The 57,671-nt window shown below is 63.9% G+C and carries 43 protein-coding genes and 1 tRNA gene (2 of these 44 cut by a window edge); 28 read left to right on the top strand and 16 right to left on the bottom strand.

Going from position 1 to position 57,671, the window contains the following annotated elements:
- From HHL22_RS09635 to HHL22_RS09625, 3 genes are all read right to left on the bottom strand, one after another.
- On the bottom strand, positions 1-627 hold the 5' portion of the coding sequence (locus tag HHL22_RS09635) for a T9SS type A sorting domain-containing protein (RefSeq protein ID WP_169530763.1). The gene continues 1,356 nt to the left of window position 1, outside the view; the window shows 627 of its 1,983 coding nt (coding positions 1-627); it begins with the start codon at positions 625-627; its stop codon lies off the left edge, out of view.
- 190 nt (positions 628-817) lie between these two features.
- On the bottom strand, positions 818-1,579 hold the full coding sequence (locus tag HHL22_RS09630) for a PASTA domain-containing protein (RefSeq protein ID WP_169530762.1): 762 nt from the start codon (positions 1,577-1,579) through the stop codon (positions 818-820).
- A gap of 172 nt (positions 1,580-1,751) precedes the next feature.
- Positions 1,752-4,505 carry a D-alanine--D-alanine ligase family protein gene (locus tag HHL22_RS09625; RefSeq protein ID WP_317172647.1) on the bottom strand — a complete coding sequence of 918 codons (2,754 nt, stop codon included), beginning with the start codon at positions 4,503-4,505 and terminating at the stop codon, positions 1,752-1,754.
- A 205-nt stretch (positions 4,506-4,710) separates the two neighbouring features.
- On the opposite strand from HHL22_RS09625, the gene HHL22_RS09620 reads away from it, so the two are divergent.
- Complete coding sequence (locus HHL22_RS09620; protein WP_169530760.1) at positions 4,711-5,901, top strand: phosphoglycerate kinase; 1,191 nt, start codon at positions 4,711-4,713, stop codon at positions 5,899-5,901.
- 191 nt (positions 5,902-6,092) lie between these two features.
- Entirely contained in the window at positions 6,093-6,857 is a 765-nt protein-coding gene (locus tag HHL22_RS09615) for a hypothetical protein (RefSeq protein WP_169530759.1), read from the top strand.
- Positions 6,858-7,046: 189 nt separating this feature from the next.
- Here HHL22_RS09615 and HHL22_RS09610 read toward each other — a convergent pair whose 3' ends face one another.
- The 4 genes from HHL22_RS09610 to HHL22_RS09595 all read right to left on the bottom strand — a co-directional run bounded on the left by HHL22_RS09610 (position 7,047) and on the right by HHL22_RS09595 (position 10,297).
- Complete coding sequence (locus tag HHL22_RS09610) at positions 7,047-7,400, bottom strand: hypothetical protein (protein ID WP_169530758.1); 354 nt, start codon at positions 7,398-7,400, stop codon at positions 7,047-7,049.
- 153 nt (positions 7,401-7,553) lie between these two features.
- Positions 7,554-8,207, bottom strand: a complete 654-nt coding sequence (locus HHL22_RS09605) for a hypothetical protein (protein WP_169530757.1) — start codon at positions 8,205-8,207, stop codon at positions 7,554-7,556.
- A gap of 202 nt (positions 8,208-8,409) precedes the next feature.
- Positions 8,410-9,675, bottom strand: a complete 1,266-nt coding sequence (locus tag HHL22_RS09600) for a site-2 protease family protein (RefSeq protein ID WP_169530756.1) — start codon at positions 9,673-9,675, stop codon at positions 8,410-8,412.
- On the bottom strand, positions 9,635-10,297 hold the full coding sequence (locus HHL22_RS09595) for an HAD family hydrolase (RefSeq protein ID WP_169530755.1): 663 nt from the start codon (positions 10,295-10,297) through the stop codon (positions 9,635-9,637). Before HHL22_RS09595 ends, HHL22_RS09600 begins: the two co-directional genes overlap by 41 nt.
- 139 nt (positions 10,298-10,436) lie before the next feature.
- Here HHL22_RS09595 and HHL22_RS09590 point away from each other — a divergent pair.
- Positions 10,437-10,510: transfer RNA gene (locus tag HHL22_RS09590), tRNA-Ile, on the top strand.
- Positions 10,511-10,763: 253 nt separating this feature from the next.
- Here HHL22_RS09590 and HHL22_RS09585 read toward each other — a convergent pair.
- Entirely contained in the window at positions 10,764-10,916 is a 153-nt protein-coding gene (locus HHL22_RS09585; protein ID WP_169530754.1) for a hypothetical protein, read from the bottom strand.
- 199 nt (positions 10,917-11,115) lie between these two features.
- On the opposite strand from HHL22_RS09585, the gene HHL22_RS09580 reads away from it, so the two are divergent.
- A complete protein-coding gene (locus tag HHL22_RS09580; protein WP_169530753.1) occupies positions 11,116-11,616 on the top strand; it encodes a hypothetical protein in 501 nt (166 codons plus the stop codon).
- Between the two features lie 649 nt (positions 11,617-12,265).
- On the opposite strand, the gene HHL22_RS09575 is transcribed toward HHL22_RS09580, so the two are convergent.
- Complete coding sequence (locus HHL22_RS09575; RefSeq protein WP_169530752.1) at positions 12,266-15,289, bottom strand: ATP-binding protein; 3,024 nt, start codon at positions 15,287-15,289, stop codon at positions 12,266-12,268.
- Positions 15,290-15,692: 403 nt separating this feature from the next.
- On the opposite strand from HHL22_RS09575, the gene HHL22_RS09570 reads away from it, so the two are divergent.
- The 8 genes from HHL22_RS09570 (at position 15,693) to HHL22_RS09535 (ending at position 28,638) form a co-directional block, all read left to right on the top strand.
- Positions 15,693-17,186 carry a hypothetical protein gene (locus tag HHL22_RS09570; RefSeq protein ID WP_169530751.1) on the top strand — a complete coding sequence of 498 codons (1,494 nt, stop codon included), beginning with the start codon at positions 15,693-15,695 and terminating at the stop codon, positions 17,184-17,186.
- Positions 17,187-17,362: 176 nt separating this feature from the next.
- Complete coding sequence (locus HHL22_RS09565; RefSeq protein WP_169530750.1) at positions 17,363-17,746, top strand: hypothetical protein; 384 nt, start codon at positions 17,363-17,365, stop codon at positions 17,744-17,746.
- Positions 17,747-17,849: 103 nt separating this feature from the next.
- Positions 17,850-18,245, top strand: a complete 396-nt coding sequence (locus HHL22_RS09560) for a hypothetical protein (RefSeq protein WP_169530749.1) — start codon at positions 17,850-17,852, stop codon at positions 18,243-18,245.
- Between the two features lie 119 nt (positions 18,246-18,364).
- Positions 18,365-21,985, top strand: coding sequence for a hypothetical protein (locus tag HHL22_RS09555; protein ID WP_169530748.1), 3,621 nt, complete (start codon positions 18,365-18,367; stop codon positions 21,983-21,985).
- Positions 21,982-25,518, top strand: coding sequence for a hypothetical protein (locus HHL22_RS09550; RefSeq protein WP_169530747.1), 3,537 nt, complete (start codon positions 21,982-21,984; stop codon positions 25,516-25,518). The genes HHL22_RS09555 and HHL22_RS09550 overlap by 4 nt, the downstream gene beginning before the upstream one ends.
- 112 nt (positions 25,519-25,630) lie before the next feature.
- Positions 25,631-26,443 carry a peptidoglycan-binding domain-containing protein gene (locus tag HHL22_RS09545; RefSeq protein WP_169530746.1) on the top strand — a complete coding sequence of 271 codons (813 nt, stop codon included), beginning with the start codon at positions 25,631-25,633 and terminating at the stop codon, positions 26,441-26,443.
- Between the two features lie 81 nt (positions 26,444-26,524).
- Positions 26,525-26,740, top strand: a complete 216-nt coding sequence (locus HHL22_RS09540) for a hypothetical protein (protein ID WP_169530745.1) — start codon at positions 26,525-26,527, stop codon at positions 26,738-26,740.
- Between the two features lie 209 nt (positions 26,741-26,949).
- The gene (locus HHL22_RS09535; protein ID WP_169530744.1) at positions 26,950-28,638 is read left to right on the top strand and encodes an esterase/lipase family protein; all 1,689 of its coding nucleotides are present in this window, start codon (positions 26,950-26,952) and stop codon (positions 28,636-28,638) included.
- 403 nt (positions 28,639-29,041) lie between these two features.
- On the opposite strand, the gene HHL22_RS09530 is transcribed toward HHL22_RS09535, so the two are convergent.
- Positions 29,042-29,785, bottom strand: a complete 744-nt coding sequence (locus tag HHL22_RS09530) for a porin family protein (RefSeq protein WP_169530743.1) — start codon at positions 29,783-29,785, stop codon at positions 29,042-29,044.
- Between the two features lie 131 nt (positions 29,786-29,916).
- The gene (locus HHL22_RS24375) at positions 29,917-32,505 is read right to left on the bottom strand and encodes a T9SS type B sorting domain-containing protein (protein ID WP_169530742.1); all 2,589 of its coding nucleotides are present in this window, start codon (positions 32,503-32,505) and stop codon (positions 29,917-29,919) included.
- A gap of 406 nt (positions 32,506-32,911) precedes the next feature.
- On the opposite strand from HHL22_RS24375, the gene HHL22_RS09520 reads away from it, so the two are divergent.
- The 7 genes from HHL22_RS09520 to HHL22_RS09490 all read left to right on the top strand — a co-directional run bounded on the left by HHL22_RS09520 (position 32,912) and on the right by HHL22_RS09490 (position 42,305).
- The gene (locus HHL22_RS09520) at positions 32,912-35,896 is read left to right on the top strand and encodes an SWIM zinc finger family protein (RefSeq protein ID WP_169530740.1); all 2,985 of its coding nucleotides are present in this window, start codon (positions 32,912-32,914) and stop codon (positions 35,894-35,896) included.
- Between the two features lie 8 nt (positions 35,897-35,904).
- The gene (locus HHL22_RS09515) at positions 35,905-37,002 is read left to right on the top strand and encodes an ATP-binding protein (protein ID WP_169530739.1); all 1,098 of its coding nucleotides are present in this window, start codon (positions 35,905-35,907) and stop codon (positions 37,000-37,002) included.
- A 307-nt stretch (positions 37,003-37,309) separates the two neighbouring features.
- Positions 37,310-37,612: a hypothetical protein gene (locus HHL22_RS09510; RefSeq protein ID WP_169530737.1), complete on the top strand. Its 303-nt coding sequence runs from the start codon at positions 37,310-37,312 to the stop codon at positions 37,610-37,612.
- Between the two features lie 128 nt (positions 37,613-37,740).
- On the top strand, positions 37,741-38,373 hold the full coding sequence (locus HHL22_RS09505) for an SMI1/KNR4 family protein (protein WP_169530735.1): 633 nt from the start codon (positions 37,741-37,743) through the stop codon (positions 38,371-38,373).
- A 3-nt stretch (positions 38,374-38,376) separates the two neighbouring features.
- On the top strand, positions 38,377-40,653 hold the full coding sequence (locus HHL22_RS09500) for a DUF5682 family protein (RefSeq protein ID WP_169530733.1): 2,277 nt from the start codon (positions 38,377-38,379) through the stop codon (positions 40,651-40,653).
- 174 nt (positions 40,654-40,827) lie between these two features.
- On the top strand, positions 40,828-41,196 hold the full coding sequence (locus tag HHL22_RS09495) for an Imm51 family immunity protein (protein WP_169530731.1): 369 nt from the start codon (positions 40,828-40,830) through the stop codon (positions 41,194-41,196).
- Positions 41,196-42,305 (top strand): VWA domain-containing protein, encoded by a 1,110-nt coding sequence (locus HHL22_RS09490; RefSeq protein WP_169530729.1) that lies wholly within the window; start codon positions 41,196-41,198, stop codon positions 42,303-42,305. Before HHL22_RS09495 ends, HHL22_RS09490 begins: the two co-directional genes overlap by 1 nt.
- A gap of 386 nt (positions 42,306-42,691) precedes the next feature.
- On the opposite strand, the gene HHL22_RS09485 is transcribed toward HHL22_RS09490, so the two are convergent.
- Positions 42,692-43,093, bottom strand: coding sequence for a SpoIIAA family protein (locus HHL22_RS09485; protein ID WP_169530727.1), 402 nt, complete (start codon positions 43,091-43,093; stop codon positions 42,692-42,694).
- A 197-nt stretch (positions 43,094-43,290) separates the two neighbouring features.
- On the opposite strand from HHL22_RS09485, the gene coxB reads away from it, so the two are divergent.
- The 9 genes from coxB (at position 43,291) to HHL22_RS09440 (ending at position 51,910) form a co-directional block, all read left to right on the top strand.
- Positions 43,291-44,217: a cytochrome c oxidase subunit II gene (coxB, locus tag HHL22_RS09480; protein ID WP_169530725.1), complete on the top strand. Its 927-nt coding sequence runs from the start codon at positions 43,291-43,293 to the stop codon at positions 44,215-44,217.
- A gap of 3 nt (positions 44,218-44,220) precedes the next feature.
- Positions 44,221-45,912, top strand: a complete 1,692-nt coding sequence (gene ctaD / locus HHL22_RS09475) for a cytochrome c oxidase subunit I (RefSeq protein WP_169530724.1) — start codon at positions 44,221-44,223, stop codon at positions 45,910-45,912.
- Positions 45,902-46,459 carry a cytochrome c oxidase subunit 3 gene (locus HHL22_RS09470; protein ID WP_169530722.1) on the top strand — a complete coding sequence of 186 codons (558 nt, stop codon included), beginning with the start codon at positions 45,902-45,904 and terminating at the stop codon, positions 46,457-46,459. The genes ctaD and HHL22_RS09470 overlap by 11 nt, the downstream gene beginning before the upstream one ends.
- 115 nt (positions 46,460-46,574) lie before the next feature.
- Positions 46,575-47,495: a cytochrome c oxidase assembly protein gene (locus tag HHL22_RS09465; protein WP_169530720.1), complete on the top strand. Its 921-nt coding sequence runs from the start codon at positions 46,575-46,577 to the stop codon at positions 47,493-47,495.
- A gap of 23 nt (positions 47,496-47,518) precedes the next feature.
- The gene (locus HHL22_RS09460; RefSeq protein WP_169530719.1) at positions 47,519-47,743 is read left to right on the top strand and encodes a hypothetical protein; all 225 of its coding nucleotides are present in this window, start codon (positions 47,519-47,521) and stop codon (positions 47,741-47,743) included.
- Positions 47,730-48,308, top strand: coding sequence for a QcrA and Rieske domain-containing protein (locus HHL22_RS09455; protein WP_169530718.1), 579 nt, complete (start codon positions 47,730-47,732; stop codon positions 48,306-48,308). The genes HHL22_RS09460 and HHL22_RS09455 overlap by 14 nt, the downstream gene beginning before the upstream one ends.
- Positions 48,309-48,317: 9 nt before the next feature.
- On the top strand, positions 48,318-49,712 hold the full coding sequence (locus HHL22_RS09450; RefSeq protein ID WP_169530716.1) for a cytochrome b N-terminal domain-containing protein: 1,395 nt from the start codon (positions 48,318-48,320) through the stop codon (positions 49,710-49,712).
- Between the two features lie 204 nt (positions 49,713-49,916).
- Positions 49,917-50,294 carry a hypothetical protein gene (locus HHL22_RS09445; protein ID WP_169530714.1) on the top strand — a complete coding sequence of 126 codons (378 nt, stop codon included), beginning with the start codon at positions 49,917-49,919 and terminating at the stop codon, positions 50,292-50,294.
- A gap of 239 nt (positions 50,295-50,533) precedes the next feature.
- Positions 50,534-51,910: a DUF389 domain-containing protein gene (locus HHL22_RS09440; protein WP_169530712.1), complete on the top strand. Its 1,377-nt coding sequence runs from the start codon at positions 50,534-50,536 to the stop codon at positions 51,908-51,910.
- Between the two features lie 966 nt (positions 51,911-52,876).
- Here HHL22_RS09440 and HHL22_RS09435 read toward each other — a convergent pair.
- The 4 genes from HHL22_RS09435 to HHL22_RS09420 all read right to left on the bottom strand — a co-directional run.
- The gene (locus tag HHL22_RS09435) at positions 52,877-53,980 is read right to left on the bottom strand and encodes a glycoside hydrolase 5 family protein (protein ID WP_169530710.1); all 1,104 of its coding nucleotides are present in this window, start codon (positions 53,978-53,980) and stop codon (positions 52,877-52,879) included.
- A gap of 34 nt (positions 53,981-54,014) precedes the next feature.
- On the bottom strand, positions 54,015-55,037 hold the full coding sequence (locus HHL22_RS09430; RefSeq protein WP_169530708.1) for a glycoside hydrolase family 43 protein: 1,023 nt from the start codon (positions 55,035-55,037) through the stop codon (positions 54,015-54,017).
- A gap of 4 nt (positions 55,038-55,041) precedes the next feature.
- Positions 55,042-57,087, bottom strand: a complete 2,046-nt coding sequence (locus HHL22_RS09425; RefSeq protein WP_169530706.1) for a beta-L-arabinofuranosidase domain-containing protein — start codon at positions 57,085-57,087, stop codon at positions 55,042-55,044.
- Between the two features lie 107 nt (positions 57,088-57,194).
- A protein-coding gene (locus tag HHL22_RS09420; protein WP_169530704.1) for a LacI family DNA-binding transcriptional regulator crosses the window boundary here: on the bottom strand, positions 57,195-57,671 show its 3' end. Its footprint extends 555 nt past the window's final position; the window shows 477 of its 1,032 coding nt (coding positions 556-1,032); its start codon lies beyond the right edge, outside the window; the stop codon is at positions 57,195-57,197.

Raw genomic sequence — 57,671 nt, 5'->3', positions numbered from 1 at the left:
AGGAAAAATCTGCTGCCGAAATCCCGTGCGGCTGCCCTGGCTGCTGAAGGTCCAGATGCCGTTCCAGATGCCGTCGCGGTCCAGAAACTCCAGCAGCAACTGCACCGGCGCGTTGCCACTGCTGCTGGCCGGGGCACCCTGCACGCTGCCCGCCTGCCAGGCGTAGCTCAAATACACGTTGCTGCCGGGGCCTAGGCCCGAGAGGTCGATGGGCTGCGAGGTGAGCGTATCGGTGGCGCCGTACACCGTGGGCGAGCCGGGGTTGTAGGGCAGGCCGTTGGCCCGCAGGCCGTCGAGGGTAACGGTGCCGCGCGTGGGTGGGGCCACGGCCAGACGGTTGCTCACGTAGGCGCCCCCGCCAGCGTAGCGCCTCAGGGTGCCGTCGCCCACCGGGTAGCCGGGGCCCGCGCCCTGCCAATTGGCGGCGTTGGGCAGCCCGTTGCGGGGCGTCACAAAGTCGTCGAAGAAAGGCAGCGTCAGCGCTGCCGTGCGCTGCGTGGCCGCCGCATTCGGGGCCCCCACCTGCCGCGAGGCATCCCCCCCTAGGGGCCCGATTACCACTTGCGCGTTGGCAGCTAGCACCAGCAGCACGGCTGGCAGCAGGAAAAAGAGTCGAAGTGAACGCATAAGCTACGAGGGGGCTAGGGGCCTAGGGAGTGAGAACTTCTAACGTGAATGGGCGCCGGAACGTGTAAGGTTTTGGGGCTAAATAAAACCGTCATACTGAGCCTATCGAAGCATCTCTACCGAACAATACGGCGCGGTAGAGATGCTTCGGCAGGCTCAGCATGACGGTCTTTTTTCCTGTCGAAAGGACCTACTCCGCCACCCACAAATCGACCAGCTGGCCCATGCGGATGGTGGCGCCGGGCGCGGCCACCGGGCGCTGGCGCACCACGGTGCCGGGCGTTTGGCCGGCTTCGGCGGCTTGCTTAAACACCTCGCCTACCTCCAGGTGCTGGCCAGCCAGCAGGGTGCGGGCCTCGTCTTCGGGCATGTTCACCAAGTTAGGCACTTCAAACTCCTGGTTGCCTAGGCCGTCGCCCACTTCCAGGTCTACTTTGGTGCCCTTAGCGATGGGCGCGCCGGCCGCTATCTCCTGGCCGCCCACCAGCTGCTTCAGCACCTCGTTCTGGGCAATGTTGGGCACCAGCCGTATCTGGCCGATTTCCAAGTCGTAGCTCTTCAAAATCAACTGCGCGTTTTTCACCGAGCCGTCGGTAAGCTTGGGCATCTTGATAACCGGCGGGCGGCTCATGGCCACCGAGATGTAGATTTTGCGGCCCTCCTTCACCTTGTCGCCGGGCGCGGGCTCCTGCGTCAGCACCGTGCCGGGGCGCAGGCCCGCCGAGTAGCTGCTGTCGTCCACGAAGTAGGCTAGGTTGCGCTCGCTCAGGTAGTTCTCCAGGTTGCCTAGGCTCATGCCCGTTACTTTGGGCACCACAATGGTTTCGCCGTGGTGGGTAGTGATGGGCAGGTACACGTAGAAGAAGCCCACCACCAGCAAGCCCCCCAGCACTGCAATGAGCAGCAGGTGTTTAACAACGTCGAACCAGGTTTCGGGCTTCGCGAAAGACATGTGTTTTTTAAGGGACTAACTACTAGTAACGAGTGACTAGTATCGTATCAAATGACAAAAGTAGACCGTCATGCTGAGCTTGCCGAAGCATCTCTACCGCGGTAGTAATGCTAACGTTTGGAATTACTGCCGCGGTAGAGATGCTTCGGCAAGCTCAGCATGACGGTCTGTTTTACTCAATCGCCAGCGCCTTCGCTTGCCGCTGCTTGCCAAACTCCAGAATCTGGTCGATGAACTGGTAGGGTGTGTAGCCGGCCAGCGCCGTTTGGTGGAAGATGCAGGTGGCGGGCGTCATACCGGGCAGCGAGTTCACCTCGATGATGAGCACCTCGACCGCGCCCGCCTGGCGCACCCGCACAAAGGCGTCGATACGGGCGTAGCCCTGGATGTCAAGCACCTCGGCCACGCGGCGCAGGGTGCGCTTCACCTCCTCCGAGATGCGCTGGCGCTCCTCGGGGTCGGGGGCGTAGCGGGCGGGTGTAATGTTCTGGCCCTCACCGGCCAGGAATTTCTCTTCCAAGCTCAGCACCTCGCCGGTGGCTAGGGCCTCGCTGGCCTCAAAGACCTCCACTTCGAGCTGGCCGTGCTGGTCGTAGCGCGTGAGCAGCCCGCCGGTAATTTCCAGGAAGTGCGCCGCGCCGTCGGGCCCAATCAGGGTTTCCACCAGGAATACGTCCTTGCGCGGAAATTCCTCTTTGAAACCCAGGTGCAGTACCCCGGCCGGGCCAGCCAGCAAGTCTTCCTGGCTGCGGAAAATCAGCTCGCAGAAGGCCGCCAGCTCGGCGCGGTTTTTAATCTTCTTCACCGCCGACGAGCACCCGTCGTCCGAGGGCTTGGCGATGAATGGGTAGGGGAACTCGGCCTCCAGGCTCTGGTAGAAGGCCTCGGGGTCGGCCTCGTACTCGAGGCGCAGGGCCAGGCGATGAGCCGCCACGTGCAGGCCGGCCTCGCGCAGGCGGCGGTTGGTTTCGTACTTGTTGATGGTGACGCTCGACGAGGCCACGCCCGAGCCGTTGTAGGGCAGCCCCAGCTTTTCGAGCTGCTGCTGCAGGGCGCCGTCCTCGCCCGGCCGGCCGTGCAGGGCAATGAACACCTCATCGGCGCGCTCGGCCAGCTCGGCGAACCCTAGGCGGCGCGGCGCGGCAATGGCCTGCCCCGCGTAGGTGCTGGTGATGCCGCTGGCCTGCTGCCGGATGCGGGCCAGGATGGGGTGTGCCGCGTGCCCCGCCTCGGCCTGCTCAATCTTCTCTCGAATGTCGTCGGCGTTGTCCTTGAGCATCACGTTGATGGGCAGCTCATAGAGCCGAAAGTCCTCACTGCTGCCGGTCAGAAACACCGGAATGGGCCGGTACTTGGTGCTGCTGCTTAGCTTCTCGTAGATGTTGCGCCCGCTCTCCACCGAGATGTGCCGCTCCGACGAGTAGCCGCCCATAATGACGGCCACGCGGATGCGCTCGTCTTGGTCGAAACTTTTAGAATGTACTGCTATATCTAGCGGGTTGAGTAGGCCAAGTAAGGTACCAGGCTTCATACCGGCGCGTAGCCGGGCCGCCAGCGAGGTGCGGATAATGTAAGTGAGGAACTGGCTGGGGTTCAGTCCAATCTCAGCCGCTTGGTGGAAGAAGAATGAGGCCGGTAGCATGCCGCTCGTGGTATTCGGGTCGTTGAGAAAAATTGTCCCATCGTCCTGAATAAAGCCATCTAAACGGGCGTATACCTCGAAGCCGAAGGTGCTAAACATCGTCTGCGCCTGCTGCCTGATGCGCTCAATATCGGCCTCGGGCAAGTCAATGGGCGTCACCTTGCGGGCCAAGCCCGGCAGGTACTTGGCGCGGTAGTCAAATACCTCGCTGCCCTTCACAATCTCGGTCGGCGGCAGGGCTAGGGGCTGGCCGTTCTCGTCCTCGATGACGATGCACGAGAACTCGCGCCCAGCTACGAATTGCTCGACGAGGACTTGCGTTTCGCCGGTGAGGCTTTCTATACTAATACTTTCGGCTGGTCCATCTGTGTCACTTTCGCCCGAGAAGCTAGCATTCAAAAACGTTAATAATGACTCTGGATGGGCGTGTACATAATAGGGTGAGCCCTGCAAATAGCCTTCATAAAAGCCAGAACCAATTGGTAAGCCTAGGGCTTTAACTGGCATTCCAATACCCTCTCGAATATCAGCCAGTTGCCGCACCCAATTCAATTGTTCTGTACTGTTAAGCTGGTTCCATTCTTGTTTTGAAACTGTACGGCGGAACAATGCCCGCTCAAGGGCCGCTCCGAATAGCTCATGGTCTTCCTCTCGTAAGATACTTATACCTAGGCTGCTGCCTTGGCGTGGAGCTTTCACTACTAATGGTAAGCCTAATTCATTAACAAGCTCAGAAAGCGTGACTGGCTTATAATCAGGTCCAAACAACACCCGAAACTTCGGCGTCGGCAGCCCCGCGGCCTGCATCAGGCGCTTCTGCGCGATTTTGTCAATCCCTAGGGCCGAGGGCAGGATGCCGGAGCCGGAGTAGGGCACGCCTACCCATTCCAACAGGCCCTGGATGGCACCGTCTTCGCCGCCGGGGCCGTGCAGGGCTAGGAAGGCAAAGTCCATGAGGCGCGGCAGCTCGCTGGCTTCCACCCGGCGGCCTACTTGGCTGATGAGGTCGTTCAGGGCCTCGTCGGTCAACTCGCCCAGGTTTTCGAGGTAGAGCTGCCAGGGGTGGCGGCTGGGCGGGTAGGCGGCGGGCGGCGGAAAAAAATCGCGGATGGTGCCCTTATAGAGGTACTGCCAGTCGAGCAAAATAAAATGCCCTAGGCTATCCACGAACACTGGCACTGGCTGAAACAGGCCCTTATCCAGGTTGTCGAACACGGTGCGCCCGCCGGCGAAGGAAATCTCGCGCTCGCGCGAAGTGCCCCCGAAGAAAATGCCAATACGTATCATAACTAGTCGCAAAGGTACGGCGGTGCCGAACGCCTGTCATTGCGAGCCTGCGCAGCAATCGCGCCAGAACAACGGCCCTAGGGTATTGTGCAGGTGCGATTGCTGCGCAGGCTCGCAATGACAGGCGTTCGGTGGATAGGCCGCTACTTTGCGCCGCCAAACCCGTACACCCGTTTACCTAACCACTTAACCGCTTCCGGAAGTGAACACCATTCCCAACTACAACTTCGCCGGCCACCGCGCCGTGGTGCGCGTCGATTTTAACGTGCCGCTCGACAAGGACCTGCACATCACCGACGATACCCGCATCCGGGCCGCTACGCCTACCATCCGCAAGATTCTGAGCGACGGCGGCGCGGTGGTGCTGCTCTCGCACCTGGGCCGGCCCAAGGGGGGCTACGAAAAGAAGTTCTCGCTCGAAACCCTGCTGCCGCGCCTGCGCCAGGAGTACGGGCGCGACGTGAAGTGGGGCGGCGATGTGCTGAGCGACGAGGCCCTAGCCCAGGCGCAGGCCCTGCAGCCCGGCGAGGTGCTGCTGCTCGACAACGTGCGCTTTTACAAGGAAGAAGAAGCGGGCGACGAGCAATTTGCGCAAAAGCTGGCCCGCCTCGGCGACGTGTACGTGAACGATGCCTTCGGCGCCGCGCACCGCCGCCACGCCTCCACGGCCGCGATGGCCCACTACTTCGCCCCGCAAGACCGCGTGGCCGGCCTGCTACTGCAAGGCGAAATCGACAACGCCCGGAAAGTGCTTGAAAACCCCGAGCGCCCATTCACCGCCATTATGGGCGGGGCCAAGATTTCCGATAAAATCGATATCATCGAGCGCCTGCTCGACAAGGTGGATAACCTGCTCATTGGGGGCGGCATGGCCTACACCTTTGCCGTGGCTCTGGATGGCACCGTGGGTGCCTCGCTGCTCGAAGCCGACAAGGTGCCCCTGGCTAAGGAGTTGATGGACAAGGCTAAAGCCAAGGGCGTGAACCTGGTGCTGCCCGGCGACAGCCTTGTCGCCACCAAGTTTGCCAACGACGCCGACGTGGACGTGGCCCCCACCACCGCCATCCCGGAAACCTGGATGGGCCTCGACCTGGGCCCCGACGCCCGCGAGCAGTTTGCCGACATCATCCTGAACTCCAAAACTATTCTCTGGAACGGGCCGATGGGCGTGTTTGAGATGAGCAACTTCAGCCTGGGCACCGAGTACGTGGCCCGCGCTGTGGCCGAAGCCACCGAGGCCGGCGCCTACTCTCTCATCGGCGGGGGCGACTCGGCCGCCGCCGTGCAGCAGCTCGGCTACGCCAACCGCGTGAGCTACATCTCGACGGGCGGCGGCGCGCTGCTCGAATTTATGGAAGGTAAGGAGCTGCCCGGCGTGGCGGCCCTAGGGTAAATAGATTAAAAAAGGCCGTCCTACTGAGCTTGTCGAAGCATCTCTACTACGCCGCATTGTTCGGGAGAGATGCTTCGACAAGCTCAGCAAGACGGCCTTTTTTCTCTCCTTCTAGTTGCTTGCTTTACAACCTCGCGCGGCCCTAGGGAGTATAGCCGGGGAAAGTTCTTCTGACCAAAATTCCCTTTCCGATGACTGACCGCGAAGAGGCCTACGCCAAAATGGCCCGCCAGCTCTACCGAGTGCTCACCGACCAGCGCCCCCAGTGGGAAGCCCGCAACCCGGACATGCTGGCCGAGTTTGACCAGCTAAACAGCTACCTGCAAGCCATGGATGAAGTGGCTGCCCGCCAGGGTGGCGTGGCCGGCGCCGACTACACCGACGCCCGCGACCAGGCCGAGCACGCGGCTGAAGAGGCTGCCGGCCGCATTGTGCGCGGCCTGCGCGCCCTCAACCAGAGCGTGCCTAATCCCGCCATCGCCACCGCTGCCGGCTACACCCCCGACCAGCTCGACCCCAAGTACGGCCCCGAGCTGCTGGGTGCCCTCAATGAGATTGCCGCCGCGGCCGAAGGTGTGCGCCCCCTGCTGGCCAACCAAGGCGTGACGGACGAGCAGATTGATGCCCTCACCAGCGCCATCAGCCTCTACACGCCGCTGTCGGAAATTCCGAATGGCACTCAGAGCCAGGGCGGCAAGCTCAGCGGCACTGCCCGCGAGCTAACCAAAAACCTGCGCACCGTGGTGAAGCATTTCGACCAGTTTATTGATACCCTGCGCGGCGAGATTCCGGGTCTGGTAGAGCGTTACGATGAAGCCCGCGAAGCCGGTGACCCCAACTACGTAAAGAACAGCACTGGCATCGGCCGCAACAACGGCGGCGACGGCTCGGATGGCGGCATTGGCAAAGAAGCTGCCGGCGACGCCTACGGCCCCGAGCCCAAGCCCTTCCAATAGGACCACTGATTAGCGCGGATTTTAGCGGATTTCACGGATTTTGTGGACGGTTAAAATCCGCGTGATGGGCAGTAGTTTGAGGTAAGATATACACATAAAAGGCCACCCAATTGGGTGGCCCTTTGCGTGCAGATAAGCACAGGTGAGCTATTTTGGAATCGTCTACAGAATCCGTAAAATCCGCGTTAATCAGTGATTTGCTTGGGTTTCCAGGGTGTGCAGGAGCTCGTCGGCGGCTTTCTCGATGTCGTGGTAGCCTTGCTGGGCGGCGCGCTCCTTGGCGGCAATCAGGCCGTCGCGGTGCACGGTTTTGAAGTCACCGTAGGGAAATTTGTAGCGGCCTTTGGTGTCTTCGCCCAGGCTGGTGTCCTCGCCAAGGTGCCACTTGGCATAGTCAGCAATTTCGTGGCTCTTCAAGTAGCTGTTTTCCTGGCTGGTGCCGGGGTTGTGCTGGCCCCAGTGGCCCTGGTCGTTCTTGATTTTACCGTCTTTGATGAGCCCCTTGGCAAACGTTACGGCGGCGTGATTTAGCTTAATGCTCATGGCGCGTAGGGAAAAGGTGCACCGGAGATACGCACTGAATTGCCCCTGGGGTTATGGCCGAGCTAACCCCGCCCACTCTGGCCAAGCCCGCGCCGCTAACGCAGCACTACTCAGCGCATTCCCAAAATCCGTTGAATCCGTTAGCTCTGCGGTCTAATTTACATAGGGCGCCTCCAGCTTCTGGCCCATGCTGCGCAGGCCGCGGCCGGGCAGGCGGCCCGTAAGGCGCGTGGCCAGGGCCTGAGCCTCGGCGGTGCTCAGCACATCAAGCTCGTGTAGCCAGGCCAGACGGCGCAGCTGCGGCTCAATGATGCCTAGGGGATTGATGGGGGCGTACTCGCGGCGCAGGTAGCTCTTGGTGTGGCTCTGGGCCTGCTGCACGAAGCGCTGCAGCAAGCGGCGGTCGCGCGGGTGGTTGGCCAGCACCACGTGCAGGTGGGCAGTGTGCACGATGGCCTGGTGCCACCAATTGTGCCAGGCATAAAGCAGGCCCGCCCCTAGGGCCGCGCCCAGCACCAAAGCCAACATCCAAAAGTTTTCGGGCAGCGGCCGGCCGCCTTGATAGCCCACGTCATACTGCACGCGGGCCACGTTGCCGGCCAGCCACAGCACGCCCACGGCCAGCCAGCGCAAGCCCCGCGCCGGCACGGCCTTGCGGTATTCTAGGCGCAGGGGCAGCAGTTCCTCGTACGGAATTTCCACCGCCAAATCGGCCTGCCCCCGCCCATCGTGCTGGCTAACGTAGAGGCCATGCTCGCGCAGGGCAAGGAGCGTAGTGCGGGTAAGCTGGCGTTGCTGAAACTTCATGCGAATACCCAAAGATACGCTTGGCGGCAGCGGGCAGATGCGGAAAACGCGGCGATATAGGAAATGTGAAAATGCCCGCCTAAAGCGACCAGCCGAGTGCGAGAGGCGCGCGAAAGGGCTACTCGGCCACCCAGGCTAGGGCGGGCTCGCCGCGTGGGTAGCCCGTTGCTTAGTTAGTGCGCCGTGGGCCCGCACCCCTTCCTTAAATTGCTACAAACGGCGAAGGTGCGAAGCACAGGATAAACAGCCCTACCGTGGCCCAGCCCAGCACCTGGCGGCCTAGGTTGAGGGGGCGGTCGTCGGGCGCAGCGGGGTGGTAGATGCCCGACAGGCGCCCCAGCAGCAGCCCAAACAGCAGCCAGCCCGGCTGCCCCAGCGTGCCCGGCCACAGGCTAGTAATGGCGATTTGGCCCAGCCACACGGCCGCCCCCACGGCCAGCCCCCAGGCCGGGCGCGGCAGCAGGCGCCAGAAAACCAGCCCCAGGTAAGCCGCGTAGGGCACGCCCCCGTAGAGCCACATGTGCCAGCCACTGCGCACCGAAAACAGCCCTAGGCCCGCGTAGAAGATAAAAGCCACGAACAAGACCGCCGACAGCCGCCCCGCCCGGCGCGGCCCCAGCAGTCCGTACAGCAGGTGGCCGCCGTCGAGCTGGCCAATGGGCAGCAGGTTAAGGGCCGTAAAAAATAAGCTCAGCTCGCCGGCTAGTAGCAGTGGGTAGTGCAGCAGCTGGTTGGGCGGCGGCAGGCGGTGCGGGTCGGCAAATAGGCGCTCTAGCAGCTGGTAGAGCAGCGGGTGGGCCAGCGTAAAGCTGGGGGCCGGGTAGTGGCGCAGCCAGCGCGTTTGCACTAGCAAGTACTCCGCCGGGTCGGGCAGGGTGGCAAAGGCGTAGGCCAGTAGCGGCACGGCCACCGCCAGCCCCGCCAGCGGCCCGGCAATGCCAATATCAAAAAACTGGCGCCGCGAGAAAATGCGCTCCTTGATGCGAATAACCGCCCCAAACGTGCCAATGCCCAGCGGCACCGGCAAGAAGAACGGCAGCGTAGTGCGCACCCGGTTGCGCCGCGCCACGAAGTAGTGTCCAAACTCGTGTACCCCCAGCACGCCCACAAACGGCAGCGCATACCCTAGGGCCCAGCGTAGCTGCACCCAGCGCTCAGTGGCGGGCAGGCCCAGCAAATCGAGCGGCAGCCAGTCGTCGCCCAGCGTGCCACGCATCAGCCCCAGGCCCGCCACCACGGTGCTAGCCAGCGTCAGCAAAAACAAGCCTAGGTGCAGGGCGTAGCGCCAGCCGGGTTGCAGCGGCGGCCGCTCGTAGCGCCAGAAGCGCTGCCGCGCCCAGGCCAGGCGGGTAGGGGCGGGCGGTTCTGCCTCGGCCGCATCGGCCGGCCAGCCCCCTAAAGGGTTATTGCTGGGCAGGTAGTCGGGGTCAGGCCGCGGGGGCGGCGGGGTATTCCAGGGGAAAGACACGCAGGGCTTCGGGCAGGGCAGTGGTGAGGGTAAGGGGCGGGGCCAGGTGCAGCACCCGTAGCCCCAGGCGGCGAGCCGTGGCCACGTGCTGCGGGCTGTCCTCGATGAATAACGTATCGGCCGGCTGCCAGTTCATTTCGCGCAGCGCGTGTTGGAATATCTCCGCGCCCGGCTTGCGTAGCCCCACCTGCTGCGAGTAAAACACCCGGTCGAGGCAATCGGCAATGCCGTTCTTAAACCCATACTGCTGGGCCAGCCGGCGGTTTATTTCGGCAATGTGCAGCTCGTTGGTATTGCTGAGCAGGGCCGTGGCGTGACCGCGCCGTCGTAGCTCGCCCAGCAGCGCCAGCCGCTCGGCGGGTACGTCGAGCAGCAAGGCATTCCAGGCCGCGTCAATTTCGGCATCGCTGGCATCCAGGTCGTAAGCAGCCCGCAGCGCCGCCCGAAACTCGCCCGGCGTCGTCTGGCCGGTCTCGAAGAGGTCAAACAGCTCGGCCTGGGCTGTTTGACTGTACTCGGCCGCTTGGCCGCGCCGGCTCAGGCGGGCAAAAGCAGCCGGCGTGCGAGCAATATCCAAGTCGATAAGGACGCCGCCAAAATCGAAAAGCAAGTTGGGAAGCATGGGGTAGCAAGCGGGCCGCCTAGGGAGTAGGCCCGCGCAAAGGTCGCGCCTACCCGATGCCCGCGCCACTAAAACTGCACACGCAATTGCGCCTGCTATCGTAACTTCGTGCCGTCGGCTGCCCCTGGGGCTAGCTGCCGGGCCTATAGCTCAATCGGTTAGAGCAGCTGACTCATAATCAGCAGGTCCTTGGTTCGATTCCAAGTGGGCCCACGAAAACCCTGTTTCTAGTGCAGAAACGGGGTTTTTATTTTTCAAGGGTACATGTAGGGATTCACACCCTAGCAATTAGCTTACTTGCTTATAGTCTTCAACAACTTGCTTTAAAGCCAGTCGGGTAAAAAGTGGCCGGCCTGCACCTTTGCCCAGACCACGGATTTGTAGTTGCCAGCTCTACCTAATGGTAAAAGCCCCGCGTTCCTCAAATTTGAGGGTGCGGGGCTTTTTCATGCTGGCGGCTCTGTAGTCAGTTCAGCAGCTTGGTAGCATTGTGGGCGTTGGTGGCCCGTTGCGTAGGAGTGCCGTTGATATGCAGCGTAACTTTTACCAGCCCCCGTTCCTGCTCGGCGGTTAGGGCGGTGCGTTGCAACTTCGGGGTTACGAACTCGGCTAGCTTCATGTAGGCATCTATAGCAATCCTTGCTGGTCAAACCATCAAGCTGGGCGACCAGCTTTACCGCATTGGCCCCGCCTAGGGCAGCGGTACTGACTTCGCGAGCGGCAGCGATGGCTGTGTTGGCGCTGTCGGTAGGGTTGCCGCTGGTGCCGGTTTCGTAGGGCATACCGTTGTTTTTTATTGTTCTTTATTATTTACTGTTATGAAAACAAGCTATTTGTGGCTGGCAATGCTTTGCTTCAGCCTTTTTGCTTTCCGCCCCTCAGCTTGGGTGCAAGTCAATTTAGATAACCGCGTTTCGGTACTGTTGCCCTCGCAGCCACAGGCAGCGCCCATGCCCGAACCTGTGAAGGTGCTATCTGCAAAAGATACAGTAGGCACCTATATCGTTATGACTTCTCCACTAGGGGCTGATTTTCAAGGCGAGCAGCGCAAGCAGTATTACGATTCCGTTGTTAATGGTGTGCTAGAGCAGGGAAAGGGAAAGCTGGCCGGACGTTCCACTTTTACCCTGAATGGGTACAGTGGTGTTGACTTTGCTGCTAGCATCACGCGGCCAGATAACGGGCAAAGTATGCTCATCTTTGCCCGTTGCCTGATAGTTGATAAGAAAGCTTACGTTCTGCAATTCATACCGGCCAGCGGTACGAAGAACGGGGAAGCTCTGAGTAAACCGTTTCTGACTTCGTTAACCTTGCACTAGCAAGCTCTATACTATTTGCAGTGCGCGAGCCAGCCAGACGCCTAGGGGGCGCGGTCATACACTATTGCGCCTTCCTAACCACTGTATTTTACGGCGAAATACGGTTAGCTTATTGGGCGGGTGGCTAGGGTTTGCTTGCCCACTAAGGGGGGCCACTGCTTAACCCGTGCCACGTAAGATTCCACTTAATAATAAGGTCGGAAAAGCCTATCATTTCTGATTGAGCGCAGCTAAAGACTTACTATAAATCAACCTGTTTTAAGGTAGACGCGAGCAACCCGCATTATTAGCGGCTATTTCGCAAAATGTCAGCATTTGTCAGCATCAGGCCGCCTTGCCCACGGGCGCGAGCCAGGGATACAGCACGGGCGTAACTGGGTGCGGGTGGGTGTGTAGGGTTTGGCTGGTGGCTAGCTCGCGGTAGCGGGCCCGCGCCTGTTGGTAGGTGGCCTACTCTCTCAACACATACTTTAACTTCAACCGCCGCCACGCTGCCCTGGGCTACCGCTCCCCGTCCCAGTTCAAACGCGACTCTCAAATCAGTATATCTTAGCCCCCTGTCTGTTTTTACTGAACCACCCTAGGCCTTTGTACAATTTCTTAAGAGGTGTACAAACGTTGCGGCAGTGCGAAAATGTAAGGTGTACTATTATACAGACTTCGTTGCTCTACCGTGCCGCGGTGTGCTGCTGGGCGCGTAGCCAAAGTGGCGCGAGAAGCTGGTAGAAAAATTGGCGGGGTTGCTGTAGCCTACCTGGTAGGCGGCCTCCGCCACCGTGGCCGTGCCGCTGGTCAGCAGTTCGTGGGCGCGTTGCAGCCTTATCAACCGGATAAAATCACCGGGCGCCTGGTCGGTAAGCGCCTTGAGCTTGCGGTGCAGCTGGGTTCGGCTCAGGCCTAGCTCCCGGGCCAGAATTTCCACGTTCAAGGTTTCGTCGGCCAGAAAGCGCTCGACGGCTTGGCGCAACTTGGCCAGAAATGCCTGCTCTGGCGAGGGTGGGCCGGGTAGGGGAGGGCTAGCTACGCCGCGGCGGTAAGCGTCTTGCAGCTGCTGGCGCCCGTGCACCAGGTTGCGCAGCTGGGCCAGCAACTCGGCGCGCTGGAAGGGCTTGGTCAGGTAGGCATCGGCGCCGGTATCCAGGCCCTGGAGCTTGCTGGGCAGGTCGGCCTTGGCGGTGAGCAACACCACCGGAATATGGCTGGTGCGCTCGTCCTGCTTCAGCGTCCGGCACACGCCGTAGCCATCGAGGCGGGGCATCATGGCATCGGTCAGCACCAGGTCGGGGAGCTGCTCTACGGCCAGGGCAACCCCTAGGGCCCCATTCTCCGCTTCCAGCAGCTGATAATCGGTTGCCAGGATAGTGCGCAGGTAGGCGCGCATGTCCGCGTTATCTTCCAGTAGCAGCAACAGCGGGGCTTCCGAGGGCGGGGCGGGGGGCCGCTTTGCTTCTACAAGCGGCGCCGCCACGGGCACTGCTGGCCCGGCGGCCGGTGCTGGCGCAGGGGCGTTGCTGGCGGCCAGCGGCAGCCAAACCACGGCGGTGGTACCCTGCCCTACCTCGCTGGCCAGCGCAATAGTGCCGTCGTGCAGCTCCACCAGCTCCTTGGTCAGCGCCAGGCCAATGCCGGTGCCCTCTTGCTCGCGGGTGCTGGAGCCGTCGGTTTGGTAAAACCTGTTGAAGACATGCGGCAGCTGCTCGGGCGCGATGCCGCTACCCGTATCGCGCACCGTCAGCTCTACCCACCCGGGCCTGGTGGACCCTAGGGGTGTTTGCCCGCGCAGCTGCACTGCTACCGTGCCGGCGGGCGGCGTAAACTTAAAGGCATTAGCGAGCAGGTTGACCACCACTTTTTCCAGCTTATCGGCGTCAAACTCGGCGTGTAGCGCGGGCGGGTCGGCTTCGAAGGTGTAGCCAACGCCCCGCTGCTGCGCCAGCGACTCGAACGAGCCGGCCAGCCCGCGCACAAAGCTCGTTACGTCGCCTGGCGCGGGGTGCAGCACCTGCTGGCCCGCTTCGAGGCGGCTCAGGTCGAGCAGCTGGTTGATGAGGTGCAGCAGGCGCTGGGCATTGCGCTGCACCAGCTTGGCCTGCTGGCGGGTAGCCGGCTCGCGGGTGGAACTGGCAATGTGGGCGGCCGGGCCGAGCATGAGCGTGAGCGGGGTGCGGAACTCGTGGGTGATATTGGTGAAGAAGCGCGTCTTTTCCCGGTCCAGCGCCCGCAGGCGGTCGGCCTGGGCAAGTATCTCGTCGCGCTGCGCCGCCAGGGTGTGGTTCTGGCGGCTGATTTCTACCGTGCGTGCGTGCACGGTGGCTTCCAGGCGTTCGTTTTGGGCGCTGATGAGCTGCCGGCGCTCGGTTTCCTGGGCTAGGTTTCGGGCCGACAGCTGCTCGACGTGTTGCAGCTGCACCTCCAGGCTGCGGCGCGTGGCGGCAAACTCGCGGGCCAGGTACACCGACATGCAAATTGGCAGCATCAAGCCGCACAGCTGGATAGTGAGCTGGGCCGCCAAAAACTCGGCGCTATCCAGCCGGTGAATGAAGTGAAACGCACTGCTGGCGGTGAACGGCACGAGCATTGCCCCCAGCGTGCCCACGATGAGCAAGCCCACCCCAGGCTGGTGCCGCCACAGCGCCAGCCCCAGCACCCGCAGCATGTCGAGCCAGGCGAGGATAAAGACGCCCAGCACCACGGGCGGCACCTGGTTGCCATCCGTGGGGTGGGCTAGCCACCAGGCCAGCTGCCCCACGCTCGTCAGGGCCAGCAGCCCCAGCCAGGCCCGGGGCAGGCGGGTGCGGCTGATGGCGTAAAAGAACACCAGCAGCAAGCCAATGCTTACCGACGCCCCCACCTGAAACCCCAGCTGCATCCACCAACGAGCGCTTTCGGCCGAGAAGGTAGCGCGCAAAAACACCATCAAAAAGGTGCCGGCCGCCGCGGCCATCGAGAGGCTGAAGTACAGGTTGGCGCGCTGCGAGCGGTAGTACAAGAACAGGCAGAGGTGCAGCACGGCCAGCACCAGCGCGCTAGTAATGGTAATCAGGCTGAGGGTATCGGAGCGCGCCTGGCGCACGCGCTCGGCCACCAGCCGCTCGGCCGGGGCTACCCACAGGCCTAGCCCCCCGTAGGGCAGGGGCCAGGCGCTGAACTTGGCGTAGCGCACGGCCAGCAGGTGCGGGCCGGGCTGGGCCAGCATAAAGGGCAGCAGGCAGTAGCGCGGGCGCACGGCCTTGGTAGTGGCGGCCGAGGCGCCAAGCTGGCCATAGCGGCCCAGCAGGTGGCCATCCAGGTAAACTTCGGAAGCTCCATCCTGCGCGATGAACAGCCCCAGCGGCGTGCCCAGTAAGGCCGAATCGAGGGTGAAGCGCAGCCTAAAGCAGCCGGTGCCGCGCCAGCCCGGCGGGCCTGCTCCAAACAAAAAGCCGGGGCTAGCCAGCAGCCAGGTGAGGTCGGGGGTGGCGGGGCTGGCCCAGCCGCGGGGCGCGCCCGGCCGGTAGCGCCACCGAACACCCCCTAGGGGCTGCATAGCCTCGGCCTGCACCTGGGCGGCCTGCAGGTGCACCAACGCGCTGTCGGGCGACGCTGATACGACGGCCGCCCTAGGGGTGGGCCCGGCGAGGGCGGCTAGCCCGCTGAGCAGGCAGCCTAGGGCGGCAAAGCAGCGAATAGTCATCGGCAGTGGCGCAGCAAAGGTGGCACAAAGGATAACGCAGCCGGGGAAGCCCGCACTGCCCAAGGTACAACGTGTTTGCTTGACTGTGTTGCGGTTATCAATTAAATATCCCCATTGCTGTCGAGCTAAAGTTTTAAAAATGCCGGCGCGTGACTTTTGCAAACACCTTTGCAACCACCGCAAAAAAAACGGTCACTTTCGCACATGTTTTTGCAACGTGCGCAAATGCTGCGCGGAGTGGCGTCCGCTTCCTTTGCAACGGTTTCAGCGCCCTTGCTGCTGCCAGCTGCGGCGGCTTTTAGGCGGCAGTAGCGCGGGGCCCGCCAGCAGCTAGGTTGCCTTGCTGCGGCGCCCTAGGGCTTACGGCCACTTCCAGCACACCTACTTAGAAAGGAGCAGTACCATGTCAGCACAAGTGCGGCGCCTCCCATTCAACGACGAAGAAATCGGGATGGGCGTCAACAGCGAGTCGGGGCTGGCCGTGGGCACGGCCCTCGATAACTTCACCGTGCAGGAAGAGTCCACCGCGTCCGGCCAGGAGGTATCGGCGGCGATTAAGATTATCAACTCGCACGAAGAGCTGATGGACAGCCTCGACTTGTCCTTCGAGGCGCAGGGCCGGTACGGTTTCTACAGCGCGTCGGCCAAGGCAGCCTTTGCCGAGTCGTCACATTACAATTCGACCTCCACGTTTTTGGTGGCGCGCTGCATTGTGCAAAACCCGTTTCGGCGCGGCCGCAACTGGCGCGTGCAACCCACCGCGCAAGCCCTGCTGGACGCGGTGCGCTTCGACGAGTTCAAGACGGCTTTCGGCGACAGCTTCGTGCGGGGCCTGCAAACTGGGGGCGAGTTTTATTCGGTCATCCGCATCACCTCGGTTTCGTCCACTACGCAGTCCGAGCTATCGGCTGCGCTGGAAGCCGAAATGAACGGCCTGGTGGCCGCGGGGTCGTTTAAAGGCCAGTTCCAGCAGGCCAACTCCAGCAGCAACACCAGGTCGGAGTTCTCGTCAACGCTGTTTCAGCGCGCCGGCAGCGGCGCCCAAAGCGCCGTCGTCATTGACATTGGGGAAGTGCTGGCGCGCTACAAGAACTTTCCCGACATCGCCCAAACCAGCGCCTTCGCCTACGAAACGGAAGTGGCGACGTACGACACGCTGCCGCTGCCCATTCCCACTCCGGAAGAACAGGCAGATTTCTTGCTTGCGCTGCGCGATGCCCGCGAGAAAAAGCTGCGCTACATCCAGGTGCGCAATGACCTGGAGTTTGCGCTGCAACACCCCGAGTTCTTCCAGGCCCTGCCCGCCCCTGAGGTGCTGCTAAGTGCTGCCGCCGGGTACACCAAGCTCCTGAACGCCGTTATCGACTACGCGGTGAAGCTTTCCCGCGGGCTTATTACCCCGCCGCAGGTATTCGACCCGAGCCAGGTGGTGCCCGCCCTGGCCGCGCCCGCGCCCATTCCGCTGCAGCGGGTGGTGGTGCTCACGCCCCCCACCACGCCGGCGCCGCAGCTGGTAGCAATAGACCCGAGCCTGGATGACGTGCTGCTGGGCGGGCCGTGGCGCAGCGCAGCCGAGCTTAGCCTTATGTCGGAAGAGGACAAGCGCAATACCCTCATCGTGGAGCTAAGCAAGCATACCAGCCAGTCAGTAGCGCATTTCCAGGGCCTGCCAACCGACGCCCTGGTTGGCAGCGGGGCCATCGCGGTTTTTCTCCAGCAGGCGGGCATTCGGAGCCTGGCGGATATGCTGGCCATGACCGACGATGACCAACGCAACACCCTGATTGTGGAAAACAACCTCCACACGTCCATTTCCATCCCCGAGCTGCAGGCCATGGACAGCCAGAAGCTGGTGCAGGTGGGCAACACCTGGTTTGGCAAGCCGGTGGCAGCCTAGGCCCCTCCGCTAATCGGCGGGCGGCTATGGCGCGGCCGCGAACGCAGTAGCTCATTTACCGAAGCAACTGCCTGGTAAGACACTGTATTTCAGCTTTTGCAAGCTGTGCATGGTTGGTAGGCGCCACCCGCTGAGCAGCTTATTTTTTCACTTTTTAACCCTAAACCACGTTTGCTATGAGCGAATTTTCTGACCAATGGGCAGGCTGCATGCACAGCAGCGGGCTGCCCGTACCCGACGTTGAGGATGCCAACGAGGCGCTGGAAGTACTCGACAAAATACACTCGGCCTGGGAAAACGCAGGCGGCGAAGCCGAGCTAACGATTGGCGCCCTGCTGGCTACTGGGCTGCTTACGGTGGCCGGCGGGGCCGTGGTGCCCGTGCTGGAAGAAATCGTGACGGTAACCGTGGCCGCGTACCTCGGGGCCTGCATCGGCTGCCTGGGGTCGGTGGCTTATGACAGCCTGAAAAGCCTGTTTGCTAGCGGGCAGCTGCCCGCCTTCGTAGTAGCCGAGCTGGAAAGCCAAGGGGTTGACATTCAGAACGAAGCCGTGGCCTAGAGGTGGGCGCTAGTCACCATCAGCGGCGGCTAGCGCCCACTTGGTTGGGATGGGGGTTGGCTCAGCAGCAATGCTTTAAGTAATCTACTTACTCAGAAAATACATGGCCTTACTTGATATAACCGACCCGAACGACTCGTCGGTGCGCGGCGGCTTGAGCAACCCCGACCCCCTCAACTGGAACGAGGTAGTGGGAGGTGGCTTCCTCAATCTTACCCTCGACGAGTACACTTCCTCCGAAGACGTAGCCACGCTCTTCGACCTCAGCCCGCCACCTTCCTTCAACGGCCCCTACCTGGTGTGGGGCGAGCTTGACCAGGATACGGGCGCGCTCGCCTTGTTTCTGGCTACCGCTACCGGCGACCGCAGCCAGCCCTTTGCCCGGCTCGAGGGCTTCAGGCCCGCCATCGACGGCTCGGGCGGGGCCGCCCAGGGCAGTGGGTCGCTCACGCGCAGCAGCAAGCTGCCCCCGGCCATTGGCTGGGCGCTGAACCCGTGAGGAGCCGGAGCGGCAACCGCAGCATGTACGCCTGGGAGGACCGCCAATGCGCGCGGTCCTCCTAGGGGTAAGGTGCCGCCCTCTTACAGCAGTAGCACCCTCAACCCAGGCCAAAGACCATGAGCCAGCCCGACCTGTTTTTGCTAAGTAGGCCCGACGACTTGGTGACGCTCGGCGTGCAGTTCGTGGGGTTTCGCCCCGTGCTGGCCAACGCCGCCGGCCAGCCCCCCACGCTGGTAGCGCAAAGCGACGCCGCGCGGATTGTGCTGAGCTTTCCGCCGCAAGCCCTGGCCGAGGAGAAATACACGCTGCGAGGCGCTACCGACCGGCGCGGGGCCAGGCTGAGCAACCCGAGCCACCTCACGTTTGCGCTGCCGGCCAACACCTCGGTTGCGCTCAGCGCGCAGGGCGTGCTGGCGGCGCTGGCGCAGGCGGGCCAGGTGGCTGGCCCCGCCGAGGCCAACGCCATGCTGCTGGAGCTACCCTGGCGCCTGAGCATGGCGGTGCAGGCCCCGGCGGGCAACAGCGTGGTGGCCGACTACGCGCCCTTGCCCATTACCTCCGCGGCGGGCGTAGCGGGGCTGTGGCAGCTGCGTTTGCGCGCCCGCAGTGCGCCACCCGGCAGCGCGGGGCTGGCCCTGCTGCCGCTGAGCGCGGGAGCCGATGAGGCGGGATTGGACACCGCTCCGCTGTCGTATGCCGACCGGCAGGCCATCGTGAGCGCGCAGGCCAACGGGCTGGCGGCCGTGCAGCGCCTGGAGTTGAGTGCCCTAGGGGGCTCGCTGGCCGCCCGGCTGCAGCAGCCGGCCCTGCAATGGGCGCACGAAACGACCCTAGGCCGCGACCGCAAGGTGCTGATAACCATGGGCGGTATCCTGTACCCCTTCGGCCACCGCGCCGAGTACTCCGTAGTGGCCGAACGCACCTTCGACGCCTCGGGCTCGCAGGCCGTGGCGGGCCTGCTGCGGCAGCAATTGCTCGTGGTGACGGAGCCTGTCCGCTCCTTTGCCGAGGGCGACGCGGCCCTCGTACGCCAGTTTCCCTTTCACGAAGTGGAGTTGCTGACCCGCAGCTACAGCGACCTAGCCCTGCCGCAGCAAGCGGCGGCCCCCGGCGACTGGCAGCTGCTCAGCCGCAAGCCCTATCCGCCTGACAATTTAAAAGCCCAGCTAAGCGAGCTGACCGCGCAGGCAGAAACCCTAGGCAACACGCTCACCCAGCGGCTCGCCGACCTGCCGCAAACGCCGCAGCAGCTGCTGGACCTCGGCTACGGGTCGGCGCCGGCTCTCCAGGAAGCCCAAGCCAATCTGGCGCTGTACGACCCGGCTGGCTTGCTCGCCCAGCAGCGGGCCATCGACCGGCAGCTAGACGCGCTGCGGCCCCGCCCGCGGCCTACTACTAGGCCCCCGTCAAGGCCTAGGCGCCCGCTTTCGCCCGATGAGTTGGGTGATGGAAGTGACCAAAACGGGGACGACCAAAACGGTGACCCCGGCAACACCTATACGCCTACCTACTCGCAGGAATATTACGACCTGCTGGCCACGCGCCCTTCCAACCAAGCCATTCAGGAAGCCCAGCAAAAACACGATTTTTACGCGCAGCAGGTAGCGCAGCTGCAAGCCGCGGTGCAGCAAGAATTTGCGGCCATTCCGCGCAGCATGCAGCAGCTGGCGGCCAGCGGCGACGCCGACGCAACCCAGTACCTAGCGCTGCAAGGCCAGATTGGCAGCCTGCAAGCGGTACTGGCGCAAATAGCCGCCGCCGCGCAACAGACGGAGCCGCTCTACTTCGTGCCTCACACAGCCGCGGGCTCGCCCGTGCAGTTTGCGCTGCGCTGCGCAGCGGCCAATGGCGACGTGCACTTCTCAACACCGCTGCTGTTCGTGCGCGACGTGCACTACGAGGCCACGCAATACTTTCCCGCCTTCGCTTCGCTCATAGACGCTGACGTGGCCGGCCGGCTGGCTGCTACCTGGGCCAGCACGGGCGATGATAACGCTGCGCCCGCGGCCGATATGGCGGCCGCGGCCGTAGGGCCCCCGCCGGCGGGGGCCCTAGCCCCTCGGGCGGCCGCGGCGTTGGCGCCGCTAGCCCGCGTCGCTGCGCGCCGCCAGCCCCTGCCCGGCGTGCCGATAGACTTGATACGCAGCGCCAATCGGCTGGCGGGCGACATCCACGAGGTGCATGCGCTGAGCATTGCCGCCGTGCAGTACGCCAACGGATTTTGGCCCAGCCTCGCGCAGTTTGAGGTGGAACTGCCGGCCGTGCGCACGCTGCTGCCCGAGCAGAGTAAGCGCGTCGCGCTGGCCTATGCCGACGAGTTTCTGCACGTGGGCGACCAGGCGGCCGTGCCGCTGGCGCTGGTTGACAAATTAGTAGTTGACTTCACCAGGCAAGCCGACCGCTCGGGCGGGCTGGTCGCGCCCAAGTTCACGGCCGACGGCATTTCGCGCACGCTGGGGCTGGTGCCCACCGGGGCCCTGCCGCTGCCAGCGGGGCTGCCCGACCTGGCTACGCTATACGCGGGGGCCACGCTGCTGGGCTTTCCGCTGGGCGAGGTTATCAACCTGGCCGAGACGACGGCCAGGAACCTCCCGCTTTCGCCGGCTATCGTGCCGCTGCTGCTGGCCGGGCAGCCGCCCGGCGTGCAAATGGAATGGCCGGGCTTGCCGCTCAAGAGCTACGGGCCGCTGAAAACTACCGACGCCACCACGCTCGACCTGCACGTGGAGCTGTCGCCGCTCAAAACCGAAACCACCTGCACGGTAGAAAACATTTCGGTGGTGCTGCCTCCCACCGGCACGCCCTTCCTGACGCTCACTTTCGAGTCGCTGGTATTCAAGCAGGAAAACGGCAAGGCGCCCGACCTGAAAATCAGCAAGCCCAAGGTAGAGTTTGAGGGCGCGCTCAAGCTGTTGCGGGTGTTGCAGGAGAAATTGCAGCAGCTGCTGGACCTGGGCGACAGCGGCCCAACGGTAGAAGTCACTTCGGTGGGCCTCACGGCTAGCTACACGTTTGCCGTGCCCAGCGTGCAGATGGGCGGCTTTCTGCTGCGCAACATTGCCTTTCGCACGGCCGTTGAGGTGCCGTTTGATGGGCGGCCGGTAACGGTCGGCATCTCCTTTGCCCGGCGCGACAATCCCTTCAACCTCAGCGTGCTTTTGTTTGGCGGCGGGGGCTACATCGACCTGCTGCTCGGGCCCGCCGGCCTGCTGCGCCTGGAGGCGTCGATGGAATTTGGGGCCGCCGTGGCCGTCGATTTTCTGGTGGCGTCGGGCGAGGTGCACGCGCTGGGCGGCGTGCGCTACGTGCAGCGCGGCGCCGACATCGAAGTGGATGGCTACCTGCGCTTTGGCGGCAGCGTGCAGGTGCTCGGCCTGGTGTCGGTGTCGGTCGAGCTGGTGCTGACGCTCCACTACGACTCGGAGCTTGACAAGCTGTGGGGCCAGGCCACGCTCGTGCTGGAAATCAACCTGCTGCTGTACGCCGACTCGGTAGAGCTCGACAGCGGCCCGTGGGTGCTGTACGATGGCCCCGACAACCCCCTAGGGGTTTCCGCCGACCCGGCACCAGCTAGCCGCCGGGTGCCAGGGCCGCCCCCGGCCGGCCTGGCCCCGGCGGCCCCGGTGGCGGAGGGCTTGGCCCCTAGGGTACTTCCGCCCGCTTTTCTCGCTGCGGCCAGCGCCGCCGAAGCCGACCTCCAAACCTGGCAAACCTACCAAGCAGCCTTTGCCCCATGAACCCAACTCCAACCCTAACCAGCGAGCTGCTCTGGATTGCCGTGCCAGGGGGCCTTACCAATAGCAACGGCGCTCAGCTCGCGGTGCTGCGGGTGCTGGTGGTGCCGCGCCTCCAGGGCAGCTCGCTGGCCAGCGAAGGCCTGGCCACCTGGCCGCCGCCGGGCCTGGCCACGGCCACCCTCGCCGTTGAGTTTGGCCCCGATGCCCAGCACCCCGCGCCGCCGGTGCTGGTGGCCCCGCCCCACGTGCAGGCCCAGCCGGGCCTGTGGGAAGCCTTTTTTGGCCCCGATACTCCCTTGCAGCCGGCCAGGCAACCCGCTGCGCCGGCCTCGGTTACCGTGGCCGATACGGGGGCGCAAGCGGCGGCTATCAACGCGACCTTTAGCGCGGCGGCGGCCACCAAGATTACCGCCGACCCCGCCAGCCACGCGGCGCTCGACCAAGTGGTGCGCGAGCAGCTGCGGGCTAAGTGGAGCGACGATACCCCGCCCCTTGCGGCGGCGCCCATCGGGCCCGCGCCCGCCGCTGCGCCGGTCGATTTTCACCGCGCTATTTCCTTGCTTCGGGAGCACCCGGCCGTGTTGCGGGCCCTAGGCCTCATTATCGAGCTGCGGCTGCCCGTGGCCCAGCTGCCGGCCAACCTGGCGGTGGGCGTGGTGCGGGTGCGCTGGCCCGATGCGCCCGCCGCGCCCGCCCTGCCCGCCATCATTTCCCCGTGGACGCGGTACGAGCTTAGCCTGGCGGGCCAAAGCTTTTGGCCCGCTGCCACGCCATCCATCAGCGCTGGCCTGGTGAAGCTGACCGACGACGACCCCGCCAAGCAGCAGCGCTGGGAAGTGGTGACCGTGGACGTGGACGCCGGTGCCCAGCGGCTGCGCGCGGCCGCCCAAACCCTGGCCCCCGCCGACGCGGCCCCCGCTGAGGCGCGCCCCTTAACCGAGCAGCCCCGCCCCGCGGCGCTGCCCGCGCTGCGCACGGCGGGGCTGCAGCTGGTGCGGCGCGGGCGGCAGCAGGATTTTGACGCGCGCCAGCAGACGGCCGCAGCCAACGGGCCGCGCCCGTCCATGAGCACTGCCGAGTTGACCGCCGATGACCTGGTGCTGGGCTACCGCATCGACATTAATCGGGGCGGCGAATGGCGCTCGCTGCACGCCCGGGCGGCTACCTACCGGGCGGGCGGCCTCACCGTGACCACGGAGCAGCCCTTCGAGGAAGGCCACCTCAAAGCCCAGGCGGCCGTGCGCGGCCCCGATGGCACCCTGCGCACCGACGAAGTGGTGGCGCGCTGGAATGGCTGGAGCCTGGCCGTGCCGCCGCCCCTGGCCGCCGGCGCCAGCCAGCTCCCGCCCACGCGCCGCGCCGGCGCGCTGCCCTTTGATTTCGACTTCGATTTCAGCGTCAAAAATGGGTCGTTGCCGCGGCTCCAGTTTACGGAGGCGTACCAGATGCGGGCGCGCATCGCCGACATTGCGGGCGGCGGGCTCGACTTGCTCGACCCGGCCGCCGCTCGCTACGCCACGGCCCGCGTCATCTACCGGCGCTACGAGCCCGTAGCCTCGCCCGAGCTGCGCTTACCCGATGGCGTGCCCCTAACCGGCCTAGGGCCGGGCGAAGCCGTTGACCTGCTGGTTATTCGCAGCGACCCGGCCGGCGACCAGCCTAGCCAGGCGGCGGCCTTTCTAGCCCAAAACCCCGCGTATAAGCCAACGGCCAGCCGCGTGTTGCTGCCCCCGGCCGTGGCGCTGGGACTGGCCCAGCAGCACCCCGGCGCGCAGCTGGGCGCCGATGCCGCCACCCTGGCAGCCCTGCGGCAGGCCGCCGCTCCCAACGGCGCCGACGGGTCGTTATTTGCCAGCAACCTGGCTCTGCCCGACCCGGCCGGCGAGGGCATCGCGGCTTTTTCGCGCCCGGCGCCTGGCGCCGCGGCGCAAGAGCCGCTGCTGCACGGCTGGAGCGGGGCGTGGCCCACGCTGACTGCGGGCCAGCTCACGCTGCTGGAGGCGCCCGGCGCGGCGGCTACCGTGGCGTGGGTGGGCGAGCAGCTGACCGTGGCCCTCCCGGCGGCCGAGCAGCTGACCCTGGAGCTGTCCACGTTTCTGCGGGGCGATTTCCTCGACCACTTTGCCATCAAGGAGCAGCTGCCCAGCGAATCGGAAGCCACGGTGCTCCTCGGCCGCCACCCGCTCGTGACGCCCGCCCACGCCGTCCGCCTCGTGCACGCGGTGCGCCGCCCGTGCCAGCGGCCCGCCGGCACGCTGGTGGCCGCGCGCGAGCCGGGCCAACCCTTCGCGCTGCTACGCCCCAGCCCCCTAGGGGTGCATGGCAAGAGCACGACCAAGCTAGAGATAACTGCCGCCTGGACGGAGTACAGCGACGAAACTACCCGCAGCGTAGTGGCCGCGCCGGTGCAGGCCGTCGTCATCGGGCCCTACGATACGGCCCTGGGCGAGCCCCTGCGCCACGAGCTGGGCGACACTCGTCACCGCCTGGTCAGCTACACGCTCACCGCCGTCAGCCGCTTTCGGCAATTCTTTCAGGCCAACGAAGCCGACGAAGCCTTTTTGGTGAAAACGACGCTGCCAGCGGTGAGCGTACCCAGCTCGGCGCGTCCGCAGCCGCCCGTGGTGCGCTCGACGCGCCCCGCCTTTCACTGGGAGCAGGAAAGCCCGGCCACCGCTGGCTCGCCCCAAACCATTCGGCGGCGCCAGAGCCGGCTGCGGGTCGAGCTGGAGCGGCCCTGGTTTCAAACTGGGGAGGGCGAGCGGCTGGCCGTGGTAATAGGCCCAAGCAACCCGCCCGACCCCGCCGCGCAGCCCTTCCTCACGCAGGTGGGCGGCGACCCCATCTGGGACACGCCGCTGCCCGAGCAGTGGCCGACGCCGCAGGCGTTTGCCGCTACTGCGGGCGCGCCGGCCCAAGTGGCGACCGATGCGGGCGCCGCTACCGTGGTGGCGGTTCCCTACGAGGCGTGGTTTCACGACGACTGCTGGTACGCCGACATTGCGCTGCCCGCGGTAGCGGCCGCTTCCTACTGCCCCTTCGTGCAGCTGGCCGTGGCGCGTTATCAGCCCGATAGCCTAACCCAGCTTGAGCTCTCGGCCATTGTGCGCACCGAGCCGGTGCCCCTGCTGCCCGACCGCACGCTCACTGTAACGCAGCCCGAGGCCGAAACCGTTGAGGTGCTCCTAGAGGGCCTAGGGCCGGTGGGCCCGCAGCCCAACCGCGTAGACCTCATCGTGGAGCAGTGCGCACTGCCGCCCGAGGTGGCCGCCAGCGCTACCGAGCTGACCTGGCTAGCGGCTGCGTCCCCCGAAGTGCCCTCCTGGGTGCTGCAAGGCACGGTGAGCGGCCCACTCGGCACCCGCCTGCGCGCCGCGCTGCCCCCGGCCGCGCCCGGCAGTGCGCTGCGCGTGCGCGTGCGCGAGGTCGAGCGCATCAACCCCCCGGCCGGCGCAGCCGCCCAGCCCGGCACCGAAGCCGAGCTAACCGAACGCATGGTGTTTATGGATATAGTGCAGTTGCCATTGAAATGAATGTCTGATTATCAGGCAATAAGCAGCTAGATGAACTAACTGGTGGCCGTGAGTTGGCAGCGCGTTAGAAACGGCCCGCCAAATTTCCGGTAGTCAACCCCTTCTCTGAGCTATGTTACAATCTTCGCTCTTGGGCGCTAGCCCTGTCCTCACCGCCGTAGCCAACGGCGCCCAGCCTATCCAGCCATCCCTCGAACCGTCGGACGCGGTAGCGCGGGTGCAGCAGGCGCTTATCTGCCTCGACTTCGAGCTGCCGGTAGCGGGCATCGACGGCATTTTTGGCACCGAAACCGGGGCGGCCGTGGTTGCCTTTCGCACCAGCCGGGGACTATCGCTGGCGGCCCCCGTGCTAGACGCGGCGATGCTGGCGCAGCTCGACCTGGAAATAGCTTACTGCGAGTGCGTTAGTGGCGACCAGGTGCTCGACGAGCCCGCTGTATTGAGCAGAGACCCCTACTTCGGGGGTATTCTCGACATCCTGTACCCAGACCGCAGTATCCCGGACAAGATTCTCCGTTTCTTTGAGCTGTCCGACGAGTTTTGCCTGCCGCTGTCGCCGCTCTTTGGCCCCAAGGTAGCCAGCCTCTTGGGCCGGCTGGTCGAGCCAAAGTTTCAGCAGGACTACAACAAGCTTCAGGGGGCAGCGCCGGGCAGTGATTTTTTTGATTTAACCAACGAAGCCCAGACCTACACTAGTTTTTTGCGGACTTACAACCCGGCCGTGCCGGAAGCTACCATTGCCAGCACCGGCGCCAGCGTGCGGCCCGACATCCTGCGGCACCGCGGCGACCAGCCCGAATGGTACGAAATCAAGCCTTTGTCTCCCAGCGGGGTGGTGGAGTGGCTAAACAAAGCTCGAAAGTTGCGCAGCAATTACCAAGGTGCATTTCCTTACGTAGCCGGCCGGCAGTATACCCCTAGCTGAGAGATTGAGCTAGGCCGGTTCTGGACGCCGGAAGGGGAGCGCCTCCAGGTTTTTCTGGAGCCGAGGCGCCCGGCGCTGGGCATGGTGCTGTATCGAATTTGCCTGCGGGGCGACTACGTGCAGTACTTCAACCGGGTGCGGCTAGTGGCGGGCATCCTGGCCATCCTGGCGGCGCTGGCTCCCGAAATGCTGGCCGTTGGGGCCGCGGTGGGCGAAGTGGCCGCCTACGTGGAGCTGGTAACGGCGCTGGCTGCCAAGTACGGACTAGCACTTCCGGTCTTGCTGCCAGCCTTGTAAATGCGCCTGCGCTGCGGCCCTATTCAAGTAGCAGACAAAGGCCGCGTACGGGCTTTTCAGAGTAGGTATGGCCTAGGGCCAGCCGGGCAGCACGCGCCCACTACCTGGTAGCTATCGGCAAAGGCACTCACCCTCTGCTCTGGAATGGATGGGCTAAAAGTCAGCTGATTACGCAATAAGTTTTTCAAGCACGTTAACCTTCCTGCCCCATGTCCGATTCCACAACCGCGCCTGCGGCGGCGGCCGCCGACCCAGCCGCCGCGGCTGGCCCGCAGGCAAGCCGCCGCCTGGTGCCCCCGTATTATCCCATCGTGTACGTGCGGGGATACGCCATGACGGGCAGCGAGCGCGACGAAACCTTCCACGATGGCTACTACGGGTTTGCGGCTACCTCGGTGCGTAAGCGCCAGGGCCCGCCCGACCCGGACCGGTACCTGATTCCGGACGTGTTTGAGGGCCAGCTCATGCGGTTCATCAAGGACTTTGGCTACGCCGACGCCATCAACCGGGGCAACCGGGTCGAAAAACCCCCTAAGAATACCGTGTTTAACCCCTCGCGCAGCCTGTGGATTTCGCGCTTCTACGACCCCGACGTGCTGAGCCAGAAGCTGCGCGGCATCGAAGACCATGCCCGCGACCTGCAGCGGCTAATCTGCGATATTATTCCGGCCGAGCTGCGCGAAAGCGGCCTGGACCTGGGGCCCGACCAGCAGAACTACCGGGTCATCTTGCTGGCGCATTCGATGGGGGGGCTGGTGTGCCGCACGCTGCTGCAAAACCTGCTGCCCGCCGCGGGCCAAGACCCGGCCCGTTGGGTGCACCGCTTCGTGACGATGGCTACGCCGCACGGCGGCATCGACCTGGGCAGCCTGCCCGATGGCGTGGAGCAGTGGCTGGTGAACACGCTGAACCCCAACGACGCCAGTATCTTTGAGGAGGCGCGCATGCGGCAGTACCTACGGCTGCCCGACCCCCAGGAGCCGGTGCATAGCCTAGGCGGCCACTTCCCAGTAGCGCGTTGCCTGTGCCTGATTGGCTCCAACTACAAAGACTATGCGGTGGGGGCCAACCTGGTGCGCCGCGCCACTGGCTCGTTCAGCGATGGTCTGGTGAAGCAGAACAATGCCTATCTGGTAGACGGGCCGCGCCCCACCCAGGGCGACTACCCGCCCGAGCGCCGGGCATTCTACGCCAACGTGCACAAGTCGCACTCCGGCTACGAGGGCATTGTCAATTCGTATGAGAGTTGGGAAAACGTGCACCGCTTTCTGTTCGGCGATGTGCAGGCCGACATCAAGCTGGCCAACCTGGTGCTTGATACCCCGCCGCCGGCCCCTACTGAGCGGCTATTTTACGACGTAGAATATTCCTTTACCGTGCGGGGCACCAATACCAAGATGCACTGGCGGGCGCAATTTCCCTGCGAAAACGCCCTGCGCTTCGAGCGCCAGCAACTGGAAGGCGACCTTTTGCATCTGCACACCGCCTTTTTAAATACGGCCCTGCGGCCCGACTTGCCACCAGAGGCCGACCCCGCCGAGCGCGACCCTAGGGATAGCACGCGGACGGTATCCCGCTACCTCTACTTTCTGCTTACGCTGCGCGTAGTCGAATACCGGGTGCAGGAAGCCAGCGGTATACTGAACGCATTCAAACAGTGGGTCGGCATTGACTCGGGCTACGATGGCACGCCCGTGTATGCGGAGGCCCTCGAATTGCGCGTCGATGCCCTCACGTACGCCGTTTCCTACCGGTGGCTTTCCGACCCCGCTTCCACCGCCGGCTGGACCCCGGCCACCCAAACTAACGGGCCTGATGCCAACGACTACCACCTCCCGCTACGGGCCGGCGGCGCCCTCACGGGTGACTTTAGCCTGCACGCCCGCCGCTGGTCATAGCCAGCGGGCGTGGCCGTAAAGGCAGCCTTATTTGCCACCTACAGCAGTTTTGAGGTCCGTGTACGGTAGGGGCGGAGCTTGCCCCCGCCCGCCATTGAACGACGCAACTGCCGCTATTAGGGCAGGTGCAGGTAGTCAGGGGCGACGGCTCGTTTGCCGGGCTCTTTGCCGGCCACCTGCGCCAGTGCTATGGCCTACGGTCGGAAAAGCCGACGCACAGCGTGCTGAAAAAGCAGCGCTCAGCCACGCCAGGAATCGCTGGTTAGGCGAGCGCACCCTGGCGTGGCTGAGTGCCAACCGCCGCTTATAGAAAGAGGATGGTCGGTTGCTGAATCATGCAAATGCTTAGCTGCCATGGGCTAACATTCGGCGCATTCTTAAATTCTGCTAATTCGTACAGCTTCTAAGACTTAGGTCCAAAGAGGTAGGATGCTGCCAATTGAAAGCCGTAGTTGTGGATGACAGGGGCGGCAAACGTGTTGCCCGCGTTTGCCGCGTAGGCGGCCCCGATGTCGCGTAGGCCGTAGTTGAAGCTGAATTGCAGTTGCACCACTGGTAGCCCGTAGCCCACCCCGGCCTGCACGCCGTAGTCAAGCCTGCGGGAATAGTAATTGGTATCGCGGCTAGAGGTGGCATAGGTATCGCCCGCTACAACATTGCCCGCGAAGACACGACCATTGGACGGGCCACCGTAGCCCGCCGAGATGGCGCTGGTGTACTTGCCCCCTAGTAGAAATGCCAGGTAGGGCCCGGCAAACACCTGGAAGCCTTTGCCGTGGCCGTGCTCGCTATAAAGTAAGTTCACGGGCACGCTCAGGTAATCAAGCCGAAACTCGTAGTGCTGGTTGTAGTAATAGTTGTTAGGCTGGTAATAGGAGTTATCGTCGATGCGCGGGGTGCGGCGCACGTAGTGCACAGCCGGCTGTAAGGAGAATAAGTTGCCTAAGTCAACTTGCGCCACTAGGCCCGCTGTGAAGCCAGAGCCAAACTTGCCGGAGGTGCTAATGTAGCTGGGGTAGTCGGCAACGTGATAGGTGGCGGAAGAGAGGGTGTAGCCGCCCTGCGGGCCGAAGCGAAACTGAGTCTGCGCCTGCGCCGCCAGGCTAGTTAAGCTTAGTAAGGCTAGGGTTGGTAAAGGGTGTTTCATAAGGGGAGGAAATAGGAAAGGAAAATAAACACAACGGTCCCTGCCTGGGGGCAGGGTGGCTAGAAATCGCGCTCGTTCTTGACTTTGCCGGCCATTGTGAAGTCTAGATTGCGTAGGAAGCAAAGCCGTGCTTAGCGAATAATCTCTACCGCCCCTTTGTAGCGAACGCCAGTGGCAGCTTGGTGCAGCACGTAGTAGTAAACGCCCGGGGCCGCCGCTGGCCCCCAATCGTTGGCATATGCCGTTGTGGTGTATACCTGGCGACCCCACCGGTTGAAAATGGTCAGTTCCCAGGGGCCAGCGGCTAGCCCAGCCGGGGCGAAGGAGTCGTTGCGCCCGTCCCCGTTAGCCGTAACCACATTCGGTAGTAAAAGGCAACTTTGGTAAGCAATGCGCCGCGTAACTGCGTGCTGCGCGCAGGGCGTTGTGATGACTAGCTCGTAGGTGCCGGGTGTGCTCACCGTTAACGAGGCGGCGGTGGAGCCGTCCGACCAGCGGTAAGCTAGATGATTTCCCATGGGGGCTTGCAGCACTAACGTGGTGCCCTCGCAAAGGGTAGTATCAGCCCCTAGGGTGAATGCGGGCAGGGGAGGCGCCGCGGCAACCCGCCACGTAGCGGTGCTGCTGCAGCCACTGGCAGAAGTAGCTCGCAGGGAATAAAGACCCGGCTGCCCGATGCGGATGACCTTGGTGGTTTCTCCCATGCTCCACTGGTAGGCGGTTGCTGGGCTACCGCCAGCAGTTAAGCGTCCTACTTGGCCCGCGCACAGCACAGAGTCGCCCTGAATTACTGCAGCAGGTACGCTTACCTGCTGCGTGCGAGAGAGGGTGCACCCGTTGGCAAACGTAGCGGTTACAGAATACGCCCCTGGCTGCGTGATAGCCACTATAGAACTTGCCTCGCCCGTGCTCCAGCGGTAAGCAACAGCGCCCGGGGCTAGGGCCTCTAGTGTGGTGCGGCTGCCTGCGCAGAGCAGGGAGGGCCCTTGCAGTTGAAGCGTCGGCTGGCGGACGCGCACTTGCTGCGTGGCCTCGCAGCCGGAGCTGTAGTGGACCGTGAGCGAGTACACGCCGGGTTGCGTAACGTCAATAGAGGCGGTGGTAGCGCCGGTGCTCCACGCGTAGGCAACGGCGGAAGTACCGCCTAGGGCAGTCAGCGTCAGCGGCTGCCCCGCGCACAGCAGGGTGTCGCCCTGGATGCGGAGAGGAGGATTGGCCACTTGTACGCGGTGGGTGGCGGTGCTGACCTGCCCGTCGGCGAAGGTGGCGCTTACCTGGTAGGTGCCCGCCTGCGTCACGGGCAGGGTGGCGGTAGTTGCCCCCGTGTTCCAGCGGAACGTGGCCGGGCTGGGGGACGCTACTGCCGTAAGCTGTACTTGGCCCCCTGCACAAACGGCGGTATCCCCCACAATCTTCACCGTAGGCGGCGTGGGATTAATCTGAAATGCCCACCAGTCGGGCTTTACGTAATCGCCTGGCTTATGAGTGGCTAACTTTTGAGAGACTAAGTCCTCCGAGTCAGTGAAACCGCCTATCACCAGCTTATTAGCCGCCGTTAGTACCAGACTGCTTAGCCAATCTGACCTGCTGCTGCCAAAGGTGCGGTCCCATTCTACTTTGCCCTGCGCGTCTACCTGGACCACCCAAGCGTCTTCATGCCCGCGGTTTGCCTCGCTGTGGTTTCCAGAAATGCCGGACCAGGAAAACCCACCCAAGAGGTAGTGACCATCGGGCGTCAAGAGCACATCAGTGAGCTGGTCGTAGCTCGTGCCCCCAATCGTGCGGTCCCACTGCTTGCGTCCTTGGGCATCTACTTTAATCAGCCAATAGTCACCGGAATTACCTAGGTAAGGCTCGCTTTTATCGCCCGACATATCGGACTCCGACGTGCCCCCTAGCAGGTAGCCTCCGTCGGGCGTGGGCTGAATAGCGGCTAAAAACTCATCGCTCCGCCCGCCGTAGGTCCGGTCCCACTGCTTGCGCCCCTGGCCATCTAGCTTTACCAGCCAGTAATCAAGCTGCCCCTGGCCCGGCTGCGTTTTGTCGCCGCTGACGCCCGAACTGGATTCCCCACCTAGCAAGTACCCTCCGTCGGGCGTTTGTCGCGCTATGCGCAGCCACTCGTAGCCCTGCGCCCCAATCGTGCGGTCCCACTGCTTATGTCCTTGGGAATCAAGTTTTACTATCCAGTAGTCCCCCGCGTTATCAATGTAGCCCGTTTTATCCCCGGATACGGGCGAATTTGAAGTGCCCGCCAGCAAGTAGCCCCCGTCGGCCGTGGCTTGTAAGCTCCAGAGGATATCGTTACCCGTACCACCAAAAGAGTGCTCCCACTGCGTGGTCCCTTGGGCATCCAGTTTGACTATCCAGTAATCAATTAAGCCCTGGCTAACCTGCGTTTTATCGCCGCTTTTGCCGGAGGTAGAAGTGCCGCCCACAATACAACCCCCATCGGCCGTCGGCTGCAAGTCCTGCAAGCAGTCCACCCCGGTCCCGCCCAGCGTCTGGTCCCATTGCTTGTGGCCGGTGGCGTCCACCTTTATCACCCAGTAGTCCTCGTCGCCCCTACTAGGTTGACTGCGGTCACCGCCTTCTATAAGGTCGTTGGAGCCCCCTAGTAAGTATCCGCCCCCCACTGCCGGCCGCAGGCAGGCGAGCTGGTTCAATCCTGCCGTGCCATAGGAGCTACTCCACTGCACCGTAGGAGTCTGGGCTGACACCTGAAAAGATACTAGCGTAAGTGCCCCCAGGTAACTTACCCGCTGAGCCCAACCCTGCGCACGGAATAAATAGGATAAAAATGATAAAAAATTAACTAGCAAACGGAATGCAAGCACTAGTGATGGAGAATAAAATATACTTTATTCAAAGCTATTAGCATAATCTTAGTTTATAAAATGAGACAACTAGTAATAAGCTTATATTAATACTTATTCTTGATTATGGGATGTAAGCGGGCGCGATTAATCAAGCAAGCCCGAAGTGGCCGTATGAGGTTTTTTCCTAGGTTCTTTTTTCTCCCGGTAACCCACTTGCCTCTCTGGCTGCCGTGAGGGTAGAAGCAACTAGCCGGTGCTACTTTGTGCCCCGTTATGTGCACCCCGGCGGCCAATTTCTACTAATTGCATGATTGCTTACTCCGAAGACCAGGCGCGGGCCTTCGTAACCGATGCGGGCACGCTGCAGCGGGGGCAGCAGCTGGCCCAGCCCACCAAGTGGAGCAACCTAGGCCGCACCGCCGACACCGCCTGGGGCGAGTGCGCGGGCAGCGGCGCCAAGCCCTACCTGACGGGCATCGACCTGCGCGAGCCGGCCTTTAAGTGCTCGTGCCCTAGCCGCGTGTTTCCGTGCAAGCACGGGGCGGGCCTACTGCTGCTGCTGGCCCGCCAGCCCGCCCTTTTCGCGGCTACTACGCCGCCGGCGTGGCTGGAAGAATGGCTGGCCAAGCGCCAGCAAACTCAGGCCAAAAAAGAAGAAAAGGCCGCGGAGCCTCGCCCGGTAGCACCCGAGTCGGCAGCCGTAGCGGCCGACTCCGAGCCCACGAGCACACCTGGCAGCGGCGTAGCGCCCGCCCGGCTGGCCCGCATGGCGCAGGGGGCCGATGAGCTGGAAATCTGGCTGCTCGACCTGGTGCGCCACGGGCTGGCAACCCTCAACCAGCAGCCCCCCAGGTTTTGGGAAAGCCAGGCCGCCCGGCTGGTAGACAACCAGCTGCCGGGCCTGGCGAGCACCCTGCGCGAGCTAGCCACGCTGCGCCACGCCCACGCCGACTGGCCCGCCCGGCTGCTGGCCCGCCTAGGCGAGCTGTATTGGCTGGTGCGCGCCTTCCAAAACCACGCGCAGCTGCCTGCCGCCACCCGGCAGGAAGTGCTGCAGCAAGTGGGCATTGCCATCAAGAAAGAAGAGCTGCCCGCCTACGCCAGCCCCGTAGCCGACGAGTGGCAGGTGGTCGGCCAGTTTACTTGGGAGGAAGAGCGCCTGACGGCCCGCCGCAGCTGGCTCTATGGCCTGGGTACCGGCCGCCACGCGCTGGTGCTGGAGTTTGCGTTTGGCAGCCAGGCTTTTGCGACGCCGCTGGTGCCGCAGGGTATTTATGCGGGAAGCTTGCTATTTTACCCTGGGCCCTCACCGCTGCGGGCCGCCCCCGCCGCGCTGACGTTTGTGGGCTCGGCTTCTTTGGCTGGCGCGCCGGCCGCGCAACAGCCTGGCCAGCTGCTCGCTGCCTATGCGCAGGCGCTGGGCCAGCAGCCGTGGCTGCGCGAGTGGCCCGCCACCCTAGGGCCGGTGCAACTGGCGCAGCAGCCCACGGGCCATTGGGCCCTGGTGCACGCCACCGACTCCGTGGCGCTCCCGCTGCGTTTTACGGATGGCGATGCGCCCTGGCAGCTGCTGGCACGTAGCGGAGGCCAGCCCATGACCCTGTTTGGTGAATGGGACGGGCGCGCGTTTCGGCCGCTCAGCAGTTGGCCCAGCCGGCCAGAAAGCGCAGTGCCGGCCGCCCCACCGCTCGGGCCGGCCGCCGCTGGCGAGGCCACCGCCAGCGGGCCGCCTAGGTCGGCTTTTCCGCCCTTTGCGCAGCTCTTGCGTATTGCCCTGCTGGGCACCCGCCAGAGTGGGGAGGCGGTGCCGCTGGTGCCGGGGCTAGCCACCCCCGCCAATAGCCCCGAGCAGCAGGTGCTGCTGGCAGCGGGCACCTTGGCCCTGTTGCAAAAGGCCGGTTTCCAGCCTCCTAAAGCCACTGCCGAACCGCCTGCCCCGGCCCCCGCCGATACCTGGCAGCCGCTCGGGCCCCTAGGGACCGATGCCTTCCGCACGCTGCTGGCCAATAACCAGTACGCGGCTTTTCGCACCGACTACTGGCAGCAGCTAGCAAAGCACCAGCGCCTGGTGCCGCCGGCGCTGCTGGTTGCGGCTCTGAATACAGAGAGCTTTCGGCAGTACTCGCCGGGTAACCTGGCTTTGCTGGGCGAGCGCGGCCGGTGGCTGGCGCAGCAGAACCCCGACTGGCACGCCGTACTAGCGCCCGAGCAGCCGGCCGAGGACCTAGGTACCTGGGAAACCGGCACGCTAGCCCAGCGCAAGCGCTTTATCGGGCAGCTGCGCCAGACGGATGCCGCGCTGGCCCGGCAGCTCCTAGGGGCCGCTTTGCCCGCCGAGCCTGCCGCCACCCAGGCCGCCCTGCTGGGCGAGCTGGCTTCCACCATCGAGGCGGCCGATGCGGCGCTGCTGACCGCCTACCTTTCCGCTAAAAGCAAGGAGGTGCGCCAAACCGTGGTGCCGCTGCTGGTGCGCCTGCCGCAGTCGGAAGTGCTAGCGCGGCTGTGGCAGCGCGCCGCGCCCTATTTAAGCCTGAAGCGCCCGCTGCTGGGGCGTACCAAGCTGCTCGTGGCGCTGCCGGAGAGCTGGGATAAAGCGTGGCAGGCCGACGGCATCGAGCAGAAAACGACGAGCATCGAAGGTGGCGGGGAGCGCGCCGGCTGGCTGGGCCAGCTGCTAAGCCTACTGCCGCCCAGCCGCTGGACCACCCACCTAGGGGTGTCGGCCGACGAGCTGCTAAACCTGGCCGCCGAAACCGAGTGGCACACGCTGCTGCTGCGGGCCTGGGCGCGAGCCACCTATCTGCATCAGGAGAAAGCCTTTGCGGCGCCCCTGCTGCTGCGCCACTTCACTCAGCCCACGTTGCTGGCTCAGCAGCAAGTCACCCACCTGTTTGCGCTGCTGCGCGCGGACGAGAAGCTGGCGTTGCTGCGCGCCCAACTGCCGCCCCGCACGAGCGAACTCCCGAGCTTTCTGCCCGAGCTGCTGGCTTACGTCTCCGCGCCGTGGCCCGCCGATGTGGTGCAGGCGGCGCTCCGCTTTAGCGCGACGGTGCTAGCGCCGGCCGCGGTTTACCAATACACCGAGCCATACCAGCGCTTCGCGGCGCTGTTGGCGCGCCTGGCCAGCAGCCTGCCCGACGACCAATTTTCGACCTGCACAAACGTGCTGGCGCCCCTAGCGGTCACTTATCCACCCGTGGCCACGCTCGTCGAGCACTTTGTAGAGTCAGTGCGCTTCCGCCAGCAGCTAACCGCCAGTCTTACCGAACCTTCCACCCCTTCTACTTTCTAAGTTCCCGCATGGCCCCTTCCTTGCCGACCGACCTGCTGCGCCCCCACGCCGAAGACCTCTACGCCGAGGAGCTCGCTGCCCTCAAAGCCGCCGACGACCGCCCCAAGCCGCCCAACTGGCAGCTCTCGCCCTGGGCCGTGGTCACGTACCTCCTAGGTGGCAAATTGGATAATGGCTTCGAGATTGAGCCCAAGTACATCGGTCAGCGGCGGCTGATGGAAATCGCGGTGGCGACCCTGGCCACCGACCGCGCCCTGCTGCTGCTCGGCGTGCCCGGCACCGCCAAAAGCTGGGTGAGCGAGCACCTTACGGCCGCCATCAGCGGGCACACCAACCTGCTGGTGCAGGGCACCGCCGGCACCGCCGAAGACAGCCTGCGCTACTCCTGGAACTACGCCCGCCTGCTCGCCGAGGGTCCCTCGCTGGCCGCCCTGGTGCCCAGCCCGCTCTACAAAGGCATGCAAACCGGCCAGCTCGTGCGCATCGAGGAGCTCACCCGCATCCCCTCCGACGTGCAGGACACGCTGCTAACCATGCTCTCCGAAAAAGTGCTGCCGATACCCGAGCTGAGCACCGAAATCCAGGCCACTCAGGGCTTCAACGTCATTGCCACGGCCAACGACCGCGACCGCGGCGTAAACGAGCTGAGCAGCGCCCTGCGCCGCCGCTTCAACGCCGTGGTGCTGCCCCTGCCCGCTAGCCTGGCCGAAGAAGTCCAAATCGTGCAAACCCGCGTAGCCAAGCAGGGCCGGGCCCTGCAGCTGCCCGTGGAGGCCCCAGCGCTGGAGCAAATCAGCCGCCTGGTCACCATCTTCCGCGAGCTGCGGGCGGGCGTCACCGACAACGGCAAAACCAAGCTCAAGAGCCCCAGCGGTACCCTTAGCACCGGCGAGGCCATCTCGGTGATGAACGCCGGCCTGGCGCTGGCCGCCTACTTCGGCGACGGCACCCTGCGCGCCCATGACCTAGCCGCCGGCCTCACCGGCGCCGTGGTCAAAGACCCCGCCCCCGACCGCGTGGTGTGGCTCGAATACCTAGAAACCGTAGTAAAGGAGCGCGACGGCTGGAAGGATTTGTACCGCGCGTGCCGGGAGGTAGTGGAGTAAGTGGTTGCTAAACGTAATAATTAAGATGGTTTTTTCTGCTTTGCCTCAAGGCCGTAACCTAGGGCTATTAGTGCTGCTCCTTTTGCCGTGTCTATACACTGCGCTAGCCTCACTACTTGCCTGGACAGGAGTAGAGGGGCGCTATATCATCATTACACTCACGAGCGCCCATTATTAGGGTTTTATCACCGTAGCGAGTTGCTTTATTAGTTATCTGTGGCTGCCCTCGTACTTCCGCTATGCACTTGGTATCACCTTATTGCTAAATCTATGTAATCTGGTCGCTCTTCTACCTGGTGTTGTATCAATGGGCCTTTCCTTCGGTGAAGTGCGCGTAGGGCTCAACCCTTTTGCGCTGCCCTTGCTCATTATCTACTATTCTCTGAATCGCTCGGCTGTCCACGCTTTTACTCGCAAATACCTGTTGCCTACTCCGTCGCCGGCAGCGCTAGCCCGCCAGCGTCGCGAGAGCATCAACCAGTTTAAAGAGACGTTCAAGCGCAAGTCTAATGAGAGCTTACAGCAGATGCTAGCCGACAACAGGCTAGTTTCTAACGCCCTGGTTGCAGCGCGCGAGCTTTTGGAAGAGCGCGGTATACTATCCCGTTAATCTTATAGTTGCGTTGTTACTCATGCCTACCGCTTTAGCGGGTAAGGTAACATTATAAGCCAATTATTTCGGCTTAAGCTTCAACCCAAAGAAAGGCTTCCCATTCACTCCTTAGTTACTTCGCTGCTATGGTTAATGACGCCCTAAACCACATTTCACATTGGCTAGCGCGCCATGCCCCTCGTATTCTAAACGAGAGCCTAAGTCCTGGTGCTTCTGAAGCTGATTTAGCAGCTCTAGAAGCCGCCATTGGCCAGCATCTACCGGCGGATTATAAAGCCTTATACCTACGCCATGACGGCCTAAACGAAGAAGCTGAAAACTTCGGCAACTTCTTCTATGGAATGAGCTTCCTACCCTTGGCGGAGGTAGCAGCCAACTGGCAACGCCGGGCCGACGTGCGAGTACCCGTACCGGTGCGTCACGCTCACTCTGGTCTTAAAGCCGACAACATGCAACGTCCGCAGTGGCTCTGCCTAGGTTTTGATGGCTCCCACGTATGGCTTTGCGTGGATTTAGACCCGGCGGGTGGGCACCGCTACGGGCAGATTATTCTGGTAGACGAAGAAGCAGAAACCGCCTTTACTGTCGCTGATTCAATTGTAGGCTTACTCACCGATTTTGCCCACGACTTGCAAAAAGGCCGTTATGCGCTCGACCCCGATGCCCTAGCGGATGATAACGAATACCTCTTACCGAACGCCGAGATTGACCTCGTCAACTGGTCAACTGCTGCCCGCTGGGCATCTTTCCACGCTTAGCCTATGCCCACCGACCTGCGTCTCTTCGGCATTCGCCACCACGGCCCCGGCAGCGCGGCTAGCCTCGTAGCCGCGCTCGATGCCTTCCGGCCCGACATCGTGCTGCTGGAGTGCCCCGCCGATGCGGAAGCGGCCCTAGCCACCGCCACCCACCCCGAGCTGCGGCCGCCGGTGGCGCTGCTCGTCTACAACCCCAAGCAGCAGGGGCAAGCGTCGTTTTTGCCGTTTGCCGAGTTTTCGCCCGAGTGGCAGGCCATTCAGTGGTGCGCCCGCCACGCGGCCCACGTGCGCTGCATGGATTTGCCCATGGCCCTGCGCTTCGGCCTGAAAGACGCGGTGGCCGAGGCCCTAGCCCCCCCTAGCGCCCCCGAGCCCGCCGCCCCCGACCTAGGGCCGGCCGCTGAAACCCCAGCCGCCAGCGAGCCCGCCGACGCGCTCGAAGCCGACCCGGTGGCCTACATCGCCCGGCTGGCGGGCTACGCCGACTCGGAGCAGTGGTGGGAAACCCACCTCGAACACGCCCCCGGCAACGCCGATACCTTCGCCGTGGTGCTCGACCTGATGACGACCTTGCGCGAGGAACTAGCCCGCCCGGAAACCGAGGAAACCCTGCTGCGCGAGGCCTTCATGCGCGAAACCCTGCGCGCCACCCTAGGCCAGGGCTACGCCCGCGTAGCGGTAGTGTGCGGCGCCTGGCACGCGCCGGTGCTGCAACCCGAGCTGTTCAAGAAAGAAGACAAGGCTCGCCTCAAAGGCCTGAAGAAAGTGCCCACCGAAACCACTTGGATTCCGTGGACTTACGAGCGGCTGTCCTTCAGCTCGGGCTACGGGGCGGGGGTGCTGTCACCGGCCTGGTACGAGGTACTGTTCAGCCAGCCCCGCGCCGAGGTGCTCACCCACTGGATGGTGCAGGCCACGCGCCTGCTGCGCGGGCAAGACGTGGATGCCTCCTCGGCCCACGCCATTGAGGGGGTGCGATTGGCGGCGGCGCTGGCCGCCGTGCGGGGCCTGACCCTGCCGGGCATTGATGAGCTGCAAGAGGCGGCCGTGGCCATCCTAGGGGGCGGCTACGCCGAGCCGCTGGCCCTGGTGCACCGGGCGCTGGTTATTGGCGAGAAGCTGGGCGAAGTGCCCGCCGGCCTGCCCGCCACACCCTTGCAGCAAGACCTAGCCCAGCAGCAAAAGACGCTGCGCCTCAAGCCCGAAGCCCTGCCCAAGCCGCTCGACCTCGACCTGCGCCAACCCACCCAGCTCGACCGCAGCCACCTGCTGCACCGCTTGCGCCTGCTCGATATCACCTGGGGCAAGCCCGAAGAGGTGGCGGGCAAGAGCGGCACGTTCCACGAGCTCTGGAAGCTGGCCTGGCAGCCCGAGCTGGCGCTGGCCGTGATTGAGGCCGGGCGCTGGGGCAATACCGTGCTCGCCGCCGCTGCGGCCCGCGCCACCGCCCGCGCCGCCGAAGCCACCACCCTCGAAGCCGTGAGCCAATTGCTGGAAGACGCCCTGCGCGCCGACCTAGGGCCCGCCATTCCGGCGCTGGTGGCGCGGCTCGAAAGCATCGGGGCCAGCACCCGCGACGTGGCGCACCTGCTCGCCGCCCTGCCCCCGCTGGTGCAGGTGCTGCGCTACGGCAACGTGCGCCGCACCGATACGCAGCAGGTAGCCCAGGTAGTGCAGCAACTAGTGCCGCGCCTCTGCATTGGCCTGCCCGCCGCCTGTACCGGTCTCGACTACGCCGCGGCCCAGCCGCTGCTGGCGCGCATCGAGGCAACCCACCAAGCCATCCGGCTGCTCGAAAACCCCGCCCACGCCGCCGACTGGTACGCCGCGCTGGCCGCCGTGCAGCGTAACGCCGCCAGCAACGGCCTGCTGGCCGGGGCCGCCGCCCGCTTTCTCTTCGACGCCCAGCAAGCCGATGCTGCCGCCACGGCCACCACGCTCGGCCTGGCCCTAGCCCCCGCCCAGCCCACCGACTACGCCACCGCCTGGATTGAGGGCTTCCTGCGCGGCAGCGGCCTGCTGCTCATCCACCACCGCGAGCTATTCGGCCTGCTCGACACCTGGCTAGGTAACCTGCCCGAAGACACCTTCCGCGAAATCGTGCCCCTGCTGCGCCGCGCCTTCACCGACTTCTCGCTCCCCGAGCGGCGGCAGCTACTAGAGCTAGCCAGCCGCGATGCCACGGCGCCCGTGGCTAGCGCCGATGAGGCTGACTTTGACTGGGAGCGCGGGGCGCTGGTGCTGCCGGGACTCTACCAACTGCTGGGAGTGCCTTCGTAATAAACTACCCTTTGATAAATCCCTTCTCTGACGAGTCATGCTGAGCTTGCCGAAGCATCTCTACCGCATCCATCCCTAGGTCCGTTCAACGGGGCGGTAGAGATGCTTCGGCAAGCTCAGCATGACAGCGTACTTTCTCTTGTAAATCGTCCCTTTCTACACACCTAGTAAGCTATGGCTGACACTTTTCCCTTTCTAATTCATAAAATTGAGGATATTCATCCTCTAATGCCCAAACGGATTTTTAGCATTTTAGTAGATGTAGGCAGTTATGAACACGGAGACGTTTTCGAGCAATACGGTTACACTGGTAATGGACCTTCTTGGGCCGAGCACATCCAAGCCATTATCGAAGTACACGACCCTAAGCTACTAGACCACCTAGAACGAGATGAAGAGGGCGATACCTACCTCATTTATGCTGATAGCCAGATGGCAGTCGATAGGTTTCTGAAATTGACTGTCCCCATCTTTTCAGACCCGGCGAAGCTGGACGAGCACCTTAGCCAAACGGACCCGGAGGAGTTTTTTGAGCTAGAATAATGGCTGACAATTCAACCCGCTGGAAACTCGTGATGGGCAGCGCCGCCGACGCGGCCGACTCTGTGCCCCTGCCGCCCGACTACGGCCGCATGGATGAAGTGCTCACCGCCCTCTACGACGGCGACAAGGCCGAGCGCAAGGCGGGCCTGGGTGGCTCGGCGCCCCGCGTGAGCCGCTGGCTGGGCGACATCCGCGCGTACTTTCCCACCGAAGTAGTGGCCGTGATGCAGCAAGACGCCATGACGCGCCTAGGGCTCAACCAGCTGCTGCTGGAGCCCGAAATCATGCGCACGGTGCAGGCCGACGTGCACCTGGTGGGCACCCTTCTATCCCTGAGCCGCGTGATGCCGCAAAAGGCCAAGTCCACGGCCCGCGAGGTCATCACCAAAGTGGTGCGCGAGCTGGAGCAGAAGCTCGCAAACCCCCTGCGCCAGGCCGTGCAGGGCGCCCTGAGCCGGGCCGTGCGCAATTCGCGCCCGCGCTTCCACGAAATCGACTGGGGCGCCACCATCAAGGCCAACCTCCGGCACTACCAAGCCGCCCACAAAACCGTGATTCCGGAGCGACTGGTAGGCTTCGGCCGGCGCGGGCAGGCCCTGAAGGAAATCGTGCTCTGCGTAGACCAAAGCGGCTCGATGGCCTCGTCGGTGGTATACGCAGGCGTATTCGGGGCGGTGCTGGCCTCGCTGAAAGCCGTAAAAACGCACATGGTGGTTTTTGACACGGCCGTCGTCAACCTCAGCGAAAACCTGCGCGACCCGGTCGATTTGCTATTCGGGGTGCAGCTGGGCGGCGGCACCGACATCAACCTGGCCCTAGGGTACTGCCAGCAGCTCATTACGCGCCCCACCGATACGATTCTGGTCCTCATCACCGACCTCTACGAGGGCGGCAACGAGCGCGAAATGATAAAGCGCGCCGCTTCCCTCAAAGCCGCCGGCGTGAACCTGGTAGTGCTGCTGGCCCTCAGCGACGACGGCGCCCCGAGCTTCGACCGCCGCGTGGCCGAGCAGCTCGCGGCGCTAGGCATTCCCAGTTTTGCCTGCACCCCGGCGCGGTTTCCGGAGTTGATGGCGGCGGCCATCCAAGGGCAGCCACTGGCTAGCTAAGGAAAAATAGTTTGGAGCGCTAGGCTCATAAATGGGGCAAGTGCTGTGCTAATACACTCTGCACTAAAGAGCTAAATGAAGTGGTAGCGGTCAAGCATAGCTCCGTGTAGATAAATAAGGGGGCAAACTACCTGTCCTAGCAGGGAGTGCAAAGGGTAGCGCAACTATTTCCAGCTGCTCGCTTAGAACGTCGGGCAAACTACCCCACCCGGTGGGTGGGGTAGTAAGGTGGTCGGGTAAAAACAGCTAGTGGGAATTCTTTCCTGCCACCGCCCATGCTCGACAAAACACTTCCGAGCAACTCGCCGCTGACCCGCAAGAAATATACGCTGACTTTCAAAGCCGAGCGCGGGCGCCAAGTAGCAGGCCCTAGGGGGGAACCCACGTTAGGACTGGTAAATCGAGGCTGTTTCCTCGTGGGTTGGGTCGGCCCCAAGCGCCCAGCGCAGGGCTTCCGCTTTCTGGTCGGCGGTGAAGTGCTTGACCTCGGCCGGGGTGAAGGTGCTGGTGACGGCAGCAGCGGCTTTAAGCAGCAGGTTACCGTTGCTGACGATGGCGGCGCGGTTGAAATCGTTGAAATGCTGGGCGTCCTGCTTAATTTCTTCCCATAGTGCGGGCAGCGTAACGGCGTCCATCTCCCCGACTTCGAGGTACACGTTCACCTTGCCCCAGCGCTTCACTTTGGCATCCAGCGTGGGCACCACGCCGGCATAGTCTTCTTTGGTGAGATGGCCTGCGATAGTGAAGCTCAGCAGATTTTGGTCGGGATAATCGACAGCATTGAACATAGTAAAATACAGCTTAAAAGGAATTTAGCACCAGCACTACTTCGGCCGATGTACCTTTTCATATACCGCCTAGGCAGCTAATGGGTTATGGTTAGGACTTGCAAATCAGCAGGTTCACTTAAAATTCACCTAACAAATGCGCTCGCCCTGGCGTATCTTGTTACTCGCTCGCCTTTCGGCTTGTTTCATTTTTCTTCATGCGCTCCATCTTCTCGTCGGCTACTCAGGAGGCCGAGCGCCTGCACCGGCTCGATACGTATTTCATTATCGCCGCCCTAGCAGTACTGCTGCTGGTGGCCGCCCTCACGGTATACTACGCTATCAAGTACCGCGATAAGGGCGATGGCGTGGAGCCTGAGCAAACCTCCAGCAACCTTAAGCTGGAAGCGGCCATGCTAGTGGGGCCGACGCTGCTCGTCGCGGCCTTTTTCTTTCTCACCATCCGCACCACGCAAGCTATTCTGCCTCCAGCCGGCCGGCTGGTGCCGGCGGTGCGCATTGTGGGGCATCAGTGGTGGTGGGAGGCTACCTACCCCGGCACCAACGTGGTGACGGCCAATGAAATCCACTTGCCCGTAGGCCAGCGGCTGCTCATCGAAGGCACCTCGGCCGACGTGATTCACGACTGGTGGCTGCCCGCCTTTGGCGAGAAGATGGACGTGATACCGGGCCGCCTCAACCACGTGTGGGCCACCATTCGGGCGCCGGGCGTGTACGAGGGGGCGTGCAACGAGTTTTGCGGCCAGCAGCACGCCTGGATGCGCATTCGGGTGGTGGCCCACACCCCAGCCGACTACGCCCGCTGGCTAGCCGCGGCGGGCCAGCCCGCCGCCCCGCCCACCGGGGCGCTGGCCCAGGCCGGCGGGGCGCTGTTCGCGCACTACGCCTGCAGCAGCTGCCACCAGATTCGGGGCACCGCCGCCCACGGCCACCAGGGGCCCGACCTCACGCACTTCGGCAGCCGCCGCACCATGCTGGCCGGGTTGCTGGAAAACAACCCCGACAACCTAAGTCGCTGGCTGACTGACCCGCAGGCCATCAAGCCGGGGGCGCACATGCCGCGCTTCATCTTCGGGCGCGACTCCATCCGAGCCCTTACCGCCTACCTCACGCAGCTCAAATAGCTTATGGCCAATACTACCGTTCTGGTGCCGGAGCCGGCGCGGCCGCTGCCCGGCCTGAGCATCAACAGCAGTCAGGGGCTGCTGCAGTGGATTTCGTCGGTCGACCACAAGCAGCTGGGTATCATGTACCTCTGGATGGCCCTGCTGTTTATGCTTGTTGGCGGCCTCGAAATTCTGCTGGTGCGGGTGCAACTGGCGGTACCGCGCAACACGTTTCTGAGCCCGGAGGCCTACAACCAGCTCTTTACCATGCACGGCACCACCATGATATTCTTCGTGGCGATGCCGGCGCTCTTTGGCTTTGGCATCTACTTCGTGCCCCTCATGATTGGGGCCAACGAGATGGCCTTCCCGCGCCTCAATGCGCTGAGCTTGTGGCTGACGCTGTTTGGCGGCTCGCTCATGTACTTCAGCTTTTTGGCCGGGGGCGCACCCGATGCGGGCTGGTTCAACTACGCGCCGCTCAACCAGTTCAACTACTCCTCCAGTCCCGGCGTGGACTACTACTGCGCGGGGCTGCTGCTGGCGGGCATCGGCACCATCACGGCTTCTATCAACTTGGTCGTGACTATCCTGCGCTACCGCATTCCGGGCATGCGGTTCAAGGATATGCCGGTGTTTGTGTGGATGATGCTGCTCACGGCCTGCCTGGTGCTGGCCTCGTTTCCGGCCCTGAACGCGGCCCTAGCCATGCTGCTGCTCGATAGGCAGCTGCACGCCCACTTTTTCGACGTCACGGGCGGGGGCTCGGCGGTGCTTTGGCAGCACTTGTTCTGGCTGTTTGGGCACCCCGAGGTGTACGTGCTCATTCTGCCGGCTTTCGGCATCTTTTCGGAGATTTTCGCCGTGTTTTCGCGCAAGCCGGTGTTTGGCTACGCTTTTATCGTGGGCTCGGGCATTGCCATTGCGCTGCTGGCTTTTGGGGTGTGGGTGCACCACATGCTGGCCGTGGGCCTAGGCAACACGGTAAACGGGTTTTTCTCGGCCAGCAGCATGCTCATCGGCATCCCGACGGGCATCAAGATTTTCAACTGGCTGGCCACCATGCACGGCGGCTCGCTGCGCTTCACGGTGGCCATGCGCTTTGCCATTGCCTTTTTGGTCGAGTTCACCATCGGGGGGCTGAGCGGCATCGCCTTCGCCATCGTACCTATTGACTTACAGCTCACTGACACCTACTTCGTGGTGGCGCATATCCACTACGTATTCATCGGGGGCACGCTCTTTGGGCTATTTGCGGGGCTGTTCTACTGGTTTCCGAAGATGAGCGGGCGCCTGCTAGACGAGCGGCTGAGCAAGTGGTTTTTCTGGTTGTTCGTGGTGGGCTTCAACGGCACCTTTCTGGTGCAGCACGTGCTGGGCACCCTAGGGATGCCGCGCCGGGTGTACACCTACCCCGACCTGCCGGGCTGGGGCCTGCTGAACATGATTTCGACCGCCGGCGGCTTTCTGATGGGCGCGGCCACGCTGCTGCTGGTGTACATGCTGGTAACCGCCATCCGGCGCGGCCCGCTGGCCCCGGCCGACCCCTGGGACGCCTATACCCTGGAGTGGGCCACCACCTCGCCGCCCACCCTGCAAAACTTCGACCGGGTGCCGCCCGTGCGCAGCGCCCGCCCCTGGCGCGACCACAAGCGGCCCGATGATGCCGACCATCTCAAACCCGGTAAAAAGAAAGGCGTGCATGGAAAATAGACTGTTAATGAAGCTGGTCGTGGCCACCGAAACGCTGTTTTTTTTGGCCCTGCTCCTGGTATTCGTGTATTTTTCGCTGGGGCCGGGCTTTCGGCAGCAGCAGCTGGCCGCCCTCGACTGGCGCACCACCGGGGCGTTTACGCTGCTGCTGTTTGCCAGCAGCTTTACCTACTGGCGGGCCGAGGCGAGCTATCGGCAGGGGGCGCCCGGGCGCCTCAAGGGCTGGCTGCTGGCTACCATCGGCCTAGGGGCCGTTTTTCTGCTGGGGCAGGCGCGGGAGTTTCACGGCTTGTTTACCCGGCACATCGACCTAGCCGCCAATACATTCGGCACCAGCTTTTTCACGCTCACCGGCTTCCACGGCCTGCATGTGCTGGCGGGGCTGCTCATCCTGAGCATCCTCACCGGGCTGGCCTTCGCCGGCGACTACGACCGGCCTACGTCGTCCATTTTCAGCGCCGTGGGCATCTACTGGCACTTCGTGGATATCGTGTGGGCGGTGGTGTTTACGGTGGTGTACGTGCTGCCGCATTTTATGCGAGTTTGACCGTGCGGGCGTGCGCCTCACCCCCTAGCCCCCCTCTCCAAAAAAGGGGGCTAGGGGGTGAGGTTCCCCCGCGGAGGGCGACCCAGCTACAACTATTTTACAGCTAAATACTACTATGCATTCTCCCCCTTCAATTTGGGCGCAGTGGCACGCCAGCCCGGCCTTGCTGCTGCTGGTAGCCGGGCTGGCGGCTGCCTACTTTGGGCTGAGCGGCGGGCGCTGGCAGGCGCGGGGCGGGCTGTATTTTACGGCCCTGGGGCTGCTGGCGCTGGTCGAGGCGTCGCCCCTGCACTACTTGGGAATGCACGCGCTGTTCAGCGCCCACATGGTGGTGCACATCGTGGTGCTGCTGCTGTGCGGGCCGCTGCTGGTGCTGGGCTTGCCGCCTGCGCTGCCGTCCACCGTGGCTCGGCGACTGGCCCGGTTTTCGGGCTGGCTGCGCGGGCATACCTGGCTGGCCTGGCTGGCGGGGGTGGGTATCATGTGGGGGCTGCACGTGCCGGCCGTGTTCGATGCCTCGTTTGGGGGCCTGGATGCGGCCTTCGGCCTGCCGGCGCTGCTGCCGGTGGTGGCGATGCTGCTGGCGGGGGCGCTGTTTAGCTGGCCGCTGGTGGGGCCGACGGCCGAAGCGCACCTGCACCCATTGGCGGGGGTGGTGTACCTATTTTCTGCCTGCGTGGGGTGCTCGCTGCTGGGTTTGCTCATCACCTTCGCCCCGGCCGATACCTACCAGCATTACGCCCGCGCCGGGTGGTGCGGCACGCCTAGCCTAGCCCCCGACTTTGCCAGCAACCCCTGGGGCCTCTCGCTGGCCGATGACCAGCAGGCGGCCGGGCTTATTATGTGGGTGCCGTGCTGCTTTATCTACCTAGGCGGGTGTATGTACTTGGTGGCGAAGTACTTTATGGCGGATGAGGGGGTAGCCCCACCCCCGGCCCCTCCCCTGCGGGGGAGGGGAGCCATTCGTCCACTTACGTTAGCTAGCGTCAGGCTCCCCTCCCCCGCAGGGGAGGGGCCGGGGGTGGGGCTGCACTAGAATAATAGCTAATCATAAACCTTATGCCTTCCCCTAGCCCCCTGCCCCAACCCCAGCCCGCCGACTGGCCCAAAGCCCGCCCCGAGCGCCTGCCCAAGCCCACGTATTGGCCGTTTTTCCTGGCCGTGGGGCTGGCCTTCATATTCTGGGGCCTGCTCACGACCTGGGTCATCCTGGCGGCGGGCTTGCTCATTTTCGCCATCTCCCTAGGGGGCTGGATAAATATTCTACGCCATGAACAGTCCTGATTTACCCGCCGATAAAGCTCCCCAACCGGCCGTGGACGCGGCCGACCAGCAGGCCGCCGACCACGAGCTGAGCGCGCCGCGCCGCGAGTTTCTCGTCAAGCTAAGCCTGGGGCTGAGCGGGGTGGCGGCGCTGGCCGTGGGCGTGCCGGTGGCGAGCGCCGTGCTGGCCCCGCTATTGCAGCCCGACCCCCAGACTTGGCGCAAGGTGGGCACGCTAACCGATTTCGCGGTCGGCTCCACGCACCTGGTTAAGTTTGAGAATGCCGACCCGGTAGCGTGGTCGGGCGTGTCGAGCGAGTCGGCGGCGTGGCTACGGCGCGACTCCGACACGGCCTTCACGGCTTTTTCGGTCAATTGCGCCCACCTAGGCTGCCCCGTGCGCTGGGAGCAGGACGCGGGCCTCTTTATGTGCCCCTGCCACGGCGGCATTTACTACAAAGACGGCTCGGTGGCGGCCGGCCCGCCGCCCCAGGGCCTCACCCAATACCGCATCCGGGTGGCGGCCAACCACGACGTGGAGCTGCTCACCGCGCCCGTGCCCATCACCAACATTACGCCCACCTAGGGCCCGCCGATGAGGAAGTTTTTACGTGCGGCCGGGGCCTGGCTCGACGACCGCCTCGGTATTTCGGATACGATTATGCCCCTGGCCCGGCACCTGGTGCCGCCGGGGGCCAAGTGGAGCTACGTGTTTGGCAGCGCCGCGCTGTTTTGCCTTATCTTGCAGGTAGTCACGGGCGTAGCGCTCACGCTGCTTTACCAGCCTACCTCGTCAGAGGCCTACCAGTCGCTGCAATTCATCACCCACCAGGCGGTATTTGGGCGCACCTTGCGGGCCATCCACTACTTCGGGGCGTCGGGCATGGTGCTGCTGGTGGGCGTGCACATGCTGCGGGTCTACATCACGGCCTCATACAAGTTTCCGCGCGAAATGAGCTGGGTGAGTGGCGTGTTTCTGCTGTTTCTGACCCTGGCCATGGCCTTTACCGGGCAGCTGCTGCGCTGGGATTCCAATGGGGTGTGGTCGGCGGTGGTGGCGGCCGAGCAGGTGGGGCGCATCCCGGTGGTGGGCACGCTGGCGGCGCGGCTGCTGCTGGGCGGCGACACCATCGGCGGGCAGTCGCTGAGTCGGTTTTACTCCTACCACACGCTGCTGTTTCCGGCCATTTTGTTTGGGCTGGTAGGTTTGCACCTGTACCTGGTGCTGCGCAACGGCGTGTCGGAACCCGCCGAGGCCGGCCGGCCCGTGGACCCTAAAACCTATCGGCAGTGGTACCAAGACATGCTCAAAAAGGTGGGCGTGCCCTTCTGGCCCAACGCGGCCTGGCGCGACATCGTGTTCAGCGCCGCCGTTATCCTGGTTATCGTGGCGCTGGCCGTGGGGTATGGCCCGCCCGAGCTCACGCAGCCGCCCTCCCCGGCCCGCATCCACGCCAACCCCGCGCCCGACTGGTACCTGCTGCCCATCTTCGCGCTGTTTGCGCTCATGCCGGCCCGCATCGAGTCCTACGTCATCTTCATCGGGCCGGTGCTCACGGTGCTGGGGCTGCTGGCGCTGCCGTTTATCTCTAATGCCGGCGAGCGCAGCCCCTTGCGGCGGCCCTGGGCGGTGTTTGGGGCGGGGTGCGTGGTGGTCTTCATGGGTAGCCTGCTGCTGCTGGGCGAGCAGGCGCCGTGGTCGCCCAAGTTCGACGCCAAGCCCCTCACCGCCAACAGCGTCCACTCCGCCGACCCGGCCGTGCTGCGCGGGGCCATGCTGTTTTCCAAAAAAGGCTGCCTCTACTGCCACCTCATCGACGGGCACGGCGGCCACCGCGGCCCCGAGCTAACGGCGGTGGCCCGCCGCCTCACGCCCGGCGAGCTGCGCATCCGCATCGTAAACGGCGGCGGCAACATGCCCGCCTACGGCGGCGTGATTTCGGAGCAGGAGCTGGCTTACATTATTGCGTTCTTGAATACGCGGAAATAGAGACAACGGGGGAGTGAATGCCCTCCGCTACTATTGCCCAATAAGCGCCATTACCCCAGCGCATACCGACCGGGTGCCACTGGCGAGGCCCCTAGGCTCTCAAGCAGCTAATACCGCACCTGGATGCAGCGCGTTCGGGACCGATGAGTTTACCTTCCTTGGTGGCCGCGCCGCTAACGTTGGCGGGCTTATTTCCCTGCGTCAATGCCCGATTTTTGCGCCAGCAAGTATCGTGTTTTTATTGCTGGGGGTGCTCGCGGCCGGGGTGATGCTGGCCCTAGGGTGGCCCTAGGGCAGGTGGTGCCGGCCTTTACTGGGCAGGTGCGGGCGGCGCTGGTGCAGGTCGATGTCATCCAGTTTTTCCTAGGTTCGGTATTGAGCTTTTTACTATTTGCCGGCTCGCTGCACGCGCGAGCTGAGGCCTTGCGGGCCGTGTGGCACAGCATTGCGGGCCACTCCACGCTGAGCGCGCTGCTGGCTACAGGGCGGTGGGGCTGGGCACCTATAGGCTGCTCTACCGGGTGGGTAGCCCGCTGCCGCTGCTGCCCCAACTCGACCGCTTTGCTGCTGCGCGAGGCCTAGGGTGGACTACGCGGGGATGTCTGGCTGGCGCTGGCGCTAGTCCTGCTAGCGGCGCGGCCCCCGGGGCCTTCGTGCTCATGACGGTTGTCGTGGTGCTATTTTCGGCCGTGGTGCAGGGGCTCACATCGAAATGACTGCCAGCCTGACTGAGTAGGTAGCCTGCCTAAATGGCTCTGGGCCAGCTAAACCACACCGTTACATAATCGCAGGCTGTTGCCCCCTGCACTAGGCTGCTTCCTATGCTTGCTATCCTCCAGCGCTTTTTACGCACCCGCTTTCTTCTAACCGAAGACATGGCCGAACCCGCCGAGATTCAGGCGGCCGTGGAGGCGGGCATCCCTTTTCAGGGCACCAATCTGTGGGTACTGATTTTTGCCATCCTGGTGGCCTCGGTAGGGCTGAACGTTAATTCGACGGCCGTTATCATCGGGGCCATGCTCATTTCGCCGCTCATGGGGCCCATTGTGGGCATCGGCTTTGGGGCGGCCACGCTGGAACTGGGTCTGATTCGGCGCGGGTTTCGGAGCCTGCTCACGGCCACGGGCATCAGCCTGGTGGTGTCGGCGCTTTACTTTCGCCTCACCCCACTCATCGACGCGGGCACCGAGCTGCTGGCCCGCACCCAGCCTACCACCTGGGACGTGCTCATTGCCCTTTTTGGCGGGGCCGCCGGAGCCGTGGGCCTCACCCGCCGGGCGCGCAGCAACGTGATTCCGGGCGTGGCCATTGCCACGGCGCTCATGCCGCCGCTCTGCACCGCGGGCTACGGGCTGGCCACGGCGCACTGGGCTTACCTGGGCGGGGCGCTGTATCTATTTTCAATTAACTGCGTGTTTATCAGCTTCTCCACCTTTTTGGTGGTGCAGCTCCTGCCCCTGCCCAAACATGCCTTTGCCGACAAGCAGCACGCCCGGCGGGTGCGCCTCGTCATCCTGGGGCTGGCCCTGCTCACGGCGGCCCCCAGCGTGTACCTGGCCATTGGCATCGTGCAAGAGGGCACGTTTACGCATAATGCAAAGCAGTTTATCGACGAGCAATTCAACCAGCAGCCCGGTACCTACGTGGTAACTAGCCGCTTGGTAGCCAGCGAGCAGCGCATCAACGTGCTGCTAGCCGGGCAGCGCCTCACGCCGGCCCAGCTGCGGGCGGCCCGCACCCACCTGCCCCAGTATCACCTAGCTAATGCGCAGCTTGTCGTGCGCCAAGGCATCGCCCACGTTGATTCGGCCGATGCGCAAGCCCTGCGGTCCAGCGTGCTGGCCGACGTGCGTAGCCGCAACGAGCAAACGCTGGTGAGCTATGAGGGCCGCCTGGCCCAGCTCCAGCAACTCCTGAACCACATTGGCAGCCCAACTACCGGGGGCGGGCTGCCCCCGGCCGCCGACCTGCTGCGCGAGGTGCAGGTAGAGCACCCCGCCGTGCGCCAGCTTGGCCTGAGCCGTCTGGTAGTCCCGGCTGCCGACTCGCTGCGGGCCGATACTACGGTAATTGTGGCGCTGCACACCCGCCCGGCGCTGCCTCCTGCCGAGCAGCAGCGCCTGGTAGCCTGGCTGCAGCTGCGAGCCGGCGGCCGCCAGTCCGTACAGCTACTAGTGGCGCCTGCTGCCGCGCCGTAACCGGCCAAGCGCTAGCGCCCGCAAGCAGCCTAAGGCTAGCCGCTGCTAGTCGGGGGGCAGCCAGCGCAACGTTAGCTGAAGCTGTGGAAGCTGGCAGAGTCGGAGCTAGGGCCAGTGGGCGTAGCGACTACTGACTGCTCAGCAGGGCTTGCGCTAGCGGCTGACTAGCACTGCCAACAACTTTTGAGTGGCTTCTGCTTTTTTCGCTAAGCACGTGGCCAAGTGTCTGCTGGGCAGCTTTGTTTGGCCCGTCCCTAGCCCTGTTTAAAGCGCGCAAAGCCTGGCGCTGCTACGCGGCTTAGCCACCAAAAAAGCCCCGGCGCTGCGGGGCTTTTTTTATGAAACAATTTAGAATAATCCGTTCAGCAGGCTAGCCCGTGACCGGGGGCAAGGGCCGGGGCGCAGTTGAGCGCCGGGCGATAACGCGAATAGTGCGCCTGATGCGCACCACGCTCGAAGCAGCCGCGTGGCCTTTGGTAAATAGTAGCAAGCAGAGCACCCCTAGGAGTGGGCCCGGCACAATAGCGCAGAGCAAGCGCAATTGCCAGTACTGAGAGGCACTCAGGTGCCAATGTTGAGCGAGAACCTGCACTAGATGTGGCATGAGCGAGAATATTAGAGGGTGAGTACTTACTCACAAGATAACACAGATTACTGAGTAATGGTTTGCGGGGAATTAGGTAAGCATTAATTACTGCTATTCGCTCAATACCCCGTGTAATCGTTGGTGTACCCCTTAAGGCAAGCCGTCCGCGAAATTCTCAGCGCCACACGCCGTGCTGCTGCTTTTTGAACTGGCTAATAAGCTTGAGCGCACCAGGTTAGCCTCATCTCCGGGGGGCGGCAGTAGCCCCGCTAGCACTATAAAAACCGCAGCCTGCCTACTTAAAAAGGCTGCTCTTTCCAACTTGCTTCACGGGCGCTTGGCCAGCTTTAGGTACCCTAGGGCCCTTAGCGGGCCAAAGGCTACTTCGCGTTCAGCTTCTTAATCAGGTCGGCCTCGTCCTGGCGGTAGGGGGTGCCATCGGGCCGGAACACCTCGTGGAACCACTCGTTAGGCTCCGAGCCATCGGCAATGGGTGTGTCCCACTGGTACTTGGTGTTGGTTTTGCCGGCCACCAGGCCCCAATTGATGGCGGCCACGTTATACTTCTTCAGCAGGGGCAGGATATTGACGAAGCGCGAGTTGCGCGGCCGGGCCATGTATTCGGTGCAAATGAGCGGGCGGCCGTGGGTTTCGAGCAGCTCGATAACGCGCTGGTGGGCGGGCACGTCGTCGTAGTTGTGGTAGGTCACCACGTCGGAGTGCAGGGCCTGGAAGGTATTTAGGGTCGTGAGGTTCCAGTCCCAGAGGCCGGCACTCAGGGGCTGGTCGGGGCGCACGGCCTCGGCCCAGGCAAAGGTGTTGCGCAGCAGCGGCAGCGAGGCGTTGCCCTTGCCGTTGTTGCCCGGCTCGTTATATAAGTCCCAGAGCACGATGCGTTTATCGTGGGCGAAGCTGGTGAGCACGTCCGTCACGTAGGGCCGCAGCTGCATAAAGGTGGCCGAGTCGCGCGAGGCGGGGTCGCCGGGGTCCTGCACCCAGCCCGAGTTGTGCACGCCGGGCTTGGGCGCCGGCTGGGTGCCCACCTGGGGCGCCTTGTTCCAGCAATCGTCGAAAAACACCAGGATGGTGCCGATGTGGTGCTTGTCGGCCAGGGCCAGGTAGTCGCTCACGCGTTTCTTAAAGCCGGCGGGGTCTTCCTTCCAGGCCAGGCTGTGTAAGAAAACCCGCATGGTATTGAAGCCGATGCCCTCGGCGTAGCCCAACTCCCGGTCAATGGTTTGGGGGTCGAAGGTGGCGACCTGCCACATTTCGAGCTGGTTGATAGCGGTGCTGGGAATAAAATTGGCGCCCGTCATCCAGGGCCGGGCCCGGTACCAGGTATTGGCCTGAGCGGCCGACCAGCGGCGGTTGGTGCCAGCAGCTAGCGCGGCCGCGCCGCCCTTGGTTTTGGTCTTGACCTTTTGGGCCTGGGCAGCCGGGGCGCCAAGCAGCGCTAGGCCTAGTAGGAGCAACAGTTTCTTCATGGGGAAAGAGTGGGAAGGGTTAATCACTGAAAAATTACTCGCCCGAGGGCACGGGCTGCGGGGTGCCTAGGGCTGCCGGCACGCCAAAGTCGGGGGTGCCATCGGGGCGCCAGGCGAAGCGCTGGGCGCGGGCGCTGCGGCCCTCGCACTTACCATCGGCGGCGGCTTTGGCGTGGTAGAGCAGCCAGCTTTCGCGGCCGTCGGGCGAGGTGGTGAAGCTGTTGTGGCCGGTGCCCCACACGCCGTTCTCGGCCGAGGGGTGGAAGACGGGCTGCGGCGCTTTCGTCCACGAGGCAGCTTGCAGCGGGTCGGCGCCGGGGGCGGCCGTCAGCATCCCTAGGGAGTAGTTATCGTCCCAGCAGGCGCTGGCCGAGTACACCAGCAGGAGTTGCCCCTTGCGGCCCGCCAAAAACTCGGGGCCCTCCAGAATCTGGCGGCCGCCGCCTTTCTCCCAGGCCAGGGTGGGGGTGGCAATGGTCGTTTCCCTGGTGGCGTCCAGCGTCCAGGGGTTAGTAAGGGGCGCGATGGCGAGCACGCTCTGCGGCCCCACGTAGGCCGAATAAACGAAGTAACGCCGCCCGCCGTGCTCGAACACCGTGCCGTCGAGGCCTGGGTGCTTGGTGTTCACGCGGCCCTTATCCACCCAGGTGCCGGTGGTGGGGTCGGGGCTGGCATTTTCCAGCACAAACACGTAGCGCGTTTGGTCGCTGGGGTTGGCCCGGTCGCTGGCCGTGTAGTAGAGGTACCACTTGCCGGCGAGGAAGTGCAGCTCGGGCGCCCAAATCTGGGTGGAGTTAGGGCCGGTGGCGGGGGGCGTCCACACCACCGCGGCGGGCGCGTTCTTCACCCCTTCCAGGGTTTTTGATTTCCAGAGGGTCAGGTTCCGGCCCGTGGTATTGGTATAGTAGTACTGCCCGCCGTGGCGGATAATCCAGGGGTCGGGGCCGTTCACTTGCAGCGGGTTGGTGAAGGTGCGAGAGCTGGGGGCCGGCTGGGCCGCCGCGCCGTGCGCGCCCGCCAGCAGGGCGCTGGCCAGCAGGGTTTTCCAATAAGTCATAGGCCTAGGGAATGACGGGTAAGGCCACCACGCGCAGCTTGGTGCAGCCGTAGGGGATGAAGGTGAGGGTTTCGGTAGCGTCGGCCACGGGGCCTTTATAGAGGCCCTCGCGGGGCGTGACGGGCTGCGGGGCCACGCCCTCGCTCAGCTGCCAGTCGGGCAGGCGCCGGCCGCTCACCGTGATGGTGACGGGCGCCTGGGCGGCGTTCCAGTAAAAGCCGTTGGCGGTGGGGCCTAGGGGCGGCGCGGCCACGGTGGTAGTGCCGGCGGGGTCCTGCACCACGGCGCGGGGCAGGCCGTAGTTCCAGAGGCTGCCGGGCGCCAGGGTGTAGTAGCGCCCCTCCTGGGCTTGGCTGGCCTCTTGCCAGTTCTCTTTGATTTTGAGGGCGTACACCAGCGGGCCGCGCTCCAGCGCGCGCGAGTTGCGGGCCCAGCTGCTGGTGCGCACCGCCATGGGCAGGCGCAAGGTCAGGCGGTCGTTTTTGCGCCAGGGGCGGGCTAGGGTAATCACTTGGCCGCCCTTCTCAGTGCGTAGCGCTTGGCCGTTGAGCAGCACCGTGGCCTCGGCGCACCAGCCCGGCACGCGCAGCGCCAGCGGGAAAGCAGTGGGCTTTCGGAGGTCGAACACGAAATTGATTTCGTCGCCAAACGGGTAGGCCGTTTCCTCCCGAATCGTCACCGGCACGTTGCCATTCACGGTCGCGGTCAAGGTGTTGGGGGCGTATTCCAGCGCCGCCAGCCCTAGGGCCGGGGTGCCGTACCAGAGGTGGGTGGCAAACTTGGCCCAGCCCTGGTGCATGTTGGCCGTGCAGCAGGTGTAGCCCGCGTAGGGCCCAAACACGTTGGTCATGCCGTGCTCGAAGGGCAGCGAAAAGTCGAGCACCCCGCGCTGCACCTGCACCTGGTTGGCCACCTGGAAATACTGGCGGCTCTCGTAGTCGTCGGTGGTTTGGGTGGGCAGAGCGTTGTAGGCAATGCGCTCCAGCGCGTCGAGGTACGCCAAGTCGCCGGTGAGGGCGGCGGCCTGCTCGAGCGAGAACATGGTTTCAACCACCGCGCACAGCTCGGTGCCCTGGGTGGGCAGGTTGCCGTGCAGGTCCTCATCGGCCGAAAACATGCCCGCCGGCAGGCCGTGCAGCGTCATAATATCGCGCCAGCCGGTGCGCAGGGCTTGGTTGAGCTGGGGCTGCTCGGGGTGGGCCTGGGCGTACACCACGGGCAGCTTCAGGCCCATGCCCACGTTCACGCCGTGGCGGTCCATCCAGTGGGCGTCGGTTTGGTTGGCGGCGGCGGCCAGCACCCAGTCGCGGCCGCCCAGCAGGCTGGTCCAGGGTGTGGTTTGCTGGTATAGCAACTCGCCCAGCTCGCGCAAAAACGGCTCGCCCGTTTGCCGGTACAGCCAGTACACCACCAGCAGGTTGTCGCCGCCGCGCACGGTGCTCCACTCGCTCCACTGCCCCAGGGGCGCCGCCCGCAGGTTGGCCAGCTGGTAGCGGAAGTACTGGCGCATGAACGGAATAACCCTAGGGTCGCCGGTGGCCTGGTAGTGCTGCTGCAATACCTTGAGCATTATCATGCGCGGCCACCAGTCCTCGCCCTGCGTGCTCTGCACGTCGAGCCGGTGGCCGGCCTGCCGCTCGGCCTTGGTCAGGGGCCCGAAGTAGCCCGACGGTCGCTGGTTGGCCAGCGACCAGTCTACGTAGCGCTGCACCTTGGCCAGCAGGGGCTTATCCTGCAGCAGGTGGGCTAGGGGCAGGGCGCCGTCGAGCCAGTAGGGGGTTTCCTCCCAGCCGTCGCCGCTGCCACCCAGCCAGCCATTCTTGTCGCGCAGCTTGGGGTAGGTTTCGTCGAGGTGGCCGGTGCTGTGGTCGCGCATGATGCCGAGCTGCGTGCGCAGCCAGCCGGTGGGCTGCACGGCGCTGGGCGCCAGCTCGTGGTAGGCTAGGGGGGCCAGAGGCGGGGCGGGGGCCACCGGCTGGGCCAGGGCCGGGCCACTTAGCAGGGCAACGGCTACGCCGAAGCTGCGGCAGGCGCGGGATAGGGCAGGCATACGCAGGAACAAGGCAGGGTGGGAAAAGGACAGCGCGAAAATAAGGACGGGCGTGCAAACGTTTGCATTTACCAGCCCCTAGGCCCGGCGGCGGCCCAGCAAGCTGCTTAGCTGACCGCCCCCCGCAGCGAAGAGGCGCGCGTAAATAAATCGGGTTGCAGCACTACGTGGCGGGGCGCAAAGTCGGGCTCGCGCTCGGCCATTATTTCCAGCAGCAGGCGCGTGGCGGTGCGCCCCATCAGCTCGCAGTGCTGGTCGATAGAGGTAATCTGCGGTACGGTGAGGCGCGAAAACAGCTCGTTGCTGAAGCCCACCAGCCCCACATCCTGCGGCACGCGCAAGCCGCGCTCGCCGAGCACCTCCAGCGCGCCGGCCGCCGAAAAGTCGCTGCCCGAAAACACGGCATCGGGCGGTTCGGGCAGGGCCAGCAGCTGCCGCATCCCAGCGCTGCCGTCGTCCATCTTCATCTCGCCAAAGATGATAAACTCTTCTCTGATTGGCAGATTGTACTCGCGCAGCGCATCCTCGTAGCCCTGGCGGCGGTGCTTGTAGATGTTGAGCTGCTGCGGGCCGCTGAAGTGGGC

Source organism: Hymenobacter polaris, assembly GCF_012927305.1.
Classification (GTDB): Bacteria; Bacteroidota; Bacteroidia; order Cytophagales; family Hymenobacteraceae; genus Hymenobacter; species Hymenobacter polaris.
Note: the sequence above shows the minus strand (reverse complement) of the source record. Positions and strands in the feature narration are given on the sequence as shown.

What these genes read in the sequence shown, in the direction of transcription:
- HHL22_RS09630 (WP_169530762.1), bottom strand. Translation starts at nt 1,579, where the DNA reads ATGTCTTTCGCGAAGCCCGAAACCTGGTTCGACGTTGTTAAACACCTG.
- HHL22_RS09615 (WP_169530759.1), top strand. Translation starts at nt 6,093, where the DNA reads ATGACTGACCGCGAAGAGGCCTACGCCAAAATGGCCCGCCAGCTCTAC.
- HHL22_RS09610 (WP_169530758.1), bottom strand. Translation starts at nt 7,400, where the DNA reads ATGAGCATTAAGCTAAATCACGCCGCCGTAACGTTTGCCAAGGGGCTC.
- HHL22_RS09605 (WP_169530757.1), bottom strand. Translation starts at nt 8,207, where the DNA reads ATGAAGTTTCAGCAACGCCAGCTTACCCGCACTACGCTCCTTGCCCTG.
- HHL22_RS09595 (WP_169530755.1), bottom strand. Translation starts at nt 10,297, where the DNA reads ATGCTTCCCAACTTGCTTTTCGATTTTGGCGGCGTCCTTATCGACTTG.
- HHL22_RS09585 (WP_169530754.1), bottom strand. Translation starts at nt 10,916, where the DNA reads ATGAAGCTAGCCGAGTTCGTAACCCCGAAGTTGCAACGCACCGCCCTA.
- HHL22_RS09580 (WP_169530753.1), top strand. Translation starts at nt 11,116, where the DNA reads ATGAAAACAAGCTATTTGTGGCTGGCAATGCTTTGCTTCAGCCTTTTT.
- HHL22_RS09575 (WP_169530752.1), bottom strand. Translation starts at nt 15,289, where the DNA reads ATGACTATTCGCTGCTTTGCCGCCCTAGGCTGCCTGCTCAGCGGGCTA.
- HHL22_RS09570 (WP_169530751.1), top strand. Translation starts at nt 15,693, where the DNA reads ATGTCAGCACAAGTGCGGCGCCTCCCATTCAACGACGAAGAAATCGGG.
- HHL22_RS09565 (WP_169530750.1), top strand. Translation starts at nt 17,363, where the DNA reads ATGAGCGAATTTTCTGACCAATGGGCAGGCTGCATGCACAGCAGCGGG.
- HHL22_RS09560 (WP_169530749.1), top strand. Translation starts at nt 17,850, where the DNA reads ATGGCCTTACTTGATATAACCGACCCGAACGACTCGTCGGTGCGCGGC.
- HHL22_RS09555 (WP_169530748.1), top strand. Translation starts at nt 18,365, where the DNA reads ATGAGCCAGCCCGACCTGTTTTTGCTAAGTAGGCCCGACGACTTGGTG.
- HHL22_RS09550 (WP_169530747.1), top strand. Translation starts at nt 21,982, where the DNA reads ATGAACCCAACTCCAACCCTAACCAGCGAGCTGCTCTGGATTGCCGTG.
- HHL22_RS09545 (WP_169530746.1), top strand. Translation starts at nt 25,631, where the DNA reads ATGTTACAATCTTCGCTCTTGGGCGCTAGCCCTGTCCTCACCGCCGTA.
- HHL22_RS09540 (WP_169530745.1), top strand. Translation starts at nt 26,525, where the DNA reads ATGGTGCTGTATCGAATTTGCCTGCGGGGCGACTACGTGCAGTACTTC.
- HHL22_RS09535 (WP_169530744.1), top strand. Translation starts at nt 26,950, where the DNA reads ATGTCCGATTCCACAACCGCGCCTGCGGCGGCGGCCGCCGACCCAGCC.
- HHL22_RS09530 (WP_169530743.1), bottom strand. Translation starts at nt 29,785, where the DNA reads ATGAAACACCCTTTACCAACCCTAGCCTTACTAAGCTTAACTAGCCTG.
- HHL22_RS09520 (WP_169530740.1), top strand. Translation starts at nt 32,912, where the DNA reads ATGATTGCTTACTCCGAAGACCAGGCGCGGGCCTTCGTAACCGATGCG.
- HHL22_RS09515 (WP_169530739.1), top strand. Translation starts at nt 35,905, where the DNA reads ATGGCCCCTTCCTTGCCGACCGACCTGCTGCGCCCCCACGCCGAAGAC.
- HHL22_RS09510 (WP_169530737.1), top strand. Translation starts at nt 37,310, where the DNA reads ATGGGCCTTTCCTTCGGTGAAGTGCGCGTAGGGCTCAACCCTTTTGCG.
- HHL22_RS09505 (WP_169530735.1), top strand. Translation starts at nt 37,741, where the DNA reads ATGGTTAATGACGCCCTAAACCACATTTCACATTGGCTAGCGCGCCAT.
- HHL22_RS09500 (WP_169530733.1), top strand. Translation starts at nt 38,377, where the DNA reads ATGCCCACCGACCTGCGTCTCTTCGGCATTCGCCACCACGGCCCCGGC.
- HHL22_RS09495 (WP_169530731.1), top strand. Translation starts at nt 40,828, where the DNA reads ATGGCTGACACTTTTCCCTTTCTAATTCATAAAATTGAGGATATTCAT.
- HHL22_RS09490 (WP_169530729.1), top strand. Translation starts at nt 41,196, where the DNA reads ATGGCTGACAATTCAACCCGCTGGAAACTCGTGATGGGCAGCGCCGCC.
- HHL22_RS09485 (WP_169530727.1), bottom strand. Translation starts at nt 43,093, where the DNA reads ATGTTCAATGCTGTCGATTATCCCGACCAAAATCTGCTGAGCTTCACT.
- coxB (WP_169530725.1), top strand. Translation starts at nt 43,291, where the DNA reads ATGCGCTCCATCTTCTCGTCGGCTACTCAGGAGGCCGAGCGCCTGCAC.
- ctaD (WP_169530724.1), top strand. Translation starts at nt 44,221, where the DNA reads ATGGCCAATACTACCGTTCTGGTGCCGGAGCCGGCGCGGCCGCTGCCC.
- HHL22_RS09470 (WP_169530722.1), top strand. Translation starts at nt 45,902, where the DNA reads ATGGAAAATAGACTGTTAATGAAGCTGGTCGTGGCCACCGAAACGCTG.
- HHL22_RS09465 (WP_169530720.1), top strand. Translation starts at nt 46,575, where the DNA reads ATGCATTCTCCCCCTTCAATTTGGGCGCAGTGGCACGCCAGCCCGGCC.
- HHL22_RS09460 (WP_169530719.1), top strand. Translation starts at nt 47,519, where the DNA reads ATGCCTTCCCCTAGCCCCCTGCCCCAACCCCAGCCCGCCGACTGGCCC.
- HHL22_RS09455 (WP_169530718.1), top strand. Translation starts at nt 47,730, where the DNA reads ATGAACAGTCCTGATTTACCCGCCGATAAAGCTCCCCAACCGGCCGTG.
- HHL22_RS09450 (WP_169530716.1), top strand. Translation starts at nt 48,318, where the DNA reads ATGAGGAAGTTTTTACGTGCGGCCGGGGCCTGGCTCGACGACCGCCTC.
- HHL22_RS09445 (WP_169530714.1), top strand. Translation starts at nt 49,917, where the DNA reads ATGCCCGATTTTTGCGCCAGCAAGTATCGTGTTTTTATTGCTGGGGGT.
- HHL22_RS09440 (WP_169530712.1), top strand. Translation starts at nt 50,534, where the DNA reads ATGCTTGCTATCCTCCAGCGCTTTTTACGCACCCGCTTTCTTCTAACC.
- HHL22_RS09435 (WP_169530710.1), bottom strand. Translation starts at nt 53,980, where the DNA reads ATGAAGAAACTGTTGCTCCTACTAGGCCTAGCGCTGCTTGGCGCCCCG.
- HHL22_RS09430 (WP_169530708.1), bottom strand. Translation starts at nt 55,037, where the DNA reads ATGACTTATTGGAAAACCCTGCTGGCCAGCGCCCTGCTGGCGGGCGCG.
- HHL22_RS09425 (WP_169530706.1), bottom strand. Translation starts at nt 57,087, where the DNA reads ATGCCTGCCCTATCCCGCGCCTGCCGCAGCTTCGGCGTAGCCGTTGCC.